Raw genomic sequence first — 55,258 nt, 5'->3', positions numbered from 1 at the left:
GGGCGGCGACCCCCTTGATCGAGCCGCGGCCGAACTCCTCGGGAGTCTTCGAGATGCGCTTCTCGGTGGCGTACGCCGCCAGCGACGACATCACGGCGCCACCGCCCGGCAGCACGCCGAGGAAGAAGCCGATGACGGTGCCGCGGCCGATCGCGGGCGAGGCCTCCTTGAGGTCCTTGCGCGAGGGCCAGATGTTGGTGACCCGGGCCGGCACGTGCGGCTTGCCGTGGCGCTCCTCGAGGTTGTGCAGGATCTCGCTGACGCCGAAGAGGCCCATCGCGACGACGACGAAGTCGATGCCCTGGCTGAGCTCGAGGCTGCCGAAGGTGTAGCGCTGCGCGCCGCTGAACTTGTCCTGGCCGACGGTGGCGAGGAGCAGGCCGATCGAGGCAGCGATGAGGGCCTTCACCGTGTTGCCGCTGCCGATGGTGGACACCAGCAGCACGCCGAGCAGGGCGAGGGCGGCGTACTCCGGCGGGCCGAAGTCGACGGCCCAGCTCGCGACGAGCGGGGCGGTGAGGCTGAGCAGGACGATCGAGACGGTGGCGCCGATGAAGGAGCCGATGGCGGCCACGCCGAGGGCGGTGCCGGCCTTGCCCTGCTTGGCGAGGGCGAACCCGTCGAAGACGGTCACCACCGAGCTCGCCTCGCCGGGCAGGCGGAGCAGGACCGAGGTGATCGTGCCTCCGTACTGGGCGCCGTAGTAGACACCGGCCAGCATCACGATGCCGGAGATCGGGTCGCCGATCTGGATGACGATGGGCAGGAGGATGGCCATGGTGGCGGCCGGGCCGAGGCCGGGCAGGACGCCGATCAGCATGCCGATCAGGACGCCGATCAGGCAGTAGAGCAGCACGTCAGGCTGGGCGACGACGGCGAAACCGTTGAGGAAGTCGTTCATGTGGCTGCCTCCTCTCAGAAGTTCAGCAGGTGGGGGAGCGGGATGCTCAACCCGTAGAGGAACAGGAAGTAGAAGACGGCGACCGTGGCGACCGAGATGGTGATCGTGCTGCGCCAGGTCTCACCGCCGAGGAAGCGGAGCCAGACCACGCAGAGGATGAGCGAGGGGATCTCGAAGCCGGTCAGCGGCATCATCACGCCGAGCGCGATGAAGGTGAGCACGCCGATCGCCGGCAGGACGCTGGCCCTGCTGAAGGACACGCTGTCCTCGAGCTTGCGGCCGGTGATCAGCAGCACGACCGAGAGGACCGTGATCAGGACGGAGATCACGAACGGCCAGAGGCCGGGACCGGGACGGCGGAGGTTGTCGAGGCCGTAGTCGAGGGCCAGGACCAGGCCGCCGATGCCGACGGCGAGGGCGACGAGCGCACCCACGGTCTGGTAGGCCGGGCCGCCCGGGGGCAGCTCCTCCTCGGCGAGGGTCTCGGCCACCTCGGCCTCGATCTCGTCCAGGATGTCCGGGCCACCTCTGCCTGTGGCGGTGCGCTCGTCGCTCATCGTCTGGTCCTTACGTGATGCGTGTGCGGGGGAGGGTGGTGCGGTGTGGTGCGGTGGGTGGCGCTGGATCAGCCGGCGTCACCGAGGCTGATGCCGTACTCCTCGACGAGCGAGGCGTAGCGCTCGCGGTCGCTGTTGAGCATGTCGACGACCTCGTCGCCGGTCACCTCGAGCGGGGTGAGGCTGTTCTGCTCGTTGAAGGCCTGGTAGTCCTCGGTCTCGAACGTGGCCTGCATCGCGTCGTAGAGGGTGTCCTTGACGTCCTGCGGGGTGCCCTTCGGCGTGGTGAGGAAGCGGTACTGGTAGACCTCGACGTCGAGGCCCTGCTCGGTGGCCGTGGGCACGTCGGGGAGGAACTCGATCCGCTCGGGGGCGAAGACCGACAGGGCGGTGAGCTTGCCGTTGTTGATGTTCTCGATCGCCTCGCCGGTCTGCAGGCAGGCGGTGTCGACCTGGTTGCCCAGGAGGGCGGTCAGCGCCGGGGCGCCGCCGTCGAAGGGCACGGCCTCGGAGGTGATGTCGCCGACCTCGTAGGTGAGGGCGCAGGCGAGCTGGGCGCCGGTGCCGACGCCGGTGGTGCCGTAGGTGATGCGCCCACCCTCCGCCTTGAGGTCGTCGATCGACTTCCAGCCGTTCTTGGCGTTGGTGACGAGCACGTAGTCGTCGCGGGAGACGCCGCCGACGACGTCGAAGTCGTCGATGCTGGTGACCTCGTCCTCGGCGACCGCGAGCGGCGTGATGGCGAAGAGCGAGGCGTTCTGGACGGAGATGACCGAGCCGTCGTTGTCGGAGGACTGCACCTTGTTGGCGGCCAGCGCACCGTTGGCGCCCGACAGGTTGATGACCGGGAACTGCTGGCCGAGCTCGTTGGTGAGGCCGGTGGAGACCTGGCGGGAGATCAGGTCGGAGGAGCCACCCGGGTCGGCGCCGACGTACATCTCGACGGAGCCCGACGGGTAGGAGTCGCCGTCGCCACCGCCACCGGTGGTCGTCGAGACGCCGCCGCATGCGGTGAGGGCGAGGGCAGTGCCGGCGGCGAGGGACGCCAGGGCGAGGGACTGCTTGCGCATGGTGGTGCTCCTTGTTCGGTGTGTGACCACCGACACTAGGATTTCCGCACGATGCCGGTCCAAGCCCGATTCGGCATGGACTGATCCAGTTCGTGCATCGTAGTCTCGGTCGGTGATCACGCTTGACCAGGTCCGCTCGTTCGTCGCGGTGGCCGAGGAGCTGCACTTCGGGCGCGCCGCCGAGCGCCTCCAGATGACGCAGCCACCATTGTCGCGGCAGATCCAGAAGCTGGAGAAGTCGGTGGGGGCGCGGCTGCTCGAGCGCGACAACCGCCGTGTCGAGCTGACCGGTGCGGGCCGGGCGTTCCTGGAGGAGGCGCACCGCTTGCTCAACCTCGTCGAGGGGGCCGGCGACCTCGCCCGCCGGGTCGACGCGGGGGCCGCGGGCGTCGTACGCCTCGGCTTCACCGCCGTCTCCGCGATCTCCATCCTCGGGCCGCTGCTGCGCCGGCTCACCGCCCAGCTGCCCGACGTCGAGGTCGTGCTCTCCGAGCGGGTCACCAACGACCAGGTCGAGGGGATCCGTCGCGGCGAGCTCGACATCGGCCTCGCGCGACCACCGTTCGACACGACACTGCTGCGGTCGCGGGTCGTGCTGCGCGAGCCGTTCATGGCCGTCGTGCCGGCAGCCCACCCGCTCGCGGCGGTCGACCACCCGCTCAGCTCCGACGACTTCGAGGGCGAGACCGTGATCGGCTACAACCCCGACCAGTCGCGCTACTTCCACGAGCTGTCGGTGCGCTTCTTCGCCAACGCGCACCCGCGCATCGACCAGCGGGTGCACCAGGTGCTGACCGCGATGCTGCTCGTCTCCGCGGACCGCGGCGTGACGCTCGCCCCCGCCTCGGCGGAGTCGCTGCACGTCGACGGCGTGGTCTTCAAGGAGCTCGCGCACCACGGCGGCGACACGCGCGTCGACGCCGACCCGGACAAGCCGGTCGAGCTGCACGCGATCTGGTCGCGCGACGCGGTCACCCCGGTCGTACGCCGTGTGCTCGACGTGGTGACCGCGCGCGCCTGACGACTCGCCGCCCGAACAGCGAGTCAAGGTTCCCCTGCATGGACTGACGTGTTTGGCTGGTGACGACGTGCCGGTCGACGGCGCCGGCAGGGGGTTGTGGATGCAGGGACAGGACGAGGCTCGCGATCGCGAGGTGACGCCGTGGGCGGACGACCAGACCCGTGAACACCTGCAGGTGCTCGTCGAGGGGGTCGCCGAGCTCGCGGGTTTCGAGCAGTCGGCGATCCTGCTGCGTCGCGACGGTTCCTTCCAGGTGGTCGTCGCGGCCTCCGTCGCCGACGGGTTCGTCGGGTCGGTGACCCCGACCGGCGCCATCGAGCGCGAGATCGAACGGTCCGACGACTGGGGTGCGTGGCGCTTCGTCCCGCACGACCGCGTCGGCGACGAGGTCCTCGACTACAGCCACATCCCCGACCTGACGCCGCTCGACGGCGACGACGCCTGGCACCCGCTCGACTCCCTCTTCGCCCCCCTCTACGACGACCAGGGCGAGCTCCGCGGCCTGCTCGGTGTCGACAGCCCGCGCGACGGCCGGGTCCCGGGACCCGACAAGCTCGACGTCCTCACCCGCTACGCAGGCGTCGCCCGCACCCTGGTGCTGCTCGCACTGGAGCGCGAGCAGCTCAACGAGAAGGTGCGGATGGCGACCGAGGCGCGCGAGATCGTGCGCCAGGCGCTCGGCGAGGGGACGCTCGACCGGGTGCTCGCGGCCTGCCGCTCGACGCTGGTCGACTGCTTCGACGCCGTCGGCCTGTGGTTGACCGCCTTCGACGAGGACGGCGGGGCGACCACGACGTCCTACGTGCGCGGCAGCGATGTCGAGCCGCCCTACTCCGAGATCGATGACGTCGTGATGGATCTCGCGCACCGCTACTGGGCCGAGCAGTACGTCGCCCCCTTCTCCCGGTCCGTGCCCGCGCACCCCGGGCTCCCGGTCGAGACCCGTGACCAGCTCCTGGGCTTCCTCGACCGGATCGGCATCGGCTCGGTGCTCTTCGTCCCGCTCGGCAGGGGCACCGAGTGCCTCGGCTTCCTGGTGCTGACGCGGGTCTCGGACACGCGCCAGTGGACCGAGGTCGAGCGCGACGCCGCGCTCGACATCGGCCGCGACCTCGGGACGGCCATCGCCAACGCCCGACAGCTCGAGCGTGAGCGCGCGGTCGTCGACCGGCTCCGCAAGCTCGACAGCTATCGCGTCGAGGTGGTCAACACCCTCGGCCACGAGCTGCGCAACCCGCTCTTCTCGATGAGCGCCAACCTCGAGCTGCTCGACGTCAGCATCCTCGACGAGGACGGCCGGCACTCGGTCGAGGCCGCCACCCGCGGCGCCTCACGGATGCGTGCGGTCATCGACGACATGCTCACCATGGCGCAGATGTCCGATCCGCAGCGCGAGTTCGAGCCGGTGCCCGTGGACATGCGCCGGGTGGTGGCGGACGTGCTCGACGAGTGCCGCGCCGGCGCCGAGGCTGCCTCGGTCACCTGCACCGCCGAGCTCCCCTCCGGCTCGGTGCTGGTCCGCGGCCAGCCCGACGAGCTGCACCGGGCGCTGACCAACCTGACGACCAACGCGATCAAGTACTCCGACGCCGGCGGCCACGTCATCGTCCGCGTCGCCTCGCAGGGCGGCTCGGTCGTCACGACCGTCGAGGACATCGGCATCGGCATCTCCGACGCCGACCAGCAGGAGCTGTTCCGCGAGTTCTTCCGCTCCACGAACCCCGCCGCCCTCGTCCGGCCCGGCACGGGCCTGGGGCTCGCGATCGTGGCCCGCATCGTGGACCGGCACTCCGGCACGATCGAGCTCAGCTCCGAGCGCGGCGAGGGCACGACCGCGACGATCACCCTGCCGGCCTACGTCGGCACGGTGGTCAACACGATCAACCTGGAGTGAGCTCCAGCGTCATGAACGTGCTGTTCGGGTCCGGCCGGTAGGCGCCGAACGGGTCGCACGGCGTGAAGCCCGCTCGCGCGTAGAACCTCCGCGCCGGCTCGAAGAACTCCATGCTGCCGGTCTCGAGGGAGATGCGTACGACGCCTCGCGCCCGGGCGTCCTCGATCGCGTGGGCCAGCATCTGCCCGGCCACCCCGCGCCCGCGGACGCGCGGCTCGGTGCGCATGCTCTTGAGCTCCTCGTGGTCGGCCGTCATCGCCGCCAGCGCGGTCGTGCCGACGATCCCCTCGTCGTCGAGGCCGACCCACATCCGCACGTGCGGTGCCTGCAGCCCGGACAGGTCGAGCGCGTGCCGGCTCTCCGGCGGCGACGTCTTCTCCATGTCGTCGAGGTGCGCCTGCAGGAAGGCCGCCAGCCGCGGGTCGTCGAAGTCGGCGCGAGCGATCTGCACGAGGGAGATCGTGCCACCTGCCCCACCCAGTGCTGGTCGAGGAGGGCGCGCAGCGCCCGTCTCGAGACCCCTCGGTCGTCAGTCCAGGAACCAGACCATCAGGTCGTTCGACAGCGGGGTCGCGAGCCAGGCGAGGTTCGCGAGGGCGATGACGACGGCCGCCACGAGCAGCGCGACCTCGCGCCGGTTCGCCTCGTGGCGCCCTGCCCAGAGGCCGTGCGCCGACCACCCGGCCACGGCCGTCGCGACGAACGGCGCGAGCGGGATCCCGAGGACGGCGATCACCGACACGATCCCGCCGAGAGCGGTGTCGTAGGGCCAGAGGGCGTCGAGGTCGTGGAGGTAGAGCGTCTCGCCGGCGGGCCGGTGCTGGAGCCCGGCGACGTAGTAGGGAAGCACCAGCCCGATGGCGTACGGCACCGCGCAGAGGAGCGCGACCACCAGGGCGAGCACGGGGCGTGGGCGGACAGGCGCGGCAGTCGTCCGCGCCTCGGGTGACATCACGGCCATGCCCCAGTGTGAGGGCCGGCGTGGCCCGGCGCCATCACCCGGTTGCGGGACCTTCGATCATCCGAGGTCGGCGTAGCCCTCGCGATAGCTCGGGAGGCTCGGTGCCCAGCCGGTCGACCTCAGCAGTGCGTTCGAGAGCCGCTTGCCGTGGCCCTGCGCCGGGTCGGCGGGCGGGGGAGCGGGGGCGTCGAGCCGCGCGGCGAGGAAAGCGGCGACGTCACCCATCTGGGCCGGTGCGTCGTCGGTGCCGAGGTAGAGCGCGTCCGGCGTCGCGTCCATCGTCAGCAGGTGGACGACCGCGGCGGCCGCGTCGGTGCGGTGGATCCGGTTGGTCCAGCGGTGCGGGTCGGTGACCCGACCCTCGGCGACCTGGTCGCGCAGCCGCGTGCTCGAGCCGCCGTACAGCCCCGAGAGCCGGAGCACGGTCCCGTGCGGGATGCGCGCGTGGAACGCCTCCTCGGCGGCGACCAGCTGGCGGCCGGGCCCGTCGGAGGGCGCACCAGGGGTGGACTCGTCGGACAACGAGGGCCGGTCGCCGCTCGCACACACCGCGGTCGACGAGACGAGGACGGCGCGCTCGGGTGCCACGGGCAGCGCGTCGAGCGCGCGCGCCATCCCGTCGACGTACGTCGCCCGGTAGGCCTCCTCCGTCCGCGGCCGCGCCGTGAGCGCGACGACCACGAACCGCGGGCGTACGTCGGAGAGGTCCGGCGCCGCCGCGGTGATGTCGACCGACCGTCCGACCAGCGGCGCCGGGACGAGGTCGGCGTTGCGGCGCAGGGCGAGCACGCCGTGGCCGAGGTCGGCCAACCGCAGCCCGACCGAGGCACCGAGGTCGCCGGCTCCGATGAGAAGCACGTCAGGTTCCACGCGCCCAACGTAGCGAGCCGTGCCTATCGACCAGCACCATGCTCCACGCGCATCACCCGATCCAAAACCGGGCTTGGACAGGCATCGTCGCCGCTTCCTAGGTTGGTGAGCACCGCCACATCACGTGGCCCCACTTGCCGCATGAGCACCCGCCTCGGACCGAAGGACGCAGCGTGACGAAGTACAGCCCGACCGAGCTCGTCGAGACCCTGGGAAGCGGCCTCCTCTCCTTCCCGGTGACCCACTTCGACGCCGACCTGCAGTTCGACGAGCCCGCCTACCGCGAGCACCTCGAGTGGCTCAGCGGCTACCCGGTGGCGGGGCTCTTCGCCGCGGGCGGCACGGGCGAGGGCTTCTCGCTCAACCCCGAGGAGACCGACCGCGTCGTGCGCGCCGCGATCTCCGGTGCCGGCGGCAAGGTCCCCGTGCTGGCGCCCGCCACGGGCTCGACGGTCAACGCCGTCGCGCAGGTCCAGGCGGCCGAGAAGGCCGGTGCGGACGGCATCCTGCTCATGCCGCCGTACCTCACCGAGGCCGGCCAGCGCGGCCTCGTCGAGCACATCAGCGCGATCTGCTCGGCGACCAGCCTCGGCGTCATCTTCTACTCACGCGCCAACGCCGTGCTCGGCACCGACGCGCTCGAGCAGGCCTGCGCCCGCAACGCCAACCTCGTCGGCTTCAAGGACGGCGTCGGCGGCATCGAGCAGATGACCCGGACCTATGCCCAGCTCGGCGACCGGCTCTTCTACGTCGGCGGGCTGCCGACGGCCGAGGTCTTCGCGCTGCCGCTGCTCCAGCTCGGCGTGACGACCTACAGCTCGGCGATCTTCAACTTCGTCCCGCAGTTCGCGCTCGACTTCTACGCCGCCGTGCGCCGCCAGGACCGCACCGCGGTCTACGCGATGCTCAACGACTTCGTCATCCCCTACACCAAGATCCGCGACCGCGAGTCCGGCTACTCGGTGTCGATCGTCAAGGCCGGCCTCGCCGCCGTCGGTCGCCCCGCCGGCCCGGTCCGCCCGCCGCTCTCGGACCTGCTCGACGCCGAGCGCGACGAGCTGCAGACCCTCGTGGACAAGGTGGCAGGCTCGAAGGCCTGACCCACCCAGCACCGCCCGCAGCAACGAGAGGAACCCCGTGACCGACCAGGCCACCAGCATCATCGCAGGCACCGACTCCGAGCAGCCCGACGTCGCCGCCGCCACCGCGGCCGCCGCCGAGGCGTTCGGCGCCTACCGCGCCACCAGCCCGGCGGAGCGCAGCGCGTTCCTCGAGGCGGTGGCCGCCGAGATCGAGGCCGACAAGGACGCGATCATCGTCGAGGCGGTGCGCGAGAGCGGCTTGCCCGAGGGCCGGATCACCGGCGAGGTCGGCCGCACCACCGGCCAGCTGCGGATGTTCGCCGGCGTCGTCGAGCAGGGCGACCACCAGGGCGTGCGGATCGACCCCGCGCTCCCGGACCGCACGCCGCTCCCGCGCGCCGACATCCGCCAGCGGATGGTGCCGCTCGGGCCGGTCGCGGTCTTCGGTGCGAGCAACTTCCCGCTCGCCTTCTCGACCGCGGGCGGCGACACCGCGTCGGCCCTCGCGGCGGGCTGCCCGGTCGTCGTGAAGGGCCACCCGGCCCACCCGGTCACCGGCACGCTCGTCGCCCGCGCGATCACCCGCGCGGTCGAGAGGTCGAGCCTGCCCGCCGGCGTCTTCTCCTTCGTCCTCGGCGGCATCGAGACCGGCCAGGACCTGGTCAAGGACCCCCGCATCACCGCCGTCGGCTTCACCGGCTCCCGCGGCGGCGGGCTCGCGCTCGTCCAGGCTGCGGCTGCCCGCGAGGTGCCGATCCCGGTCTACGCCGAGATGTCGTCGATCAACCCCGTCGTCGTCCTCCCCGGCGCGCTCGCCGGCAACGACACCGCGGCCTTCGCCCAGGCCTACGTCGGCTCCCTCACCCTCGGCTCCGGCCAGTTCTGCACCAACCCCGGCCTGCTCTTCCTCCCGTCCGGTGAGGAGGGTGACGCCTTCCTGCGTGCCGCCGCCGAGGCCGTTGCCGGCGCCACCGGCCAGACCATGCTCACGCCCGGCATCGCCGAGGCCTACCGCACCGGCACCGCCGCGCTGCGCGACGTCACCGGCGTACGCGTCGTCGCCGAGGGCACCGCCGCCGGTGACCTCGCCCCTGCGCCGCAGGTCGTCGAGACCCCGACGCTCGAGGGTCCGGTCGCCGACGAGGTCTTCGGCGCCTCCGGCGTCGTGGTGAGGTACGACGACGTGGCCGACCTGCTGCCCCGGCTCGAGGGCCTCGAGGGCCAGCTCACCGCGACGATCCACGCCACCGACTCCGACACCGAGGCGGCCCGCGCGCTCCTGCCCGTCCTCGAGACGAAGGCAGGCCGCATCCTCTTCAACGGCTGGCCGACGGGCGTCGAGGTGGGCCACGCGATGGTCCACGGCGGTCCGTTCCCGGCGACCTCCGACGCCCGCACGACCAGCGTCGGCAGCCTCGCGATCGAGCGGTTCCAGCGCCCGGTGGCCTACCAGGACGTGCCCGCGGCGCTGCTGCCCGAGGCCGTCCGCGACGACAACCCGTGGGGCCTGCTCCGACGTGTCGACGGGACCCTCGAGAAGTGAGCACCATCGCCCGGATCGAGGCGGTGCCGGTCGCCGGCCACGACTCGATGCTGCTCAACCTGAGCGGCGCGCACGGTCCCTTCTTCACGCGCAACATCGCGATCGTGACCGACTCCGAGGGCCGCACCGGCCTCGGTGAGGTGCCCGGCGGCGAGGCGATCAAGGCGACCATCGAGGACGCCGCGTCGATCCTGGTCGGCCAGCCTGTCGCCCGGTTCCGATCGCTGCTCCGTGAGGTCGCCACCCGCTTCGCCGACCGCGACGCCGGCGGCCGGGGGTTGCAGACCTTCGACCTGCGCACCACGATCCACGCGGTCACCGCGCTGGAGTCGGCACTCCTCGACCTCTCCTCCCAGGAGCTCGGCGTACCCCTGGCCGAGCTCCTGGGGGACGGCCAGCAGCGCACGAGCGTGCCGATGCTCGGCTACCTCTTCTACGTCGGCGACCCCGACCGGACGGACCTGCCCTACCTCCGCGAGCACGACGGCGCCGACGACTGGGAGAAGGTCCGCCGCGAGGAGGCGATGACCCCCGAGGCGGTCGTCCGGCTCGCCGAGGCTGCGCAGGCGCGCTACGGCTTCGCCGACTTCAAGCTGAAGGGCGGCGTGCTGCCCGGCGAGGAGGAGGTCGCCGCCGTCACCGCCCTCCACGAGCGCTTCCCCGACGCCCGGATCACCCTCGACCCCAACGGCGGCTGGCTGCTCGACGACGCGGTGCGGCTGCTGTCGGGCACGGACGACGTCCTGGCGTATGCCGAGGACCCCTGCGGCGCCGAGGGCGGCTACTCGGGGCGCGAGGTGATGGCGCAGTTCAAGCGTCGCACCGGGCTGCGTACCGCGACCAACATGGTCGCCACCGACTGGCGCCAGATGGCCGACGCCGTCCGCACCAACGCCGTCGACATCCCGCTCGCCGACCCGCACTTCTGGACGATGGCGGGCTCCGTGCGCGTCGCCCAGCTCTGCCACGACTTCGGCCTGACGTGGGGCTCGCACTCCAACAACCACTTCGACGTCTCGCTCGCGATGTTCACCCAGGTCGGCGCCGCCGCCCCGGGCGAGATCACCGCGCTCGACACGCACTGGATCTGGCAGGACGGCCAGGGCCTCACGAAGGCGCCGCTCGAGATCAGGGACGGCGCGATCGAGGTGCCGAACACCCCGGGCCTCGGCGTCGAGCTCGACCCCGACCGGCTCGCGGAGGCGCACGAGCTCTACCTCGAGCACGGCCTCGGCGCCCGTGACGACGCGATCGCCATGCAGTACCTCGTCGACGACTGGAGCTTCGACCCGAAGCGTCCCTGTCTCGTGCGCTGAGGACCGTGATGAGCCTCGATCCCGACCTCGCCGCCTTCATCACGGAGGTGGAGGCCTCCCGCGGCCGTCCCGTGTGGGAGCTGACGATCCCCGAGGCGCGCGCCCAGATGCGCGCGCTCCGCGTCGACAGCGTGCGGCCGGAGGACGTCGTACCCGTCGGCGACGTGACCGACGTCCTCGTCGACGACCTGCCTGCTCGGGTCTACCGGCCCGCCGGCGTCGAGGGTCCGGTGCCGACGGTCGTCTACTTCCACGGCGGCGGTTGGTTCCGCGGCGACATCGACACGCACGACCAGGTCGTACGCCGCCTCGTGCGCGACACCGGCGCGGTGCACGTCAGCGTCGGCTACCGCCTCGCTCCCGAGGACCCCTGGCCCGCGGCGCCCGACGACGCGGTGCGCGCGATCCGGTGGGTCGCCGAGCGGCTGGCCGACCTCGGCGGCTCCGGGCTGCTCGCCGTGGCGGGCGACTCGGCCGGCGGCAACCTCGCCGCCATCGCCACCCAGGAGCTCCGCGGCGAGGTCGACATCGCCGCGCAGCTGCTGATCTACCCGGCGACCGACCTGCTCGGCCACCACCCGTCGAAGGACGAGTTCGCCAGCGGCTTCATGCTGTCGCGCGCGATGACCGACTGGATCAACACGCAGTACTTCTCCGGCGACGCGCCGGCTCCGGGCGACTGGCGCCACTCGCCCCTGCACGGCGACCTCGCCGGCCTGCCGCCCGCGGTCGTCGCGACCGCCGAGTGCGACCTCCTCCGCGACGAGGGAGAGGCCTACGCCGCCGCGCTGGCCGCCGCCGGCGTGCGCGTGGACGCCGTGCGCCACGCCGGGATGATCCACGGCTTCATGGACCAGGGCCACGTCTCGCCCGCCGCGGCTGCCGCCACCCGCGACGTCAACCGTCGCTTCGCGGAGCTGCTCGCCTCCGTCGGCTGACGACCGGGCGAGACGTCACCGGCCGGCGAGGAAGTCGTCGACCTCGGTGGCGGTGGGCGCGGACTCCGGTCCGCGGCGGGTGACCTTGATGGCGGCGGCCGCGTTCGCGCGACGGCAGCCCTCGACCCACGGCGTACCGGCTGCGACCTCCGCCAGCAGCGCGCCGGTGTGGGTGTCGCCGGCGCCGTTGGTGTCGACCGGGGTCTGGGGGAAACCGGGGACGTAGGTCGTCTCCTCGCCGACGTGCACTGCACAGCCCTCCGGCCCGTCACGCACGATCGCGACGGCGTCGCCGCGGAGCAGGGGAGCGACGGCGGTGGTGAGGTCGGCGAGGTCGGCCGGCGGCTCCTGGCCGACGGTGCGGAGGATCGCCTCGGCCTCCTCGGCGTTGCTCGACCAGACGTCGGTGAGCTCGAGCATCGCGAGCCGCACGTGCTCGCTGAGGTCGGCGAACGCCGCCCCCGGGTCGAGGACGACGACCACGGCCGGGTCGAGGGCCTGCAGCCAGGCGAGGAGGGGAACGCCCGTGCTCGCGAGGGCCAGCGAGAAGCCGGTGACGCACACCAGGTCGCCGGGCCGCGGGTCGGAGGTCGACAGCGACTCGACGGAGATGTGGCGCTCGGCGCCGAGGGTGGTGACGAAGGTCCGCTCGGCGCTCGGCTCGACCATGACCACGCAGATGCCGGTGTCGAGGTCGGCGACCGGAGGGGCCGAGGCGGTGATGCCCTCGCGCTCGAGGGCGGCGCGGACGAGGTCGCCGTGCGGACCGGTGCCGTGGGCGCCCGCGTGCACGCAGGTCGCACCGAAGCGGGCGGCCGCGACCAGCACGGTCACGGCGCCGCCGGCGTAGTCGGTCGCCGACGCGGCCATCACGTTCTGGCCGCGCGCCGGCAGGTCGGGGACCTCGACGACGACGTCGACCAGGGCCTGACCGGTGTGGATGACCCGGCTCACGGGGTGGTTCACGCCAGCACGTCGTCGGTGGTGGCGAGCGTGATCTGCGGTGGGTAGAGGGCCATCACGTCCATCGCGGCCCGGTGGTTCTCCGGCGTCGAGCCGGCACAGGCATCGGTGACCACGGTGATGGTGGCCCCGGCGTCGGCGGCGGCGAGCGCGGTGGAGATGACGCAGCAGTCGGTCGAGACGCCGGTCAGCACGAGGTGCGGGGTCGGCCCGGTCACCGCCTGCAGGGCGTAGCTCCACTTGCCGAAGGTCGGCAGCGAGACGGTCTGGGTCGCGAGGCCCTGCATCTCCGGCACCAGCTCGAGCAGCGGGTCCGACTCGGCCACGGCGGCGAACGGCCACGCGTCCAGGTAGGCCGCCCAGCTGCCCTGCGGGTCGGGCGCGGGCACCCAGCGCGTGACCACGGTGCGCTCGCCGGCTGCGGCGGCGAGGCGTCGTACGGGGTCCACGATGGCGTCGAACATCGGCGACCCCCACTCGCTGTCCGGCGAGGCGAAGATCCGCTGCGGGTCGATCACGACCAGCCAGGCGTCGGGGTGCATGGCCCCAGCCTGTCAGAGCCGGACGGCGCCGTATCGCTGACACGGGTGGGGAGTGCGCCTACGGTCGCGTCATGAGCGAACGGGTGGAGCACTACAAGCAGGCCGTCGAGGACGTGGACGTCGAGTCGCTGACGGTCCTGGTCGTCGCCGGTGCCAGCGTGGCGGAGGTCCGGGAGGTGATCGCCGACGACTCCGGCCTGGCCCGCTGCCAGGAGGTCGACGACCACGAGCGCTCGGCCTACGCCTTCCTCGAGGTGGACGGCGGGGTGGCGGCGATGGAGCTCACCGGCTACGCGGACCCCACCGTCGCGGCCCTCACGCGGCTCTCGGCGGGAGGGAGGAGCGCGGCCGTCGTGGTCTCGGACATCCAGGCGCACGACAGGTTCGGGTGCGCGCGTGACGGCGCCCTGCTGTTCGACGACCCCGAGTACACGTTCCTCGACCCCGACGACCGCTCGCGGGTGCCGGACGAGCTGCGCTCCCTGTTCGACCTGGCCTGGGTCGACCTCGACGCCGACCTGTACGACGCCGACGACGACGACGTCATCGGGTTCGTGGTCGGCCTGGCGATGGCCGAGGTCGTCACCGGCATCACCCTGACGGCCGACGACCTGGGCCGGCTGTGGGAGGCAGGCCCGGACGAGATGCTGCCGGTCCGCACGCTGGCGTACGCCACCGAGCAGGCCTCGGGGGACACGTCAGCGGCCACCGGTCCCCCGACCGGCAGCCGCTGACGTCGCACGAGGCGCGTCTCCCAGGGTGGGGGACTACTTCACCTCGGCACGCAGAACCGCGCGCAGCCCGAGGGCGAGCGGGATCCAGAGCCAGACGAGCGTGGTGACGCCGAGCTGCTGCCAGTACTCCGCGGTCATCGAGTTGTCGAAGAGGCGGGTGATGGCGAACTGCACGTCGACCCAGGGCTGCAGGTCGCGGAACCACTCCTGGAAGGCGGCGAGGGTCCCGAAGGCGATCGGCAGGACGAACGAGTAGACGAGGTAGCCCACCAGCGCGGCCGGGGTCGAGCGGAAGATCACGCCGAGCATGTAGCCCATCAGCATGCCGAGCACGTTGGCGAGCACGATCAGGCCGAACTGGCCGACGGTGATGTCCCACTGCGCGTCGAGGCCGGTGATCGCGGAGCCGAGCAGGTTGCCGAGGGCGCCGATGGCGAGCGCGCCGACCATGGCGACGACGCCGACGAGCAGGGTGGTCACGAGCTTGGAGGTGAGCACCCGCCCGCGCCAGGGGACGAGCGTGTACGTCGTCAGGCCGGTGCGCTGGCTGTACTCCGAGGTCACCGCCATCACCGCGATGATCGGGAGGACCACCGAGAGGGGCATGCCGATCGCGGTGGAGAAGGTCTCCTGGGTGATCGCCTCGTCGGGCGCCCAGAGGATCACGGCGGCGGTCGCGAGGACCGACACGATGCCGACGCTCGCCATCAGCCAGAAGCCGGCGCGGGTGTCGAACATCTTGCGGAGCTCGACGCCGACGAGTCGGGTCATCGGGATCGGCCGGACGGTGCGGGCCGGGGTGGCGGTCCCGGTGGCCGCGGTCGGGGCCTTCGTGGGGACCTGGGTCGTGGTGGTCATGCTGCTGCTCCTTCTCGGGCGGTCTCGGCGGTGAGCTGGAGGAACATCTCCTCCAGGCCGGCGCCGTCGGCGGCGCGCAGCTCGCGGACGACGACGTCGGCGCGGTGCGCGACCTCGCCCACGAGCCCGGGGTCGGCGTCGGCGCGCAGGCCGCCGTCGATGGGGGTGGTGACGACCGCGGCCTCGTGCAGGGCACGGGCCAGGCGGGCGTCGTCGGAGGTGCGCACGAGGGTGCCGGCAGCCGCCAGCAGCTCGGTCTTGCTGCCCTGGGCCACGATCCGGCCCTGGCCGATCACGACGATGTCGTCGGCGATGACCTCGATCTCGTGGAGCAGGTGCGAGGACAGCAGCACCGTGCCGCCGTCGTTCGCGAAGCCGCGGAGCAGGTCGCGCATCCAGCGGATGCCGGCCGGGTCGAGGCCGTTGGCGGGCTCGTCGAGGATCAGCACCTCCGGGTCGCCGATCAGGGCGGTCGCGATGCCGAGGCGCTGGCGCATGCCGAGGGAGTAGTTGCGCACCCGGCGCTCGGCCTCGTCCTCGGTGAGGCCGACCCGGGCGAGGGTCTCGGCGACCCGCGACTTCGGCAGGCCCATGGTCTGGGCGGCGATGGCGAGGATCTCGCGACCGGTGCGGCCGGCGTGCTGCGCGGAGGCGTCCAGCAGGACGCCGACCTCGAGGCCGGGGTTGGGGAGGTCGCGGTAGTCGCGACCCGAGACGGTGACCTGGCCGGTGGTGGGCCGGGTGAGGCCGACCATGATGCGCATGGTGGTCGACTTGCCGGCGCCGTTGGGGCCGAGGAAGCCGGTCACGCGACCGGTGGCGGCCGTGAAGGACACGTGGTCGACGGCCGTGAAGGGGCCGTACTGCTTGGTGAGTGACTCGACGGTGATCATGGGTCAACCCTCGCGGCGGCGGGCCCCCGCGCACATCGGGGACAGTGCCCGTCCGACCCCTGAGAGCAACCCTGAGAAACCCCTCACCGACCGGTGGGGACGGCGTTGGGGTCGCCTTGGGACAATGGCCGGGTGAGCACCTCCACCGAGCAGCGCCCGCCCCAGGTCACCCTGGCCTCGACGATCATCATGGTCGCCTCGGTGCTGGTCCTGTTCAGTGTCTGGGAGCGCATCGCCACGCTCGGGTCGCTTGAGACGCAGGAGTCGATCCGCCAGCTCCTCGGCGAGCAGCCCTTCGACCAGCTCGGCCTCGACCTGCCCGCCGTCACCGAGCTGCTGCGGATCACCGCGCTCGTGGCCGCCGTCGGCGCGTGCGCGACCGGCATCCTCGGCTGGTACGTCCGCAAGCCCGACCGCTCGTCCCGCCTCGCCCTCACCATCGCCGCCGTCCCGGTGTTCGTCGCCGGCTTCCCCGTCAGCGGGCTGGCCGGCTCGTTCGTCGCCGCCGGCGCCGTGATGCTCTGGCTGGTGCCCGCGCGCGAGTGGTTCGCGACAGGACGCTGGACGCCTCCCACGCCCGCCGAGAAGACGGATGCGGGTCGTCGTACGACGCCGGGCGCGGGCGACGGCGCCGGCCACCCGGGTGCCGGGCACCCGCCCACGCCGCCCCCGGCCGCCCGGCCGTTCGGCGACGCCGGCCCGCCGCCGCAGCAGAACCCCTACGGCCAGCCGTGGACGCCGCCCGGCCAGCAGGTGCAGCAGTGGCAGCAGGGCCAGCTGCCGCCGCCGCTCCCGCCGGGCTACCCGCCGCCGCCCGGCTGGCAGCCGCAGCCGATGGCGCCGCCGCGTCCGCCGGCGCTCGTCACGGCGTTCGTCATCACGGTGGTCACGGCCGGCGGGCTCTTCGCGATCTCGCTGATGTTCCTCGGCGTCGCCGCCAGCTCCCTCGACGTGCTCATGACCGAGCTCGAGCGGCAGCAGCCCGAGCTGGCCGCCGACTTCACCGCGGGGGAGGTGCGCCGGGCGCTCCTCGGCTTCGGTGCGGGCTTCCTGGTGTGGTCGACGGTGGCGCTGGTGCTCGCCGGGTTCAGCATGGCCCGCCGCGAGTGGGCCCGCCGCGGCCTGGCGGTCACCGCCGCGTGCAGCGCGGTCGCGTGCGGCGCCGCCGCCCTCGCCGCGCCGGTGGTCCTGCTGCCGGCCGCGGCCGCCGTCGCCACGGTGGTGTGCCTGCACCGCGGCGAGGTGCGGCGGTGGTTCTCCCTCGGCACGCGCTAGCACCACGACTTCCGGTGGTGCCTCGCGCACCCGCCGACATGGTGAGATAGGCGCATGAGTTCTGACGACCCGGGCCCCACGCACAGCCCGTACGGCCAGCCCGACCCCTACGGCCAGCCCCCGCAGGGCAGCCCCTACGGCGCGCAGCCGTCCGGACAGCCCTACGGCTACGGCCAGCAGCCGGCCTACGGCAACCAGTCCCCGGAGCCGGGTCGCCGACCCGGCACCGTGACCGCAGCCGCGTGGATCGCGATCGCGTTCTCGGGTATCACCGGTGCCTTCTTCGTGCTCGCCGTCTTCGGGCTCCTCCTGGCCCGCACCGACGTGATCGCCGAGATGCAGCGCCAGCCCGACTTCCGCGACCTCGACGTCGACCTCGACCAGGCCTACGGCGCGGTCGTCGCGGTGGTCGGCGGCTTCGCGCTGTGGTGCCTCATCGCGATCGTCCTGGCCGTCTTCGTGCTGCGCCGCTCCAACGTCGCCCGGATCCTGCTCGTCATCTCCAGCGGGGTGGCGGCCGCCCTCTCCCTCCTCGCGATCACCAGCGGTGTCTCGATCGTCTGGCTCGCCGCCTCGGTCGCCACGATCGTGCTCCTCTTCGTCGGCAACGCGGGCAGCTGGTTCAAGGGGGTCCCGGCCGGCAGCGGCGCCTACGGCGGCTACCAGGCCTACGGTTCCTCGGCCTACGGCTCGGGTGAGTACCCGCAGAGCGGCCAGCAGCAGTACGGCCAGCAGCCGTACGGCGCCCAGCCGACGCAGCCGTACCTGCCCTCCGGCGAGCAGCCGTCGACCGGTGAGCAGCCGTCGTCCGGCAGCGGCTACGAGCCCTACGGCCAGCAGCCGGCGAACCCCTACGGCCAGCAGCCGCCGGCGGGCGAGCCCGGTGGCTCGGACTACCCGCCCAAGGACTACCCCGGCCGCTGACCGGGCCGCGCCTCAGCGCGACAGGTCGGCGGCGGCGAGTCGTCGTACGCCCTCGCGCACCACGTCGGCGTCCTTGCAGAACGCCCAGCGCACGAGCTGGAGGCCGGCCGTGGTGTCGTCGTAGAACCCCTGCGTCGGGATCGCGACGACGCCGGCGCGCTCGGGCAGGGCCAGGCAGAACTCTCGTCCGTCGGACCAGCCGAGGTGCGAGATGTCGGTGGTGGCGAAGTAGGTGCCCTCGGGCACGCGGGGCGTGAGCCCGGCGTCGACGAGTCCCGCGCAGAGCAGGTCGCGCCGCACCTGCAGGTCGCGGGCGAGCTGCTGCGGCCAGTCGGACTCGTGGTCGAGCGCGTGCGCGACGGCCGGCTGGAGCGGGGCGCCGGAGGTGAAGGTCAGCCACTGCTTGGCGGCCAGCACGGCCTGCACCAGCGGGGCCGGGCCGGTCGCCCAGCCGACCTTCCAGCCGGTGAGGGAGTACGACTTGCCGACGCTCGACAGCGTCAGCGTCCGCTCCCACATGCCCGGCAGGGTCGCGATCGGCGTGTGGGTGCGCCCGTTTAACACCAGGTGCTCGTAGACCTCGTCGGTGATCACGAGGACGTCGTGCTCGATCGCGAGGTCGGCGACCACCTGCAGCTCCTCGCGGGTGAGCACGGTGCCGGTCGGGTTGTGCGGGGTGTTGAGCAGGATGGCCTTCGTCCGGTCGGTGACGGCCTCGCGCAGCTGGTCGAGGTCGGGACGGAAGCTCGGAGCCCTCAGCGTGACGGCCTTCCGCTGCGCCCCGCACATGTCGAGGATCGCGACGTAGGAGTCGTAGTAGGGCTCGAGCACGACCACCTCGTCGCCGGCGTCGACGAGCCCGAGCAGCGCCCCGGCGATCGCCTCGGTGCAGCCGGTCGTCACCACGACCTCGGTGTCGGGGTCGACCTCGAGCCCGTAGTGGCGCTGCTGGTGGCGCGCGATCGCGGCCCGGAGGGCGGGTACGCCGATGCCGGGGGCGTACTGGTTGGCGCCGCTCGACAGCGCCTCGGCGGCCGCCGCGATCACCGAGGCCGGACCGTCGGCGTCGGGGAAGCCCTGGCCGAGGTTGACCGCGCCGGTGCGCACGGCGAGCGCGGACATCTCGCTGAAGACGGTCGGCGGGATGTGGGCCAGGCGTCGAGCGGTCGCGGACATGGCCTCGAGGCTAGTCCCGGGCTGGTCCCGGGGCGGGTCCCGAGGCCGGTAGGGCAGACTCGTCGCATGGCCGACCCGACCGCCGACCGCAGCACGGGTGCGCGGTGGCTGGGGCGGCTGGGCGTGGTGCTGGTGGTCGCCGGGCTCGCGCTCGGGGCCTACGTCGCGTGGCAGGTGTGGGGCACCAACGTGGTCTCCCAGCGCACCCACCGGGCGCTGGTCGACGACGTGCAGAAGTCCTGGGACGAGGGCGCAGCGGGCGCCGCAGGCGCAGCGGTCGAGACCGACAAGGGCACGGTCTCCGCCATCGTGCGGATCCCCGCGTTCGGCGACGACTACGCCGTGCCGGTGCTCGAGGGCACGAGCGACGAGGTCCTGGCTGCCGGCTTCGGCCACTTCTCCGGCAGCGCGAGGGCCGGCGCGGTCGGCAACTACGCCATCGCCGCGCACCGCATCACCCACGGCGAGCCGCTGCGCGCGATGCCCGAGCTGCAGCCCGGGGACGAGGTCGTCATCGAGACGCAGAGGTGGACCTACACCTACGTCCTCGACACCGGCGGCGCCGACCTCACCGTGCCGTTCACCGCCGGCTGGGTGCTCGCCGACGTGCCGGCCAACCCGGAGGCCGGTGGCGTGCAACCCGCGCAGGAGCCGGGCCAGCGGCTCCTCACCCTGACGACCTGCTCGGAGCTCTTCCACACCGACGACCGGCTCGTCGCGTTCGGGCACCTGGAGTCGAAGGAGCCGACGGCCTCCTGATCGCTCGATGCACACGTGTCCGGACTCGACGAAGGAACCACGTCACTCTGTGTGCAAGATCCGTTGCACGCAGTGGCGGGACCCGGGTTCTGCTGCACGAAAGCTTTCGCACTTTCTCCCGGGTCACTCGCACCGTCTGCACGGGATCTTGCGGCCGGCGACAGCACCTCGTAGACGCCACCCCCTAGGCTGCTGCGCGTGGTTGACGAGACGCTCGCACGCGACATCGACGCGGTCTGCCGCCTGACCGGGGAGTTCACCCTGCGGTCCGGCCAGGTCGCCGACACCTACTTCGACAAGTACCTCTTCGAGGCCCAGCCGGCGCTGCTCGACCGGGTCGCGACCGGGATGCTCGACCTGCTGCCCGAGGACACCGAGCTGCTCGGCGGCCTCGAGCTCGGCGGTGTGCCGATCGCGACCACGGTCTCGGCGAAGACCGGGCTGCCGGCGCTCTTCGTGCGCAAGAAGGCGAAGGAGTACGGCACCTGCAAGCTCGCCGAGGGCCCTGACGTCGCCGGCCGCCGGGTCACCCTCGTCGAGGACGTGATCACCACCGGCGGCGCCGTGCGCGACGCCACGCGCGAGCTGCGCGCGGCCGGTGCGATCGTCGAGGTCGTGGTCTGTGCGATCGACCGCTCGCCCGCCGACGAGAACCCGCTCGCCGACGTCGGCCTGGAGGTCCGCCCGGTGCTCACCCGCGCGCAGCTGGACGCCGCTGCCGCGCAGGCCTGAGCTGATCAGTCCAGGTCGCGGCCGGTGATGTCGCGATCGGGTCCGCCGTCGTGCGGCCCGACCTCGGCGCCTGCCGCAGCGGTCCGCTTGTGGCGCCACCACTCGATCGCGATCGGGACCAGCGAGAACGCCAGGATCACGATCACGAGCTTGTCGATGCTCTCGCCCAGCGTCGGGAACGCGTCGCCGAGGAAGAAGCCGAGGAAGCCGATCGAGAGCACCCAGAGCACCGCGCCGACGAGGCTCCAGAGGAAGAAGCGGTGCCGCTCCATCCGGGTCACGCCGGCGACGACGGTGATGTAGGTCCGGACGAAGGGCACGAAGCGACCGATCACGAGGGCCTTGTTGCCGTGGCGGTCGAAGAACGCCGTCGTCTGGTCGAAGTACTTGCGCTTGATGATCCGGCCGTCGCGCTCGTAGAGGGGCGGGCCGATCCTCCGCCCGATCTCGTAGCCGACGACGTTGCCGAGGAACGCAGCGCCGATGAGCACCGCGAGCGTGATCAGCAGCTCGACGAAGTGCGGACCGGGGAACAGGTCGAGCTGGCCGGTGGCGATGAAGAGGCCGAGCGCGAAGAGCAGCGTGTCGCCCGGGAGGATCGGGAAGAACAGGCCGCACTCGATGAAGACGATCACCAGGCTGATCCAGAACAGCTCGGTGCCGAACCGGTCGAGCAGCCAGTTGGGGTCCATCCACTCGATGCCGAGCAGGAACGGGGTCACGAGCCCGGACGGGTCGAGGAGAGCGCTCACCCGCGACACCCTACGGGCGCGTCCTTACGATTCCCGCATGCACGAGCAGGAGGAGCGCGCTCCCTACGACCCGATGCCGCACGGCCCGCCCGAGGTGGGCGTCGGGCCGTGGCAGGGGACGTGGCCGACCGGTGAGCAGTGGGACCCCGAGCTGCTCCGCGACGGCGACCGGCGCAACGTCGTCGACCGCTACCGCTACTGGACCCTCGACGCGATCGTGGCCGACCTGGACACGAGGCGCCACGGATTCCACGTCGCGATCGAGAACTGGCAGCACGACTTCAACATCGGCACGATCGTCCGCACCGCCAACGCGTTCCTGGCCGCCGAGGTGCACATCGTCGGCAACCGCCGCTGGAACCGACGCGGCGCGATGGTCACCGATCGCTACCAGCACGTCCGCCACCACCCGGACGCCGCGGCGCTGTCGGCGTACCTCCACTCCCTGCCGGACCACGACGGCGGGCCGGTGCGCCTGCTCGGGATCGACAACCTGCCCGGGTCGCTCCACCTCGAGACGACGCAGGTCCCCGAGCGGGTGTGCTTCCTGTTCGGTCAGGAGGGCCCGGGGCTGTCGGCGTCGGCGCGCGAGGTCTGCGACGGCACGTTCTCGATCGCACAGTTCGGCTCGACGCGCTCGATCAACGCCAGCTCGGCCGCGGCCATCGCGATGCACAGCTGGGTGCGCGAGTACGCCGACCTCGCGGGCGAGGACGCGTGGCGGGGCTGACCGCCACGTCCGAGGACGCGCGGGGCTGGGCCCGGGATGTCCCCTCGGCACCCCGGACCCTCCTCCCCAGGCTCGTCGGTCCTGCGACCTACTTCTTCGTCCTCGAGTAGCAGGTCAGCGTGTGGTCGCCGGCCTTCCACGAGGACTTCGAGGGCCAGCCGAAGCGGAACTGGCGCGACGTCACGCCGCGCACGCACTGCCGGTTGCCGAGCCGCTGCCACTTCTTGACGCTCGGGAACTTCTTCCCCGGGACGGTGACGGCGGCAGTCGCGCGGTAGGTGTGCTTCTCCGCGCAGACGGTGACGTGGAAGTCGCGGCCGGCGAGGCAGCGCGAGACGCCCTTGGCGTACGGGAACCTCCCCACCTCCAGCTTCGCCGGGAGCGCGTGGAGCTCGGCGAGGTGGCCGAGCACGACGTCGCAGCGCAGCCAGCGGGCGCCGGCCGACTGCAGGTCGGTCGACGGGACGAAGAAGCCGACGTTGTAGGCGGTGAGGCTCAGCGCGCGCATGTTCTTCACGCCGATCGCCTTTCGCACGGCGGCGTAGCAGCTCTCGAGCGCGAACTGCTCGAGGTCCGGGCTCTCGTAGGCGAGGTCGTCGGGCAGCACGGCGACGCCGACGACCTGCGAGGTGTGCGGCAGCGTGCAGTCGATCGCCGCCTCCGGGTAGGTCGGCTGCGACAGCTCCTCCGTGCTCATGTCGAAGCACTGGCCGGTGACCGGCGCACCGAGCAACGGGTCCTGCGCCGTCGCGCTCGCGGTGGTGGTCGAGGTCAGGGCTGCGGCGAGCAGGGCCGCGACGGCGGCACCGATCCCGAGTCGTGTCGTCATGTCCGTCAACGTAGACCTGACTGGACCACGGAATCCACACCCTCGCGGTCGCCGTGCCTCATCTTTGTGCGGCCAGGACCTGCTCGAGGGCGGCCAGCCCGCGGCTGCTGTGGCTCTTGACCGTGCCCTCGGAGATGCCGAGCTCACCGGCGGTCTCGCGCACCGACAGCCCGAGCCAGTGGCGCAGCACGACCACCTTCCGCTGCTGGGTCGGCAGCTCCTGCAGCGCGTCGAAGAGCGCCGAGCGCTCCTCGAGGGGCGTCGGACCCTCGGCGGCCAGCTCCGGCAGCCGGTCGCTGGGTCGCTCGCGCCGCCACGGCCGGCGTGACTCGTCGATGTTGGCGCGCACCATGATCTGCCGGACGTAGGCCTCCTCCCCGCCTTCCGTCCGGATCCGCGGCCACGCGACGTAGAGCTTGGTCAGCGCCGTCTGCAGGAGGTCCTCGGCGCGGTGCCAGTCGCCCGTGAGGGCGTACGCGATGCGGCGCAGGTGGGCCTGCCGGGCAGCGACGAAGTCGGTGAAGGCCTCCTCGCGGTCGTCGCGCCTCATCGCACGCCCTCCCCGCCGGCGAAGTCCTCGCGGACGACACCGGCGATCACGTCCAGCGATCCGCTCCAGCGCCCGATCGGCAGGACCTCGAGCGTGCCGTCGACGACGCGGAGGACGACGACCTGCGTCTCGTCACCGACGCGCAGCCGGGCCAGGCCGGTGAGCTCGGTGCCGGTGCTGAGCTCCGGACCGAGGTCGAGGTCGGTGCGCGCGGTGAGGACGGTGACGGCCGGATCGGCGGCCACGACCTCGCCCGCCCGATCGAGGGCGATCCACTCCTCGGCCGGGATCGTGCTGCTGGGCGAGGTGACGCCGTTGGCGACGTCGAGGGTGTGCTGCGACTGCTTCACGCCCGCCAGCCAGCCGCCGAAGTCACCGGTCGCGGAGTGGGTCGTCATCGAGGTGCCGTCGTCGTGGCCGACGACCAGGGTGTACTTCTCGACTCCGTCGAACACCACCCGCAGGGCGATCGACCGCCCCTGGGTCGCGGTGTAGCCCATCGGGTTGGGCACCCGCTCGAGCACCCGCGAGGTGCGTGGGTTGAGCACGAGCTCGTCACCGCGGTAGACGGCCGGATCGCCCAGGAAGTCGACCGGTCCCCGGTCCTTCGCGACGAGCTCGTCGAGCGGCGTTGCCTCTTCGGGCTCGAGGACCTTCGGCGAGGGGACCCGCGTCGCCACGTGCTCGTCGCTGCCGGACCGGCCGTCGTGCGACGCGACCGTCGCCGTCCAGGCGCCGCCCGCCGCGACGACCACGGCAGCAGCCGCCGCCAGGGAGACCGCCGTCCGGCGTCGCCGCAGCGCGCGCCGACCGTGGGCCACGTAGGCCCCCGGCGTGACGTCCGGTCCGCGGCCGAACGCGTCGTCCAGCTCTCGCTGCCAGTCGATCTCGGTGTCCACCCTGGTCCTTCCGTGCCTCGTTGTCCGGGCCCTCCACTGAGGAGGACGCGGCGGTGTGCCGTTCGGTTGTCAGTCGAGCGGTGGCGCGGCCGGGGTCCGCTCGAGCGCGAAGAGCCTGCGGCCGCTGTGGTCCTTCACCGGACGCCACCCTCGTCGGCCCGGTCCGCCATGAACGCCACGAACTCCTCGAGGGTCCGCGCCCCGCCGGCCTTCGACACCGCGACAGGGCTGACCGAGTCGCCGATCAGCAGCACGAACCAGCGCTGCCCCCGCCACGCGACGAGCGCGACCGCTGACGTGGCGCCGTCGGCCTCGGTGCCGTAGGCCCGCAGGTCGGGGTCGGCCTGCTGCTCGATCACCCGGGCCCCGGGCCCGGCGACGACGGTGGCGTCGGGCGAGAGCGACACGGGCACCTCCGCGGGCTCCGCGCCACCTTCGAGCGCGACCTGGTCGGCCAGCCAGTCGTCGAACCCGCTCCAGCCCGACAGTGACTCCTCCGTCCACGACGCACCGTCGCGGTACACGAGCATCCAGGTCGTCGTCCCGTCCTTGCGCAGCACCAGCCCGAGCGAACGTCGGTCCGCGACGGGGTCCTCCACCCTCCGGACCACGACGACCCCCGGACGGGTGTCGAGCTCGACACCGTCCCACCGGACCAGGCCGCCGAGGTAGTCGTCGTCCGGGCCGGCCGGCTCCGACGTCATGCCGCCGCCCGCGACCTCGGCGCGGACGAACGCGTCGAAGGAGTCGAACAACCCGTCACCGGGCTGGACGCTCGCGCTGCCGCCACCCCCGCCGTCCCACTCGAGCGTCATCCACCAGCGCTCGCCACCCCAGCTGATGTCGAGCGCGGCCGACTCGGAGTCCTTCGCGGGGAAGAGGTCGTCACGCCGCTCGTGGACGACCGCACCGTCGCGGATCTCCAGGCCCGCCGGGCCGGATCGCGCCGGCGGGTCGCCCTTCCGCCAGGACTGCGCGGGCACCTCGTCGGCGGAGGTCGGCGCAGGGCTCGCCGGGCTGCTGCGGTCGATCGCCACCGGGACGTCCGGGCTCGCCGGGTCGCGGTCGGGTGCGGCGCCCCAGGCCACGGCGCCGACGACCCCGGCCACCGCGAGCCCGCCGGCGACCGTCGTGAGCCGGCGACGACGTACGGCCCGGTGGCCGGCCGCCACGTAGCGATCGACCGGCACGTCGGTGGCCGTGCCGAACGACGCGTCGATCTCGTGCTGCCAGTCGACATCAGTCGTCATGGTGCGTCCTTCCCCCGGGGTGAGCCTTCTCCCGCAGACACGGAGCGGGGGACCGTTCGGTTGTCACGTCGTGAGACCGGGTTCGCGAGGACTTCCGGACTGGTGGGTAGCCACTAGGGTTGAGGCGCTCGACGGACCGCACACGAAGCTTCTTGAGGAGATCCACCGATGCCCATCGCCACCCCCGAGGTCTACGCGCAGATGCTGGACGCCGCGAAGGCAGGGTCCTTCGCCTACCCGGCCATCAACGTGTCCTCGTCCCAGACGCTCAACGCCGCGCTCAAGGGCTTCGCCGACGCCGGCTCCGACGGCATCATCCAGGTCTCCACGGGCGGCGCCGAGTACCTCTCCGGCCCCTCGGTCAAGGACATGGTGTCGGGCTCCGTCGCCTTCGCGGCCTACGCCGCCGAGGTCGCGAAGAACTACCCGGTCAACATCGCGCTCCACACCGACCACTGCCCCAAGGACAAGCTCGACGGCTTCGTCCGCCCGCTGCTCGAGATCTCCGCCGAGCGCGTGGCCCGCGGCGAGGCGCCGCTCTTCCAGTCGCACATGTGGGACGGCTCGGCCGTGCCGATGGGCGAGAACCTCGAGATCGCCGAGGAGCTGCTCGCCAAGTGCGCGGCGGCCCACATCATCCTCGAGATCGAGGTGGGCGTCGTCGGCGGCGAGGAGGACGGCGTCGCCAACGAGATCAACGACCAGCTCTACACGACCCCCGAGGACGCCATCGCCACCGTCAAGGCGCTCGGCGCCGGCGAGCGCGGCCGCTACATGACCGCCCTGACCTTCGGCAACGTGCACGGCGTCTACAAGCCGGGCAACGTCAAGCTCCGTCCGGAGATCCTCAAGACCGCGCAGGAGGCCGCCGCCTCCGAGCTCGGCCTGGGCGCCGATGCCCGACCGTTCGACCTCGTCTTCCACGGCGGCTCGGGCTCGACGGCGCAGGAGATCAGCGACGCGGTCGACTTCGGTGTGGTGAAGATGAACGTCGACACCGACACCCAGTACGCCTTCACCCGCCCCGTCGCCGCGCACATGCTCAGCAACTACGACGGCGTCCTCAAGGTCGACGGCGAGGTCGGCAACAAGAAGCTCTACGACCCCCGCGCCTGGGGCAAGGCCGCCGAGGCCGGCATGGCCGAGCGCATCGTCGAGGCCTGCCAGAACCTCCGGTCCGCGGGCACCTCGCTCAACGCCTGAGGCTCGCCGTCGGGCGGTGGCTGAGCCACGTTCCGGGCCTCCCGGACGTGGCCCTGCCACCGCCCGCCGGTGCGTCGTACGTCCCGCACGCGCATCACCTCGCCCGCCGCGCTCCCTGAGGGTCTAGTGTCAGGGCTCCAACGAGAGGGCGGTGCCGGATGTCGCTGGCATCTGCCTTGAATGATGTGTGCCGTCGTGCGGTGGACCGACTCCCCGTCGCGGGGGCGGTGACCCACCTGATGACGCCCGCGGACGCGGTCGGAGTCGGCCCCGTCGCCGCCTCCGACGCACGGGCGCGGTCCATCGGCGACCTGCCCTTCGTCGCGGGCGTCGGCCCGTGCCACGACGCGTTCCAGCTGCGCCGACCGGTGCTGGTCGGCGACCTCGCCGCAGCCGCCGGACGCTGGCCCGGGTATGCCGAGGCGGCGCTGGACAAAGGCGTGCGCGCGGTCTTCAGCATGCCGCTGCAGGTCGGTGCCGTCGGGCTCGGCGTCATCGACCTCCATGCCGACACCGTCGGCATGCTGAGGCCGGACGACCTCGCCACCGCCTTCGCCCTGGCCGACGAGGCGACCCACGTTCTCCTCACCGGCACCGACGACCTGACGGACGCCGGTCTGGACGAGGTCGTCGACCACCGCGCCGAGATCTACCAGGCCCAGGGGGCCCTCGTGGTCGCGCTCGGCGTCAGCCTCGCCGACGCGATGGTGATCATGCGCTCCCACGCCTTCGCGGCCGGGCTGCCACTCGTCGCCCTCGCGAAGCAGGTGCTCGACGGCACGAGCAAGCCGGAGGACTGGTGACGCGATGGCGTTCGGTGGTCTCGGGTCAGGCAATGAGCAGCACTAGAGTGGCAGGAAGAAACGGGTGCGAGCCATGATCGAGATCGACAAGCTCGCCGATGTCTTCGTCGAGGTCGCCGACACGCTGGTGGCGGGGTTCGACCTCATCGAGTTCCTGCACACCGTGGCCCAGCACGCGGCCGACGTGTCGGGTGGGGCGGTGGGACTCGTCCTGGCCGACGAGCAGGGCAACCTGCACTACATGAGTGCCTCCGGTGACGTCGCGCGCGAGCTCGAGCTGCTCCAGCTCGACCTCGGGGAGGGTCCGTGCCTGGACTGCTTCCGCTCCGGCGCCGCCGTCGTGAACACCGACCTCGTGCAGGCCGAGACCTCGTGGCCGCACTTCGCGCCCCTCGCCGTCGGCAAGGGCGTGCGGTCGGTGCACGCCTTCCCGATGCGTCTGCGTGAGCGGGTGATCGGAGCACTCAACGTCTTCGGCGGCGACGGCGAGCTCCTCACGGCCGACGAGGCACGCGCGGTGCAGGCGATGGCGGACGTGGCGACGATCGCGATCATCCAGGAGCAGGCGATCGCGCGGGCCGAGGTGGTCACCGAGCAGCTCCAGGCAGCGCTCAACAGCCGCATCGTCATCGAGCAGGCGAAGGGCGCCGTGGCTCGTGCCCTCGGCATCTCGGTCAACGAGGCGTTCGAGCTGATGCGCGCACGCGCACGGCACACCCGGGTGCCGCTCACGGGCCTGGCCTACGACCTGGTCAACGCGCCGGGGACCATCGAGGACCGCCTCCGCGGGGAGTGACTCGCGCGGGTCACGTGCCCGGACGTACGCCGGCCCGGTGCGCCGGAGACCCTGCGGGCGCCGCGGACTCCGCCGACGTGGCGGCGGGGCGGGCGCCGAAGTGGCGCGGGCGCTCGAAGAACACGACGGCGACCAGCCCGAGCACCAGGACCACCGGCAGGAGCAGCAGCGACTGCGCCATCGCGTCGGTGAACGGCCCGGCGACCTGGGCGGGGAGCGTGCCGCCCGATGCGGAGCCCTCGGACGGCGAGAACGTCAGCCCGTTGGCCGCGAGCCGCGCGTCGATCAGCACCGCGATCGCCGCGGACCCCAGCACGGCGCCGACCTGGCGGGTGGCGTTGTAGACGCCCGAGCCGGCGCCCGCGCGCTGGGGCGGCAGGTTGCGGTTGGCCGTGGTGGCGAGCGGACCCCAGAGGAAGGAGCTGCCGATGCCCATCAGTGCGAACGCGCCGAGCAGCTGCCAGAGCGGGGTCTCCGGGTCGAGGACCGCGACGATGAGGAGCAGCGCGACGCCGAGCCCCACGAAGCCGCCCAGGGTCAGCAGCCGCGGGTGCAGGCGGTCGGTGAGCCGTCCCGCGATCGGTGCGAAGACGATCGAGGTGATCGCCATCGGGGCGAGCAGCAGGCCGGACTCGGTGGGGGAGTAGCCGCGCACCAGCTGGGCCCACAGCATGAGCGGGAAGCCCATCGCGGTGAACGTGAACGAGACGGTGGTGATGGCGAGGTTCGACACCGAGAAGTTCCGGTCGGCGAAGAGGCTCAGCGGCAAGAGGGGCTCGCGCTTGTTGCGTGCCTGCCACCAGACGAAGAGGGCCATGACGACCACGCCCGCGACGATCAGGCGCCACACCGTGATCGGGCCGGTGATCGTGGACCAGTCGTACTGCTCGCCCTCCTGGATGCCGAAGACCAGCAGGAACATCCCCGCCCCGCTCAGGACGACGCCGAGCCAGTCGAAGCGGTGGTCGTTGGTGTCCAGCCGCGGCACCAGGCGCCAGGCCAGCGCGAACGCGACGATCCCGACGGGCACGTTGACGAAGAAGATCCACTCCCAGCCGAGCGTGTCGACGAGCACGCCGCCGGCGATCGGGCCGACCAGCGTCGCCACACCGGCCGTCGCCCCCCACAGCGCCATCGCGGACCCGCGGCGCTCGATCGGGAAGATGCGCGTGATCACGGCCATCGTCTGCGGCGTCATCATCGACGCGCCGAGCCCCTGCGCGACGCGGGCCGCGATGAGCCCCTCGATGGTGGTGGTGAGCCCGCACGCCAGCGAGGCGAGGGTGAACACGGTCAGGCCGACGAGGTAGAGGTTCTTCGGGCCGAAGCGGTCACCGAGCCGACCCGTGATCAGCACCGGGACGGCGTACGCCAGCAGGTAGGCGCTGGTCACCCAGACGACCTCGTTGACCCCGGCCTGCAGGTCCTCGATGATCGCCGGCGTCGCCACGGTGACGATCGTGGTGTCGACCAGGATCATGAAGAAGCCGATGCACAGCGCCACGAGGGCGGGCCAGGGGCTGGTCTCGACGGGTGCCTCGGTGTCGGTGTGGGTCACGGACCCCAGTAGACACCCGCCGACGTGCAGGCCGCTGACGGAGGTCGGTCGCTAGCGCGCGGGGGCGTTGCCGGGGATGTCGTCGGCGTCGCCGTAGGGCTCCTCGAGGGAGCCGTGCTCCCCGAGGTCCTTCTGCACGCGCGGGTCGTCGGCGTCGGCGAAGTAGTCGAACGGGATCGTCTCGTCCTTCCCGTTGGACACCTTCAGGGCCCGGCAGACGGCGGTGACCACGACCGCGACCAGGACGTTGAGCACGAACGCGGTGACCGCGATGTAGCCCATCTTCTCCATGCCCGGGATCAGCGCGAGCGAGCCGCCGAAGTGCTTGCCGGTGACCGGGTTGACCACCTGGTAGGCCTCGACCGTGCCGTAGACCATGCCGACCGCCCAGCCGGCCAGCAGGCCGTAGCGGTGGAACCAGCGCGTGAAGAGGCTGAACACCACGGCGGGGAAGGTCTGCATGATCCAGATGCCACCGAGCAGCTGGAAGTTGATCGCGTTCTGCTTGTCGAGCGTCAGCACGAAGATCAGCGCGAACGCCTTCACCAGCAGCGACATCAGCTTGGAGACCTTCGCCTCCTGCTTCGGGGTGGCGTCCTTCTTGAGCCACTCCTTGTAGATGTTGCGGCTGAACGTGTTGGCCGCGGCGATCGACATGATCGCCGCCGGCACCAGCGCGCCGATCGCGATCGCCGCGAAGGCGACCCCGGCGAACCACGCCGGGAACATGTCCTCGAACAGCTGCGGGATCACCAGCTGCGCGTTGGGCTCGCCGTCGAGCCCGATCGGCTGCGTGCCCGCGGCGATGGCGACCCAGCCGAGCAGGGCCAGCAGACCGAGCACGAAGGAGTACGCCGGCAGGATCGAGGCGTTGCGCCGGATCGTGTTGCGGGAGTTCGACGACAGCGACGCGGTGATCGAGTGGGGGTACATGAACAGCGCCATCGCCGAGCCGAGCGCCAGGGTCGCGTAGGCCCAGAAGGCGCCCGATCCGGGGACGAACGACGAGCTCGGAGCGAGGCCGGCCTCGACGGCGGCCGCGTTGTTGGCGTCCATCTTGTCGCTGGCGGCGCCGAAGATCGCCTCCCACCCGCCGACCTGGCCGGGCAGGTAGATCACCGCGACGATGATGACGAGGTAGATCAGGATGTCCTTCACGAAGGCGATGACCGCAGGTGCGCGCAGGCCGCTCGAGTAGGTGTAGGCCGCCAGCACGGCGAACGCGATGAACAGCGGGGCGTCCTTGGCGACGATGTTGTCGCCACCGCCGAGGCCGGCCACCTCGAGCACCGCCTGGATGCCGACGAGCTGGAGGGCGATGTAGGGCATGGTGGCCACGAAGCCGGTGACCGCGACGGCCAGCGACAGCCCCCGGTCGTCGTACCTGCCCCGGACGAAGTCCGCCGTCGTGACGTAGCCGTGGCGGTGGCTGACCGACCAGAGCCGCGCCATGAAGATGAAGATGATCGGGTAGAGGATGATCGTGTAGGGAACGGCGAAGAACCCGGCCACGGCTCCGGTCGCGAACATCGCGGCGGGCACGGCGACGAAGGTGTAGGCCGTGTAGAGGTCGCCGCCGAGCAGGAACCACGTGATCCACGTGCCGAACGATCGCCCGCCCAGGCCCCACTCCTCGAGGGACTCCAGCGACTCCGCCCGGCGGAACCGGCTGGCCATGAAGCCGGCGACGGTCACGAGCAGGAAGAGCACGATCAGCACGGTGAGCGCGACGCCGTTGACGCCGTCGGTGTCGGCGGCCATGACGGTGATCTGGGGCATCACGTGTCCTCACCGACCTTGTGCGTGGTCTTGCCGCGCGCCGAGAGGGTGAGCCGGTAGGCGGTGTAGGTCAGGGCGGAGCAGATGAACACCCAGAGGAACTGGTACCAGAAGAAGAACGGGAAGCCGAAGAGCTCCGGGTCCACCTTGGCGTAGGACGGCACCCACAGGAGCGCCAGGATCGGCACGAGGAGCAGGACGCCGGCCAGCGCCATCTTGGTCTTGTCGGTGGGTGGCGGGCCCTGCTGCGGGCGCGGCTCTGGAGGTGTGTTCCCGGAATTCACCCGCGCGACACTACTCCCGCGGTGACGACCGTCACCCACCTCCGCGGGTGGCGCGACCAGCGGTCGGGCTGGCGCGCCGAGCGGTTAGCGCGCCGAGGTCAGAGCAACGCGTCGGCCGCGGCGGGGCTCGAGTCGCGCAGGAAGGTCGAGCAGCGGTCCCACTCCTCGGTCTCGCCGATCGCCCGGGCGGCCAGGGCCAGCAGGGCGAGGGAGCGGAGGAATCCGCGGTTGGGCTCGTGCTCCCACGGGACGGGTCCGTGGCCCTTCCACCCGTTGCGGCGGAGCATGTCGAGCGAGCGGTGGTAGCCGACGCGCGCGTAGGCGTAGACGGTCACGTCGTCGGCTCCCGCGTCCTGCGCCTGCTGCGCCAAGGCGGCCCACGCGGCCGGCGACGCCGGGTGACGGCGTACGACCGCTGCCGGCGCGTCGCCGCCGGCCAGCTCGGCGTCGGCAGGGTCGGCGGGCAGGTGCGTGGGCGGGGGACCGGCCATCAGGTCGCCGAAGTTCGAGGTCATGGCGTCAGTGTCTCAACACCGTGCAGGCAGTTCGAGGGCGGTCCGCCTCCCGGCACGCCGGGCGCACGGAGGCATCCGGTCGAACTGCCTGCATGGTGCGTCAGGCGCCGAGGAGCGAGCGGACCTTGGCCGGGCCGAGGGCGAGGACCAAGGTGGGGAGGCGGGGGCCGCGGTCGGCGGAGACGAGGAGGTTGTAGAGCAGCCGGAAGAAGTCCTTCTGGTCGGCCTTGACCTGCTCGGTCGGTGCGTCGTCGAGGCCGAGGCCGCGGGCGACCTTGGGCACGCCGTAGACGACCGAGGTGACCTCGTCGAGGTCGGGGTCCTCGGTGGGCAGGCGGTCGAGGAAGATCCGCAGCCAGAGCTCCTCGTCCTCCGAGAGCGACGCGAGCCGCTCGGTGTCCGGGGTGGAACGGACGGTCGTCCGCTCGTCCGCCGGCACGTGCTCGGCGGTCCACTGCATCGCCAGCGAGAGCCGTGGCTCGAGGTCGGCGACCGAGCCGTGCGGGAAGCCCGACGACTCGATGATGCGCGAGATCAGGTCGGCCGAGCCCGCGGTCACGTCGGCGACCGACGACAGCGTGCGGAAGGGCACGGGCACCGCCGGCGTGGGCAGGCTCCCGGCGGCCGTGGTCGAGGCCCGGTCCCAGGCGAGCGTGGCGACGTCGGACTTCTCCGCCGCCTTGCGACCGAGCGCGTCCCACTCGTCGTAGAGCCGGACGACGGCGGGACCGAAGTCGATGTCGAAGGCCTGGGTCGGGGCGCGGCGGACGTAGAGCCAGCGCAGCATCGGCGCCTCCAGCACGCGCAGCGCGTCGGTCGCGGTCGGCACGCCCCCGGCCGACGACGACATCTTCTGCACGCCGGCGAAGCCGACGAACGCGTAGATCACCCGGGCGGGGGCCTTCCAGTCGAAGATCGACCTCACGATCTCCGTGCCCACGGTGTAGGACGAGCCCGGCGTCATGTGGTCGCGCCCGGCCGGCTCGAAGTTCACCGACTCGTAGGCCCAGCGCATCGGCCAGTCGACCTTCCACACGAGCTTGCCGTCGGTGTCGGTCGACAGGTCGGTGGTGCCGGTGTAGCCGCACGAGCTGCAGGTGTAGGACAGCGTCGTGGTGGCGTCGTCGTAGGCCGTCGTGGTGACGGTGTCGCGCCCGCACTCGCGGCAGTAGGGCCGGTAGGGGAAGCGGGCGATCGCGTCGGCGGAGGCACCGGCCGGCTCGTCGTCCTCGTTGGCGACGGAGTCCGCGAGGTCGGCGGCCTCCTGGTCGGAGGCGTCCTCGGCGGGTGCGACCTTCTTGGTGCGGTGCTGGGCGAGCACCGCCTCGATGTCGTCGCGGCGCGAGACGGCGAGGAGGACCTGGTCGCGGTAGGTGCCGGACTGGTACATCTGCGTCTGCGACACCTCCTCCATCTCGACGCCGAGCGCACGCAGCGACTCCTGCAGCGGGGCCTTGAAGTGCTCGGCCCAGCTGGCGTGGCACTCCCACGGGTCAGGGACGGCGGTCAGCGGGCGGCCGATGTGCTCGGCCCACGACGCGGGGACGCCGGCCGGGACCTTGCGGAACCGGTCGAAGTCGTCCCACGAGTGCAGGTGGCGCACGGGCACGCCGCGGCGGCGCAGCTCCTCGGCGACGAAGTGGGGCGTGATGAACTCGCGCAGGTTGCCCAGGTGGATCGGGCCGCTGGGCGAGGCGCCCGACGCGACGGTCACGAGGTTGCCCTCGCCGGCGTGGCGCACGGCGTCGTCCGCCGCGCGCGTCACCCAGTCGACCGGGGTCCGGTCTTCGTCGCCCTGCTGCCCACCTCTAGCCATGCGCGCAAGGCTATCGGTGGGCCCAGCGGCAGGAGAGAGCGGCGCCGGAGCCGTCCCCCGCGGCGGCTCCGACGCCCCACTGGCATCCGAGTGCGGTCCCTGTGGTTCGACACTGGTGGTCCGGCGCAGTCACCCCCGCGTCCGCGCCGGACCTCCGAGTGGTCGGCAGCATCATGCCAGTGCTGCGGATTCCGTGCGTGGCTCCACGTGGCCACTGGCACTAAGATGCCACCGTGAGCGAGTGGGTGGACGTTTCCGGCCACGCCCGGGTGGAGCACCTCTACCTCCAGGTGCTGCCCGGCTCCGGCCAGACGGTCGAGCAGGTCGCCGCCAGCCTGCTGCTCAGGCCGGACCGCTTCCTCGAGCAGGTCCGGCCCCTCGTCCGCCTCGGGATCCTCGAGGTCGAGGACGGCGTCCTCCACGTCGCCGACCCGGTCACCGCGACCCGGATCGTCCTCTCGTCGCAGTCGAGGGCGCTCGAGCGCACCAGCCGCGAGATCGCCCGGATGGCCGAGATCATCCCGCTGCTCACCGACGTCCGCGAGCCCCCGCGCGACAGCGCCGAGGCCATCGACGGCGACATCTCGGCCGAGGGCGACGTGCCGGCGCTGATCACCGGCTGGATCCGCGAGAAGCGCGGCGACCTGTCCTTCCTGCGGCCCGACCAGTGGCGCTTCCCGAGCGAGTCGGAGATGGCGGTGGCGGTGAGCAACGCCGTGCGCGAGGGCTTCCGGGTCCGCGCGATCTATCCGGCGCGGGCGATGACCGAGGCACCCGAGATGCTGCGCAAGCGCGCCGAGATCGGCGAGGAGATCCGGTTGGTGCCGAGCGTCTTCACCCGCCTGGTCGTCGTCGGCACCCGTCGCGCGATCCTCCCCGAGCCGCTCGGCGTCGGCTCCGACCGGCGCACCGTGATCCGCCAGCAGTCCATCGTCGGGATGCTGCAGGCGTACTTCGACGAGCTGTGGGAGACCGCGAGCCGTGTGGACGCAGGCGCCGGTCGGCTCGCCGAGCTGGACCACCGCCGGATGCTGCTCGCCGAGCTCGCCGACGGGGTCAAGGACGAGCAGATCGCCCGCAACCTCGACGTCAGCCTGCGCACCGTCCGCCGTCGCGTGGCCGCCCTCATGTCCGAGCTCGGCGTCGACACCCGCTTCCAGGCCGGCGTCGAGGCCGTCCGCCGCGGCTGGCTCTGACACCCCGGGTGCGCAGCCCGCGGCGACCAGCGCCGCGAGCCGGGGCTCAGGCCGGCAGGATCATGGAGTACGCCGCCCGCTCGAGGCGCCAGCTCCGGCTGCGCTCGGGGCCGGAGATCTCGCCGTCGGCCGACAGCCAGAACTCGTCGCCGCTGACCTTGACGCTGGTGCCGCGCAGCGACAGGACGTCGTCGCGCTGGTCGTGCTCGCCCTTGCGCAGGCGCAGCACGTAGCCGAGCTTCGCCAGCGGCTCCACGGCGCGGCTGACCATCACGTCGAGGAGCCCGTCCTCGGTGTCGGCGTCCGGGTTGAGCTCGGTGCCGCCGCCCACGTTGCCGCCGTTGCCGATCGCCACCATCAGCACCGGGGTGTCGACGTCGTTGACGACCTTGCCGTCGAGCTCGACGCGCAGCCGCCACTCCGGCGGGTGGAACGCCGACAGCGCGGCGCCGATCGGGTAGCCGAGCTTGCCGAGGTTGACCTTGCCGACACCGACGGACCCGAGCCGGGACTTCCAGCGGGCACCGCGCCGGCTGGCCTGGGCGCCGACGCCGACGTGGACGTTGTTGACCACGATGTTGCCGGTCTCGTCGATGATCAGGTCGACGGGTCGCGCCTCGCCGGAGAGCACCAGCCGCGCGGCGTCCTCGATCTCGAGCGGGATGTCGTTGCCGCGGGCGAAGTCGTTGCCGGTGCCCATCGGGAGCAGCCCCAGCGTCGTGTCGGCGAGCTCGTGGCGCTTGTGCAGCGCCGTGATGACCGCGTGCATGCTGCCGTCGCCACCGGCCACCACGACCGTACGGCCGCCGGCGCGGTGCAGGACACCGTCGAGCTCGCCGGGGTTGGACGTCCTGGCGACCTCGACCGACGCCTCCTGGCGGAGCACGCCGAGGGCCAGGGCGAGGTTCTCCTCGTCGGAGGTCCCGGCGTCGGAGTTGGTGATCACGAGGAGGGACTGCACGCCCGGGACAGTAGCCCACCCCTCCGACCGCCGGGTCCACCCGCAGGGGGCACCGTGGGCAGCGCACGGGCAACCCGCCCGCGGTGCGGTAGCGTGGCGTCGCAAGAGCCCCGGCGCCTTGTGCCGGGGCTGTTTGCATCTCGACCGAGACAACTGCCGAATGATCTGCCGAAAGACAGAGGAGGGCTGAGATGCCCGCGATCGTCGTGCTCGGAGCCCAGTGGGGCGACGAGGGCAAGGGCAAGGCCACCGACCTGCTCGCCACCACCGACCCCATCGACTTCGTCGTCCGCACGAGTGGCGGCCACAACGCCGGCCACACGATCGTCATCGACGGCGAGAAGTACGCCACCCACCTGCTGCCGAGCGGCATCCTCACGCCCGGCGCCACCTCGGTCATCGCCAACGGCGTGGTCGTCTCGCCCGAGGCGCTCTTCCGCGAGCTCGACGGGCTCATCGAGCGGGGGGTCGAGGTCGCCGACCTCAAGGTGAGCAGCAACGCGCACGTCATCGCGAGCTACCACGCCACGATCGACAAGGTCACCGAGCGCTTCCTCGGCAAGAACCAGATCGGCACCACCGGGCGCGGCATCGGCCCGGCCTACGCCGACAAGATCAACCGCGTCGGCATCCGCATCGCCGACCTGTTCGACGAGAAGATCCTCGCGCAGAAGGTCGAGGCGGCCCTCGACGTGCGCAACCACCTGCTGACCAAGGTCTACAACCGTCGCGCGATCGAGGTCGAGGCGGTGGTCGAAGAGCTCACGTCCTACGCCGACCGGCTGCGGCCCATGGTCTGCGACACCTCGCTGCTGCTCAACCAGGCGCTCGACGCCGGCCAGACCGTGCTCTTCGAGGGCGCGCAGGCCACGATGCTCGACGTCGACCACGGCACCTATCCGTTCGTCACCTCCTCCAACCCGGTCGCCGGCGGCGTCTGCGTCGGCGCCGGCATCGGCCCCACCCGCGTCGACCGGGTGATCGGCGTGATCAAGGCCTACACGACCCGCGTCGGCTCCGGCCCCTTCCCGACCGAGCTCTTCGACGACGACGGCGTCCAGCTCCAGCAGCTCGGCGGCGAGATCGGCGTCTCGACCGGCCGCACCCGTCGCTGCGGCTGGTACGACGCCGTCGTCGCGCGCTACGCCAGCCGGGTCAACGGCCTCACCGAGTTCTTCCTGACCAAGCTCGACATCCTCGGCGCGTGGGACCGGATCCCGGTCTGCGTGGCCTACGAGATCGACGGCGAGCGGGTCGAGGAGATGCCGATGACGCAGACCGACTTCCACCACGCAAAGCCGATCTACGAGTACTTCGACGGCTGGAAGTCCGACATCTCCGGCTGCCGCTCCTTCGACGACCTCCCCGACAACGCCCGGGCCTACGTCCGGGCCCTCGAGGAGATCTCGGGCGCGAGGATCTGGGGCGTCGGCGTCGGTCCGGGTCGCGAGCAGACGGTGGTCGTCCACCAGTAGGGCTCCACCCGCGACCGAACCGCTGAAGCGGGTCGATCCGGACGGATCGACGCGTGCCGGGGCGGGATTTGCGGGTTAACCCTCTCCCCGGCGGGCGGGCGGATTCCTAGCGTGAGGGGTCCACCACTCACCAGGAGCTCCCGTTGCGCGCACCTTCTCCGAACCGCCCCCGCGCGGTCGTCCTCACGTCCGCGGTCGCCCTCGCCCTGATCGCCGGCACCGGCACGGGCGCCGGCGCGGCACCCGCCGCGAGCCCCGCGTCGTACGCCGCCAAGGCACTGCCCGCCGACCCCACCACGGTGGTCGCGGTGGCGGGCGCCGGGCAGTCGTTCGGCGGCCCGGCGGCCCTCACCACGGCGGCCGGCACGTCGCTGCTCGGCTACTACCGCCAGGGGCCCGGAGTCGCCCGGACCCTCGAGCTGCAGCGGCAGGTCGGCACCGGGAAGTGGGCTCCGGTCGCGCTCGCGCAGGGCGGCCTCGACACCTTCGGCGTCCCGTCGCTGGTCGAGGACCCGGCGACCGGGCGGGTCCTGCTGACCGCCTCGGCGAACGCGTCGGGCGACCTGCCCGGCACGCTCGGCACCTACCTGTGGTGGTCGTCCGACCAGGGCGTGACGTGGTCCGGTCCGACCAAGGTGTGGAACTCCTTCGGCGTCGGCGACGCCGCGCCCGACGGTGACGGAGGGTTCTGGACGACCGTCGGCGAGACCGACGCGCTCATCGCGCACGTGCCGGCGGACTACTCGATGCAGGTGACCCCGTCCGGCGCGATCCGGCTGACCGACAAGCTCGGCAGCCGGGGCGCGACGGGCCTGGTCACGGCCGGTCCGGCGCGGACGCCGGTCCTCGGCTTCTTCACGACCGCCGGCATCTACGCGCACCGCGGGGCGACGTACGACACCATGCTCGACACCCAGGTGTTCGGGGCGGGCAGCCTCGGCAGCCTCCTCGGCGTCGCGGGCGACACCACGGGAGCGGCCCTCGCCACGTCGCACACGCCGGCGTACGCCGCCTCCGGCACGACCGCGCTGTGGGTGCGCGGGCTGGACCCGGCCACCGGGGCGCTGGGTGCCGAGCACCGGCTGAGCACCGGTCAGGCCCTGTTCTTCCAGCTGCGCTCGCTCCCGGGCGCCGGTGGTCTGGCCGCGATCTGGCGCGACAACGGCGACAGCGACCTCTACGTCGCCCGCGCGAGCGGCGGCGCCGACGGCACCTGGACGACCAGCCGGGTGATCGACGACGCGGCGGATGCCGTCAGCTACTACTCGCACCTCGACGTCTCGGACGGCTGGGCCGTCGGGCTCGGCAACCGCGACAGCGACTCCACCGCCGTCGTCTGGGCGGCCGAGGCCAGCCCTCGGACGATCGAGCCGGTCCTGACGCAGAAGGGCCGCGCGGCGTACTCCTCGAAGAAGGGCACCCTCACGATCCGCGCGACGACCAACACGCCGGGCACGATCAAGGCCGTCGCGACGGTCGTCGCACCGGGCCGCAAGCCGATGAGGGCGACGAAGTCGGTGAAGGCCAAGGGGTTCGGCACCTACACGACGAAGGTGAGGCTGCCGAGGTCCGCGCGGGCGCTGCTGAGGTCAGTGCCGAAGGCGCGGATCACGCTGACCGTCACCTTCGCCAACGGGGCCGGCAAGACGAAGGTCAGGCCGGGCGTCAGGGCATGAGCCGTCACTCGGCGGCGACCAGGCTCGCACCCTCGCTGTCGCAGGTCGCCGTCGAGCACGGCACCGTGCCCCACTCGACGGGCTCCTGGAGCACGCCGTCCTCGGAGAGATAGACCTCGATCTTCGCGGTGCCGTCGTCGTCGTGGTCGAGGAGGCGGACGACGTCCTCGTCGCCGTCACCGTCGACGTCCGACCCGATCACGTCGAGGCGCGGGAAGTCCGGTCCGCCGCTGGTGGGCGCGACGACCTCCTCGGGCGTCCCGAAGCTGCCGTTGACGAAGCGCTGCACGGCCAGCGTGGCGCCGTACTCGTCCTCCTTCCAGCGGTCGGTGACGAGGTGCACGAGCTCGTCGGCGCCGTCGCCGTCGACGTCCGCGGCGGTGTAGTCGGCGACGCCGTAGCGCCCGTCCTCGATGCGGACGTCGGGCGTCTTGCGGAACCGGTCGCCGGTGCTGAGCAGGACCTTGAAGCGCACGCCCACGGCGTCGCCCCCGTTGACCACGCGGGCGGCGAGGTCGTCCGTGCCGTCGCCGTCGAAGTCGCCGATCGCGAACAGGTCGTCCTCGTTGGCGCGACCCCGGCGCTCGGCGAACTCGACCGGCTCGTCGAAGCCCGCGCCGTTGCTGAGCGCCACCGAGACGGTCATCAGGGTCTCGGCGCGGTTGCGGGTGAGGAGCAGGTCGGCGCGGCCGTCGCCGTCGAAGTCGCCCATGCCGTAGAAGCCGTAGTCGGTGCGCCACGGGAAGGTCTGCTCGGACAGCTCCTCGACGCCGTCGCCCGTGCTGCGCCAGGTGGAGACGGTGACCTCGGTGTCGTCGTCGCTCTCGACGACCTGCACCAGGTCGGGCCGGCCGTCGCCGTCGACGTCGCCCGCCTTGGGCCGCTCGATGCGGCCGGCGTCCTCGACGGCCGCTCCGAAGGCGGTGCCGTCGGAGCTCAGCAGCAGCCCCGGCTCCGCCTCGAAGCCGTCGCGCCAGACGGTGCGGCCGACGCGGACGTCGCCGAGGCCGTCGCCGTCCCAGTCGCCGGCGACCGGATCGTCGATCGCGCCCTCGATGGGGGCGCCGCCCGCGTCCGACCCCCCGTCGGCAGCGGTGTCGTCGTCACCGCCCAGTGCCCGCACGCCGAAGATGCCGCCGACCACGGCGACGACCGCCACCGCGGCCACCCCCGCCACCAGTGCCGTACGACGACCGCGCGCCGGGCCCTCCTCGACGGGTGCGGCGGCCGGAGCCGGGGTCGCCGGGGTCGGTGTCGCGCCCGGGGCGGGCGACGGGCCCGGGTCGTGCGTGCCCCGTGCCAGGCCGAGCAGGTCGGCGCGCAGGTCGCCGGCCGAGGAGTAGCGCTCGGCGGGGTCCTTGGCCATCGCGAGGCGGAGGATCCGGTTGAGCTCGGCGGTGGCGGGGTCGGTGCCGTCGAGCTGGGGGACCGGCTGGTTGACGTGGGCGAGGGCGATCTCCACGTCGGAGCCGGAGTAGGGCGCGTGGCCGGTGGCGCACGCGTGGAGCAGGCAGCCGAGGGCGTAGACGTCGCTGGCCGGGGTGGCCGGACCGCCGTGGGCGCGCTCGGGCGCGAGGTAGGCCCAGCTGCCGGCGACGCCGCCGGCCCGGGTCAGGCCCTGCTCGCCGGTCTGGGCCTGCGCGATGCCGAAGTCGCCGAGGTAGACGAACGGCTCGGCGGCGTCGGGGTCGCGCACCAGCACGTTGGCCGGCTTGACGTCGCGGTGCACGATGCCCGCCGCGTGGGCGTCGGCCAGCGCCTCGCCGACCTGCGCGCAGATCGCCGCGGCCAGGGGCGTGGGGACGGGACCGCGCTGCTTCAGCTGGGAGCCGAGGTCGCCGCCGGCGACGTACTGCATCGCGAGGTAGGGCGTGCCGTCGACGTCGCCGTGGTCGAAGATCGTGGTGATGTGCGGCGAGTCGAGCCGCGCCAGCGTCTCGGCCTCGCGGTGGAAGCGTGCCAGCAGCTCGGGGTCCTCGGCGATCTGGTCCGACATCACCTTGAGCGCCACCCGGCGCTGCATCTGCGTGTCGAGCGCGAGGTGCACGACGCCCATGCCGCCGGCGCCGAGGCGTCGCTCGATCTCGTAGCGGCCGAAGGTCTCGCCCTGCCGGGGTGTCGCGCCCACTCTCACTCCTACGTCTCGGGGTGCGTGACCCCTGCCCGGTGCGGTCCCACGCAAACCTCCCCGGAACCGGTGAGCCCGTGGCGCGGATAGGGTCGACGCCCGTGAAGACCCTCGTCATCGGCACCGGCGGCCGCGAGCACGCGCTCGCGCTCGCGCTCTCCCTCGACCCGGTCGTCTCGGAGGTCCACGCCGCGCCCGGCAACCCCGGGATCGGCGCCTTCGCCACCCTCCACGACGTGGACCCGATGGACGGTCCGGCCGTCGCCGCCCTGGCCACGGAGATCGGCGCCGACCTGGTCGTGGTCGGCCCCGAGGCGCCTCTCGTCGCAGGAGTCGCGGACGCCGTCACCGCGGCCGGCATCGCCTGCTTCGGCCCGTCGCAGGCGGCGGCCCGGCTCGAGGGGTCGAAGGCCTTCTCGAAGGGCGTCATGGCCGCCGCCGGGGTGCCGACCGCCGGCTCGCGCACCTGCATCACCCCCCACGAGGTGGCCGACGCGCTCGACGCGTTCGGTGCGCCCTACGTCGTCAAGGACGACGCGCTCGCCGCGGGCAAGGGCGTCGTCGTCACCAACGACCGCACCGAGGCGCTCGCCCACGCGGCCGACTGCGACACCGTCGTCGTCGAGGAGTTCCTCGACGGACCGGAGTTCTCGATCTTCGTCGTCTGCGACGGCACCGTCGGCCGCCCGCTGCTCCCGGCCCAGGACTTCAAGCGGATCTTCGACGGCGGGCTCGGTCCCAACACCGGCGGGATGGGGTCCTACGCCCCGCTGGCCTGGCTGCCCGACGGCACCGTGGAGACCGTGATGACGCAGGTCGTCGAGCCGACGCTCGCCGAGATGCGCCGGCTCGGCGCCCCGTTCGTCGGCTGCCTCTACGTCGGCCTCGCGCTGACGTCGGCCGGCCCCAAGGTGATCGAGTTCAACTGCCGCTTCGGCGATCCCGACGTCCAGCCCGTGCTCGCGCTGCTCACCTCGCCGCTGGGGTCGCTGCTGGCCGCGGCCGCCGCCGGTGACCTCGCGTCCGTGCCGGAGCCGACGTTCGCCGACGGTGCTGCCGTCTCCGTCGTCCTCGCGTCCGCTGGCTACCCCGAGTCGTCCTCGAAGGGCGACGTGATCAGCGGTGCGGGTGCCGCCGACGGCGTCCACGACGTCGACGTGATCCACGCCGGCACCGCGATCGTCGCGGCGCCCGAGGAGGGCGACCCCCGCCACCGCCACCTCGTCACCGCCGGCGGCCGGGTGCTCTCGGTGCGGGCCGTCGGCTACGACGTGGCCGACGCGCGCTCGCGTGCCTACGCCGCCGCCGACCTCATCTCGTTCGAGGGCCTCCAGCGGCGTTCCGACATCGCGGCCGAGCCGCTGGGCGTGGTCGAGGGAGCGGCGTCCCGTGGCTGACGGAGCCTTCCCGATCGGCTCCGACGTCCGGGTCGTCGAGGTCCTCCACGGCGCCGAGTGGGCGTCGTGGGACGAGGAGGTCGTCGCCGACGACGGCATCCTCGTCACGCTCCAGCGCAACGGCACGCCGTTGACCTTCCCGCCGCACGACCACCCGCACCCGTGGGCCCACGTCGACGCCTGGACGGGCACGACGGTGCTCAAGCTGCGCCGCGAGGGCGACTGGTACTCGGTGTGGAAGTTCTTCGACGCCGACGGCGCCTTCCTCCACTGGTACGTCAACTTCGAGACGCCCTACGTCCGGGCCGACGGGGCGATCCACGTCAACGACCTCCAGCTCGACATCGTCGTACCTCCCGACGGGGACTGGCGCTGGAAGGACGTCCAGGACCTCGCGCCGACGCTCGCGTCGGGGCGGATCACCCAGGACGAGCTGCTCGCCGTGCTCCGCGAGGCGGCGCACGTCGCCGAGCTCCTCGACCGGGGTGACCTCTGGTGGGCACCGTGGGACGGGTGGACCCCGGCGGATGGGATGATCTGAGCCGTGACCGTCCCCAACGTCCTGGCCACCCGCTACGCCGGCGCCGACCTCGCCGAGATCTGGTCCCCCGAGCACAAGATCGTCCTCGAGCGCCAGCTCTGGGTCGCGGTGCTCGAGGCCCAGCGCGACCTCGGGATCGCGGTGCCCGACGGTGTCGTCGAGGCCTACGAGTCGGTCATCGACAACGTCGACCTCGACTCGATCGCCGCCCGGGAGCGCGTCACCCGCCACGACGTGAAGGCGCGCATCGAGGAGTTCAGTGCGCTGGCCGGCCACGAGCACATCCACAAGGGCATGACCTCGCGCGACCTGACCGAGAACGTCGAGCAGCTGCAGGTACGCCGCTCGCTCGAGGTCGTGCGCGACCGCGCCGTCGCCGCGCTCGTCCGCCTCGGCCGGCTCGCCGCCGAGCACGAGGCCACCGTGATGGCCGGCCGCTCCCACAACGTCGCCGCCCAGGCCACCACGCTGGGCAAGCGCTTCGCGACCGTCGCCGACGAGATGCTGATCGGCGTCCAGCGGATCGAGGAGCTGCTCGCCCGCTACCCGCTCCGCGGGATCAAGGGCCCGATGGGCACCTCGCAGGACATGCTCGACCTCCTCGACGGCGACGCCGCGAAGCTCGACGACCTCGAGGAGCGGGTCGCGGCCCACCTCGGCTTCGAGCAGGTGCTCACCAGCGTCGGCCAGGTCTACCCGCGCTCCCTCGACTTCGACGTCGTGGCCGCGCTGGTGCAGCTCGTGAGCGGTCCGTCCAACCTCGCCACCACCGTCCGGCTGATGGCCGGCCACGAGCTGGTGACCGAGGGCTTCAAGGAGGGCCAGGTCGGCTCGTCGGCGATGCCGCACAAGATGAACACCCGCTCCTGCGAGCGGGTCAACGGCCTGGCCGTGATCATCCGCGGGCACCTGTCGATGGTCAGCGAGCTCGCCGGCGACCAGTGGAACGAGGGCGACGTCTCCTGCTCCGTCGTCCGCCGCGTCGCGCTGCCCGACGCCTTCTTCGCCACCGACGGCCTCTTCCAGACGTTCCTCACCGTCCTCGACGAGTTCGGCGCCTTCCCGGCCGTGATCCAGCGCGAGCTCGACCGCTACCTGCCGTTCCTCACCACCACCAAGGTCCTGATGGCGGCGGTCCGCAACGGGGTCGGCCGCGAGGCCGCCCACGAGGCGATCAAGGAGGCCGCCGTCGGCACGGCCCTGGCGATGCGCGCCGGCCAGGCCGACAACGACGTCTTCGCCAAGCTCGCCGCCGACGAGCGCCTCGGGCTCACCCGCGACCAGATCGACGCGCTCGTCGCCGACCCGATCGAGTTCACCGGCGCCGCCGTCGCCCAGACCCGTGCGGTCGTCGCCCGGGTCGAGGCCCTCGCGGCCCGCTTCCCCGACGCGGCGGCCTACGTCCCGGGCGCCATCCTCTAGTCGCCCAGCCGCCACGAGCGCACGGCGGCGGCGAGCGCGACCAGCAGCACCACGAGCGCGGCCAGCAGTGCCGACCGCGCGGCGACGGGCGCGGAGGCGACCGTGCCGACGGCCTGGTAGACGGTCATCAGCAACGCGGCACCCAGTGCCGACCCGATCCGCTGCCCGGTCTGCAGCGCGCCGCCCGCGGCGCCGCCCATGCGTGGCGGCACCTCGGCGAGGGTGAGGGTGAAGTTGGGGGAGATCACGCCACCGCCGCCGACTCCCGCGACGAAGAGGGCGGGCGCGAGCGTCCACCACAACCGGTCGGTCGGCTGGGTCACCAGCCAGGCCGACAGCGACGTGCCGGTGATCATCACCGACAGCGCGAGCAGCGTGACCCGACGACCGATGCGCCCGACGAGCTTGCCCGCCAGCGGGGAGGTCGTCGCCGCGCCGACGGCGAACGGCGTGATGAGCAGCGCCGCCTGCAGCGGCGAGAACCCCTCACCCTCCTGCAGGTGCACCGACAGCACGAGGAAGATCCCGGTGAAGCCGGTGAAGTAGAGCGTGCCGACGAGCAGCCCGTTGGCGTAGCCCGGCAGCCCGCTCAGCAGGGACACGTCGAGCAGCGGCGGGTGCCCGCGGTCCACGGTGCGCGCCTCCCAGCGCACGAACGCCCAGGCGAGCGGCGGGAACGCCAGCAACAGCACGAGCGGCAGGCCGGCCCCGCCCTCGAGGCTGATGAGGGGGTAGAGCACGGCGAGGACCGCCAGCCCGAGGAGCAGCGCTCCGGGCAGGTCGACCCGGGGGTCCTTCTCCGCGTCGCCGCCGACCTCGTTGTCGGGCACGAGCCGCCAGATCAGCACCAGTGCGACGAGGCCGATCGGGACGTTGACGAGGAAGAGGGCCCGCCAGCCGTTGTCCTCCCCGAGGAGGCCGATCAGGGCGCCGCCGATCAGCGGCCCGGTGGCCGAGGCCACCGCCACCGTGAAGCCGAACATCCCGAAGGCCCGACCGCGCTCCGCGCCACGGAAGAGCTGCTGGATGAGCCCGGAGTTCTGCGGCGTGAGCAGCCCTGCGCTGGCACCCTGCACCAAACGGGCCAGCACGATCCAGGCCGCGTTGGGCGCGAGCCCCACCGCGGCACTGGACACGATGAAGCCGACCAGCCCGACGAGCATCAGCCGCCGTCGCCCGTGCGCGTCACCGAGCCGGCCGCCGGCGACGAGGGTCATGCCGAAGGCGAGCGCGTAGCCCGAGACGACCCACTGGATCGTCGCGGCGCTGGTGCCCAGCCCGGCGCGGATCGAGGGCACCGCGACGTTGACGATCGTGACGTCGAGCAGCGACATGAAGCCCACGACGAGGGACACCGCGAGCACCCGCCAGCGACGTGGATCGGGTGCGTACGACGCCTCGTCGGCAGCCGCCGTCGTCCGGGTCTCCTCGCTCACCCCACCAGCCTCGCACCCGCGCCCGAGCCGTCCCGCCCGAAGGGCTGGTCCAGACCGCTGCCCGTCGTTTTGCCACGGTTCATCCGGGTGGGTTGGGTGGAGCCACACACGAGTTCTTCACCTCGGTCTCCACGAGGGTCTTCACAGGGGGAAGCATGCGCAGGATCGCACTACGACGCGCCGCGGGAGCGGTCATCCTCGTCGCCGTCGCCGGCCTCGTCACCGCGTGCGGTGGCGACGACGCCAGCGAGAAGGCCGGTGAGAAGCTGGGTGAGAAGCTCGCCGAGCAGGCCATGGAGGACTCCGGGGGCGGGGACGTCGACGTGGACGTCGACGGCGAGGACGTCACCATCGAGTCCGAGGAGGGCACCATCGCCGTCGGCTCGGGCGAGGTGCCGGACTCGTTCCCGAGCGAGCTGTCGATCCCCGACGGGGAGGTCGTCTCGTCGGTCGACACCCCGCAGGGATCGCTGGTCACGCTCGACGTCGAGGACCCGGCGGGTGCCTTCGACGAGGCCGTCGCCGACCTCGAGGCCAACGGCTGGACGCGTGTCATGGTCACCGAGGCCGAGGGCACGAAGATGGCGCAGTACAGCAAGGGCGACGCCAGCGCGACCGTGCTGTCCGACGACGCCTCGGGCCAGCTGACCTACACGATCGGCACCGCCTGACCCGTGCCGTCCGGCCGTGGGTGCAGGCCCGGTCCTGCATGATGGCCGGATGGCAGCCGTCTCCGTCCGCGTCACCGGGCGCGTCCAGGGAGTCGCCTTCCGCTGGCACACCGAGGTGGAGGCGCGCCGCCTCGGCGTCACCGGCTGGGTGCGCAACGAGGTCGACGGGTCGGTGCTGCTGCACGTCGAGGGTGACGAGGTGGCGGTCGACGACCTGGTCGCGTGGTGCCACCACGGGCCGCCCTCCGCCCGCGTCGAGCACGTCGCCGTGCGGGAGGCCGCACCCACGGGCGCGACGTCGTTCACCACGACGGGCTGATGCTCGGCGGACGATGATGCCGCCGGGTGCAACGATCGCTCCCGTGCCGGACAGGGGGAGGCATGGACACCTCGGGGGACGAGCGCGAGCTGCGCTTCCGCGCGCTCTACACCGTGCACTTCGACAGCGTGCTGGGCTACGCGCTGCGGCGCTGCGAGCGCGCCGAGGACGCCGCTGACGTCACGGCCGAGACCTTCCTGGTGGCGTGGCGGCGCCTGGCGCACGTACCGGCAGGCGATGGAGCGCCCATGGCTGTACGCCGTCGCCCGGCGGCAGCTCGCCAACCACCGCCGTGGCGACCTGCATCGACGCCGGCTCGGTGTTCGCCTGCGGCACGACCTGCGCCTGGTCGTGCCCGACTTCAGCGACCGGGTCGTCCAGGACGCCGCCGTCGACTCGGCGATGGCCCGGCTGAGCGCGCGTGACGAGGAAGTGCTGCAGCTGCACCTCTGGGAGGGTCTGGAGTCACGGGAGATCGCGGAGGTGCTGGGGATCCCTGCAAGCGTCGTGCGTCCGCGGCTGTCGCGTGCGCGGGCCAGGTTGCGCGACCTGCTCGGCAACGACCCGCCCGCGGCCGGACATGTCCACGGCAAGCAACCGATCCCCAGCCGAGAGGAGGAGCGATGACTCCGCGACTGACCGATGACGAGGTCTCCGGGCTGCCGCTCGCCACGGCGAGGGCCGAGCTCCTGGAGGAGATCATGTCCACGCCACTGTCCGAACCCACCGAGATCCAGCCGGCGACCCGGTCGCGCCGCCACTGGTCCGTCCCGCTCGCCGCGGCCGCCGCCGTGGCGGCGCTCGTCGCTGCACCGACCTACCTGCTCGCCGGCGGTGGTGCCGACGCACCAACCCCTGCCGGAGGGGCGGGGCGAACCGCCGCCACGGAGCCGACCACCCCACCGGTCGCCACCGCGCACGAGTGGCTGGTGCTCGACGCCGCCGGGTGGCAGGTGGTCTACAGCTCCGGCGCGGAGGGCTGGCACGAGGTGCAGTACGAGAACGGCGACCAGCGCCTCGACATCAGCGTGGTCGCGGCGGAGCTGCGTGACGGCTACGTCGAGGACCGCCAGCGCCTCGACTACCCCGACGTCGACCCCGGCACCCCGGTGCAGCTGGCCGGCGCGGACGCGCTGATGTGGCCGTACTCGGCCGACGACCACACCGCCATCGGGGTCGCCGTGCAGGGCGTGTACCCCGAGGCGCGCGGTGCCGGCATGGGGCGGGAGGCCTACGTCGAGCTCATCGGGCAGCTGCGCTGGACCGACCAGTCAGGCTTCGAGGCGTCCTTGCCGGACACCTCGGTGACCGGCAGCGAGCGCGAGGACGTCGTCGACGAGATGCTCCGTGACGTGCCGGTGCCTCCCAGCTGGGAGGCACCCGGATCGACCGAGACCGATCGCTATCAGCTCGGCGCTGCCGTCGCCGGGTCGGTGTCGTGCCAGTGGATCGACGAGTTCGCGCGCGCGACGCGGTCGGGCGACCAGGCCGCGGCGGCGCGAGCGGCGGAGGCGATGTCCACCAGCCGCGACTGGGCGATCCTGCAGGAGATGGACGCGACGGGCGACTACCCCGACGTGGTGTGGGAGCTGGCCGACGAGCTGGCCGCGGGCCACGTCCCGCAGGGGTACTCCCAAGCCCTCGGCTGCCCGTGAGCAGGCGGCGCGAGGTCCCGTCCATCCGACGTGGCCGGGATCTCGTCGCCGTCGGCTTCACCCCGAGCGCCCGGTCGCTCGACACTGGGACCCATGACCGCACCCGTCACCGTGTCCGTCACCCGTCACGTCGACCCGCGGCACACGACGCAGATGCTGGCGTGGATGCAGGCCGGCACGTCGATGGCGGAGAAGTTCGACGGCTTCCTCGGCTCGGGCTGGGTCCGTCCGAGCGTCGACTCGGCCGAGTGGCACATGCTCTACCGCTTCGCCGACGCCGAGTCGCTCGCGGCCTGGGAGGCCTCCCCGCAGCGAGCCTGGTGGCTGGAGGCGGCGGCGGGTGACGTCGAGGAGAAGCGGCGCGAACGTCGTACCGGCATCGAGGGCTGGTTCGACGAGCCGGCGACCGTCGAGCACCTCAGCGTCGCGGCCCCGTCCGCGCCGCCGCGCTGGAAGCAGATGACGACCATCTACCTGGTCTTCCTGCCGCTCAGCCTGCTCGCGAACTTCATCGCCCTGCACACCATCTCCGGCTGGCCGCTCGTCCCGCGGGTGGTGCTGGTGACGACCGTGATGACGCCGCTGATGACCTACGTCTTCCTGCCGTGGATCACGCGCCGGATGAGCTGGTGGCTGCACCGCTAGTCCCCGCTAGGCTCGGCTCGTGGCCGAGCTGAACATTCCCACCGCCCCTGCGATCGACGGCACCACCCACCTGCACTCCGGCAAGGTGCGCGACCTCTACCGGATCGACTCCGGCGAGCACGAGGGCCGGCTGCTGATGGTCGCGAGCGACCGGATCTCGGCCTACGACTTCGTCCTCGACTCCGCGATCCCCGACAAGGGCGAGATCCTCACCCGGATGTCGCTGTGGTGGTTCGAGCAGCTCGCCGGCCTGGTCGGCAACCACGTCGTCTCGACCGACGTGCCGGCCTCCGTCGCCGGGCGCGCGGTGATCTGCGAGCGTCTCGAGATGTTCCCGGTCGAGTGCGTGGCCCGCGGCTACCTCACCGGCTCGGGGCTGCTCGACTACGACCGCACCGGTGAGGTCTGCGGCATCGCGCTGCCCGCCGGCCTGCAGGACGGCAGCCGCCTCCCGGCGCCGATCTTCACGCCCGCCACGAAGGCAGACCTCGGCGACCACGACGAGAACGTCGACTACGCCGCGGTCGTCGAGGCCGTCGGCGACGACGCCGCCGCCGAGCTGCGGATGCTCACCATGGAGGTCTACGACAAGGCGCACGACCTGGCGCGCGAGCGCGGGATCATCCTGGCCGACACGAAGCTGGAGTTCGGTCGCCGTCCCGACGGCACGACGATCCTCGCCGACGAGGTCCTCACCCCCGACTCGTCCCGCTTCTGGCCGGCGGCCGACTGGCAGCCGGGCCGCACCCAGGCCTCCTACGACAAGCAGATCGTGCGGGACTGGCTGACCGGCGAGTCCGGCTGGGACCGCCACTCCGGCGAGGCCCCGCCGTCCCTGCCCGAGGCCGTCGTCGAGCGCACACGCGCGCGCTACGTCGAGGCCTTCGAGCTGCTGACCGGCACGAGCTTCTGACCATGGGTGCCATCGCCGCCACGCTCGAGTACGCCGTCCCGGCGGAGGTCGCCTTCCGCTACCTCTCCGACCCGCGCAACCGGCCGGAGTGGCAGTCCTCCCTCCTGTCGGTCGAGGTGCCGCCCGACGAGGAGCCGCACCTCGGGCAGGCCTGGCGCGAGCGGACCGCGGTCGGCGTACGGCCCCACATGGAGACCACCGAGCTCACGCCCTTCCGCACCTGGACCGAGCGCGGCAGCTGGCGCGGGGTCACCGCGACGCTCACGCTGCACTTCACCGACATCGCGGGCGGCTGCCGGGTGCGGGCCGAGGGGGAGGTGTCCGGTCGCGGCATCTGGTCGGTCCCGGCCGGTGCCGCCGGGCTGCTCGCCTCGACCGCGATCGCCGCCGACCTGCGCAAGGCCGGCCGGATCCTCGCCTCGCGATCGAGCCAGTGACCGCGGTCACGCCCGGTCGGTAGGTTGGGCGCATGTCGAACCTCGCCTCGCTGCTCGAAGGATCCGCCGCGTCCTACCCGGACCGCACCGCCGTCGTCCTCGGGGACACCCGCCTGACCTACGCGCAGGTCAACGCGGCCGCCAGCCAGGTGGCCAACCTGCTGGTCTCGCGCGGCATCGAGCCGGGCGACAAGGTGGCACTGAGCTGCCCGAACCTGCCCTACTTCCCGATCGTCTACTACGGCATCCTCAAGGCCGGCGCCACGGTCGTCCCGCTCAACGTGCTGCTCAAGGGGCGGGAGGTGGCCTACCACCTCGACGACTCCGACGCGAAGGCGTACTTCTGCTTCCAGGGCACTCCCGAGCTGCCGATCGGGGCCGAGGGGCACGCCGGCTTCGAGCAGACCGACTCGTGCGAGCACTTCTTCGTGATCACCGCCGACCCGGCGGCCGAGTCGCCGATCGAGGGCACCGAGACGCTCGGCCAGGCCACGAAGGGCCAGCTGCCGATCTTCGAGACCGTCGCCGTCGACGGCGACGACACCGCGGTCATCCTCTACACGTCGGGCACCACCGGACAGCCCAAGGGCGCCGAGCTGATGCACCGCAACATGATCTCCAACGCGCTCGCCAGCGACGCGCTCTTCGGCGCGGACCCGGAGAACCCCGACACGCTGCTGTGCGTGCTGCCGCTCTTCCACTCCTTCGGCCAGACGGTGATCCAGAACGCCGGCTTCGCCTTCGGTGGCACCGTCGTGCTGCTGCCGCGCTTCGAGGCCGGCCCGGCCCTCGCGCTGATGGACCGCGAGGACGTCACCTTCTTCGCCGGCGTCCCGACGATGTACTGGGGGCTCCTCGGCGCCCTCGACGACTCCGGCGTCGACGTGAAGAAGCTCGCCGCGACGTTGCGGGTCGCGGCCGCCGGCGGGTCCGCGCTGCCGGTCGAGGTGCACAAGGACTTCGAGCGGCGCTTCGGCGTGACCATCCTGGAGGGCTACGGCCTGTCCGAGACGTCGCCGGTCGCGAGCTTCTCCGTGTTCGGACAGCCCGCTCGCGTCGGCTCGATCGGCAAGCCGATCCCCGGCGTCGAGATGAAGCTGATCAATCCCGAGCCCGGCGTCCGTGAGGACCTCGGCGACGGCGACGACGTCATCGGCGAGATCGCGATCAAGGGCCCCAACATCATGAAGGGCTACTACGGTCGGCCCGACGCGACGGCCGACGCGATCGTCGACGGCTGGTTCCGCTCCGGCGACCTCGGTCGCAAGGACGCCGACGGCTGGTACTACATCGTCGACCGGTCCAAGGACATGATCATCCGCGGCGGCTACAACGTGTACCCCCGCGAGATCGAGGAGGTCCTCCTCACGCACCCGGACGTCTCGCTCGCGGCCGTCATCGGCGTGCCGCACGAGAGCCACGGCGAGGAGATCAAGGCCGTGGTCATCCGCAACGACGGCGCGACCGTGACGGAGGACGAGCTCGTGGCGTGGGGCAAGGAGCAGATGGCGGGCTACAAGTACCCCCGCATCGTCGAGTTCGTCGACGCCCTCCCGATGACCGCCACCGGCAAGATCCTCAAGCGCGAGCTCAGCTGATGCGCGCCCTCTTCATCGCGCTCGGGGTGGTCATGGTGCTCGTCGGCGTGCTCTGGACCGGCCAGGGCCTCGGCTACATCGGCGGCAGCCCCATGACCGACCAGACCGTCTGGGCGATCATCGGCCCCCTCCTCGCCGGCCTCGGGGTCGCGCTCGTGATCACCGCCGCCCGCCGGTCGCACTAGCTCCCGCTGCCGCTGCGGGAGTCACCGGATATCCGGTGACTCCTCCCGTCCGGGGAACCGTCGGGTCGGAGGCGGGGCCGCGGGACGACCCGTGGGTTCCCCGGTTCGCCTGTCCACAGGCCGCGACCGGGTGGTGTCGCAACTCGGAGCGGCGGGCAGGACGCCCACATGGAGGAGAACTGGCACCCGTGCTGCCCGCCTGCGACGGGGCTGGTGGCGCCCGTACGCCGCGGGGCCGAGGGTCGCAAGGGGCCGAGCGCCGGTCGTGTGCGAGGTCCCGGGTTCCTCGCAGTGAGCCGCGGGTGGCACGTGCCGGCCGACACCCCGCGCACGCCTGAGCAGCGGGCCTTCGAGGTGGGCTGCCTGCTGCCGGCGAGCGGGATGCTCACCGGCTGGGCGGCTCTCCGCCTGGCCGGCGCGAGCTACTTCGAGGGCGTGGAGCCGGACCGGCGTACGCCGCTCCCGGTCCCGGTGCTGCTGCCCCACACCAGGCGGCTGCGCGGGCCGGCGGTGCTGGTCGCCCGCAGCCGCCGTGAGCTGCCGGACCCGGTCGTGAGGTACGGCGTCCGGTGCGCGCCGAACGACGTCGCGCTCCTGCACGAGGTCCGTCGTGCCGCCTCCGCCCGAGCCGCCGGGGTGATGGTCGACATGGCCCTGGCGGCGGGAGCCGTCGAGCTCCCGGTGCTGCGCGGGCTCGTGCGCGACGTCCCGCTCCCGGCGCACGCGACGTACGCACTCGGGCGCGCGTGCGCGGAGTGCCGCTCGCCGAAGGAATCGGCGATGCTCCAGGTGTGGGAGTCGGTCGCGGGGCTGCCGCGACCCCTGATGAACAGCGAGGTGCGCAACCTGTCGGGGCGGCTGCTCGCGGTCGTGGACCTGCTCGACGTGGAAGCCGGGGTGTGCGGCGAGTTCAACGGCTCGGCCCATCGGTCGGCACGGCGCCAGTCCCGGGACGAGAAGCGCCATGCCGATCTCCGGGCCGTCGGCCTCGAGACCTTCGTCGTCGTGGGCTCCGACTCCGACGACGTGCAGGTGGAGCGGATGCACGCCGCACGCGAACGCGCCCTGTGGGTGCCCGAGTCCGGCCGTCGGTGGCGCGTCGGAGCCTTCGTCCCCGCTCCGCCACTGGCCCCGGTCGACGCGGAGGAGGCCGAGCGCGAGGTGATCATGCTCGCGCACTACGCCGCGCTGGAGGACCGCAGGGCCGGGGAACCGTCGAGTCCCCGGAGTCGGTGATCCTCGACCCGTCGGTTCCCCAGCTTGGCGTCGTACCCGTCCGCGCGGGCCGCCCGAGTCGGAGGGCGAGGTGACCCTTCACTAGAATCGGCCTCGCCCACCCCCGCCTGTCCCCAGGAGCGCCACGTGGCTCGCTACGTCGTTGATGTCATGCCCAAGCCCGAGATCCTCGACCCCCAGGGCAAGGCGGTGCTCGGAGCGCTGCCGCGGCTCGGCTTCGCGGGCGTCACCGACGTCCGGCAGGGCAAGCGGTTCGAGGTCGAGCTCGAGGGCGAGCCGAGCGACGCGCTGCTCGCCGAGGTCCGCGAGATGGCCGAGAAGCTCCTCTCCAACCCGGTGATCGAGGACTTCGAGGTGCACGTCCAGTGAGGGTCGGGGTCGTCACCTTCCCGGGCTCGCTCGACGACGCCGACGCCCGGCGCGCGGTCACCATCGGCGGCAACGAGGCCGTCGCCCTCTGGCACGGCGACGACGACCTGCAGGGCGTCGACGCGGTCGTGCTGCCCGGCGGCTTCTCCTACGGCGACTACCTCCGCTGCGGCGCCATCTCGCGCTTCGCGCCGGTCATGACGCCGATCATCGAGGCGGCCGGCC

56 protein-coding genes and 1 pseudogene (2 of these 57 running past the window's edge) are annotated in these 55,258 nt (G+C 72.4%); 33 read left to right on the top strand and 24 right to left on the bottom strand.

All coding sequences use genetic code 11. From position 1 onward, the window contains the following. The 3 genes from BLV76_RS05010 to BLV76_RS05000 all read right to left on the bottom strand — a co-directional run. A protein-coding gene (locus BLV76_RS05010; protein ID WP_090968143.1) for a tripartite tricarboxylate transporter permease crosses the window boundary here: on the bottom strand, positions 1–901 show its 5' portion. It extends 650 nt beyond the left edge of the window; 901 of the gene's 1,551 nt are visible here — the first part of the coding sequence; its start codon is at positions 899–901; its stop codon lies beyond the left edge, outside the window. Positions 902–915: 14 nt separating this feature from the next. Next, positions 916–1,458, bottom strand: coding sequence for a tripartite tricarboxylate transporter TctB family protein (locus BLV76_RS05005; protein WP_090968142.1), 543 nt, complete (start codon positions 1,456–1,458; stop codon positions 916–918). Positions 1,459–1,526: 68 nt separating this feature from the next. Continuing rightward, positions 1,527–2,528: a Bug family tripartite tricarboxylate transporter substrate binding protein gene (locus BLV76_RS05000; RefSeq protein ID WP_090968141.1), complete on the bottom strand. Its 1,002-nt coding sequence runs from the start codon at positions 2,526–2,528 to the stop codon at positions 1,527–1,529. A 112-nt stretch (positions 2,529–2,640) separates the two neighbouring features. On the opposite strand from BLV76_RS05000, the gene BLV76_RS04995 reads away from it, so the two are divergent. After that, the gene (locus BLV76_RS04995) at positions 2,641–3,549 is read left to right on the top strand and encodes a LysR family transcriptional regulator (RefSeq protein ID WP_090968140.1); all 909 of its coding nucleotides are present in this window, start codon (positions 2,641–2,643) and stop codon (positions 3,547–3,549) included. Positions 3,550–3,649: 100 nt separating this feature from the next. Next, entirely contained in the window at positions 3,650–5,443 is a 1,794-nt protein-coding gene (locus BLV76_RS04990) for a sensor histidine kinase (RefSeq protein ID WP_090968139.1), read from the top strand. On the opposite strand, the gene BLV76_RS04985 is transcribed toward BLV76_RS04990, so the two are convergent. From BLV76_RS04985 to BLV76_RS04975, 3 genes are all read right to left on the bottom strand, one after another. Continuing rightward, the gene (locus tag BLV76_RS04985; protein ID WP_217630265.1) at positions 5,430–5,894 is read right to left on the bottom strand and encodes a GNAT family N-acetyltransferase; all 465 of its coding nucleotides are present in this window, start codon (positions 5,892–5,894) and stop codon (positions 5,430–5,432) included. The two genes, BLV76_RS04990 and BLV76_RS04985, sit on opposite strands and share 14 nt — an antisense overlap. Before the next feature lie 78 nt (positions 5,895–5,972). After that, complete coding sequence (locus BLV76_RS04980) at positions 5,973–6,404, bottom strand: hypothetical protein (protein ID WP_139306489.1); 432 nt, start codon at positions 6,402–6,404, stop codon at positions 5,973–5,975. 57 nt (positions 6,405–6,461) lie between these two features. Then, positions 6,462–7,262, bottom strand: a complete 801-nt coding sequence (locus tag BLV76_RS04975) for a Rossmann-fold NAD(P)-binding domain-containing protein (protein ID WP_090968137.1) — start codon at positions 7,260–7,262, stop codon at positions 6,462–6,464. A 185-nt stretch (positions 7,263–7,447) separates the two neighbouring features. On the opposite strand from BLV76_RS04975, the gene kdgD reads away from it, so the two are divergent. From kdgD to BLV76_RS04955, 4 genes and pseudogenes are all read left to right on the top strand, one after another. Beyond that, positions 7,448–8,374 (top strand): 5-dehydro-4-deoxyglucarate dehydratase, encoded by a 927-nt coding sequence (gene kdgD / locus BLV76_RS04970; protein ID WP_090968136.1) that lies wholly within the window; start codon positions 7,448–7,450, stop codon positions 8,372–8,374. Positions 8,375–8,408: 34 nt separating this feature from the next. Then, positions 8,409–9,899, top strand: a pseudogene (locus tag BLV76_RS04965) (aldehyde dehydrogenase (NADP(+))); the annotation flags it as partial. Then, positions 9,896–11,215, top strand: a complete 1,320-nt coding sequence (locus BLV76_RS04960) for an enolase C-terminal domain-like protein (protein ID WP_245734543.1) — start codon at positions 9,896–9,898, stop codon at positions 11,213–11,215. The pseudogene BLV76_RS04965 and the gene BLV76_RS04960, both read left to right, overlap by 4 nt. A gap of 8 nt (positions 11,216–11,223) precedes the next feature. Next, entirely contained in the window at positions 11,224–12,153 is a 930-nt protein-coding gene (locus tag BLV76_RS04955; protein WP_090968134.1) for an alpha/beta hydrolase, read from the top strand. 15 nt (positions 12,154–12,168) lie between these two features. Here BLV76_RS04955 and BLV76_RS04950 read toward each other — a convergent pair whose 3' ends face one another. Continuing rightward, complete coding sequence (locus BLV76_RS04950) at positions 12,169–13,119, bottom strand: PfkB family carbohydrate kinase (RefSeq protein WP_217630264.1); 951 nt, start codon at positions 13,117–13,119, stop codon at positions 12,169–12,171. Beyond that, positions 13,116–13,658 (bottom strand): cysteine hydrolase family protein, encoded by a 543-nt coding sequence (locus tag BLV76_RS04945; protein WP_090968133.1) that lies wholly within the window; start codon positions 13,656–13,658, stop codon positions 13,116–13,118. The genes BLV76_RS04950 and BLV76_RS04945 overlap by 4 nt, the downstream gene beginning before the upstream one ends. A gap of 71 nt (positions 13,659–13,729) precedes the next feature. Between BLV76_RS04945 and BLV76_RS04940 the strand changes: the two genes are divergently transcribed. Continuing rightward, positions 13,730–14,392, top strand: coding sequence for a DUF6461 domain-containing protein (locus BLV76_RS04940; RefSeq protein WP_139306488.1), 663 nt, complete (start codon positions 13,730–13,732; stop codon positions 14,390–14,392). Between the two features lie 33 nt (positions 14,393–14,425). Here BLV76_RS04940 and BLV76_RS04935 read toward each other — a convergent pair whose 3' ends face one another. Beyond that, positions 14,426–15,250, bottom strand: a complete 825-nt coding sequence (locus BLV76_RS04935) for an ABC transporter permease (RefSeq protein ID WP_139306487.1) — start codon at positions 15,248–15,250, stop codon at positions 14,426–14,428. Next, positions 15,247–16,143: an ABC transporter ATP-binding protein gene (locus BLV76_RS04930; protein ID WP_090968131.1), complete on the bottom strand. Its 897-nt coding sequence runs from the start codon at positions 16,141–16,143 to the stop codon at positions 15,247–15,249. Before BLV76_RS04930 ends, BLV76_RS04935 begins: the two co-directional genes overlap by 4 nt. 132 nt (positions 16,144–16,275) lie before the next feature. On the opposite strand from BLV76_RS04930, the gene BLV76_RS04925 reads away from it, so the two are divergent. Next, the gene (locus BLV76_RS04925; RefSeq protein ID WP_090968130.1) at positions 16,276–17,418 is read left to right on the top strand and encodes a hypothetical protein; all 1,143 of its coding nucleotides are present in this window, start codon (positions 16,276–16,278) and stop codon (positions 17,416–17,418) included. 54 nt (positions 17,419–17,472) lie between these two features. Then, on the top strand, positions 17,473–18,342 hold the full coding sequence (locus BLV76_RS04920) for a DUF4064 domain-containing protein (RefSeq protein ID WP_090968129.1): 870 nt from the start codon (positions 17,473–17,475) through the stop codon (positions 18,340–18,342). A gap of 12 nt (positions 18,343–18,354) precedes the next feature. On the opposite strand, the gene BLV76_RS04915 is transcribed toward BLV76_RS04920, so the two are convergent. Beyond that, the gene (locus BLV76_RS04915) at positions 18,355–19,518 is read right to left on the bottom strand and encodes a pyridoxal phosphate-dependent aminotransferase (RefSeq protein ID WP_090968128.1); all 1,164 of its coding nucleotides are present in this window, start codon (positions 19,516–19,518) and stop codon (positions 18,355–18,357) included. A gap of 66 nt (positions 19,519–19,584) precedes the next feature. Between BLV76_RS04915 and BLV76_RS04910 the strand changes: the two genes are divergently transcribed. Next, complete coding sequence (locus tag BLV76_RS04910) at positions 19,585–20,277, top strand: class E sortase (RefSeq protein WP_090968127.1); 693 nt, start codon at positions 19,585–19,587, stop codon at positions 20,275–20,277. Between the two features lie 198 nt (positions 20,278–20,475). After that, complete coding sequence (pyrE, locus tag BLV76_RS04905; protein WP_245734542.1) at positions 20,476–21,009, top strand: orotate phosphoribosyltransferase; 534 nt, start codon at positions 20,476–20,478, stop codon at positions 21,007–21,009. 5 nt (positions 21,010–21,014) lie between these two features. Here the strand turns inward: pyrE and BLV76_RS04900 are convergent, their stop codons facing one another. Continuing rightward, complete coding sequence (locus tag BLV76_RS04900) at positions 21,015–21,761, bottom strand: DedA family protein (protein ID WP_245734541.1); 747 nt, start codon at positions 21,759–21,761, stop codon at positions 21,015–21,017. 37 nt (positions 21,762–21,798) lie between these two features. Between BLV76_RS04900 and BLV76_RS04895 the strand changes: the two genes are divergently transcribed. Continuing rightward, on the top strand, positions 21,799–22,491 hold the full coding sequence (locus BLV76_RS04895; RefSeq protein WP_245734540.1) for a TrmH family RNA methyltransferase: 693 nt from the start codon (positions 21,799–21,801) through the stop codon (positions 22,489–22,491). 88 nt (positions 22,492–22,579) lie between these two features. On the opposite strand, the gene BLV76_RS04890 is transcribed toward BLV76_RS04895, so the two are convergent. The 4 genes from BLV76_RS04890 to BLV76_RS04875 all read right to left on the bottom strand — a co-directional run bounded on the left by BLV76_RS04890 (position 22,580) and on the right by BLV76_RS04875 (position 26,019). Further along, positions 22,580–23,320: a septum formation family protein gene (locus BLV76_RS04890; protein WP_090968125.1), complete on the bottom strand. Its 741-nt coding sequence runs from the start codon at positions 23,318–23,320 to the stop codon at positions 22,580–22,582. A 58-nt stretch (positions 23,321–23,378) separates the two neighbouring features. Continuing rightward, positions 23,379–23,870 (bottom strand): SigE family RNA polymerase sigma factor, encoded by a 492-nt coding sequence (locus BLV76_RS04885; protein ID WP_090968124.1) that lies wholly within the window; start codon positions 23,868–23,870, stop codon positions 23,379–23,381. Continuing rightward, on the bottom strand, positions 23,867–24,769 hold the full coding sequence (locus BLV76_RS04880; protein WP_090968123.1) for a hypothetical protein: 903 nt from the start codon (positions 24,767–24,769) through the stop codon (positions 23,867–23,869). The genes BLV76_RS04885 and BLV76_RS04880 overlap by 4 nt, the downstream gene beginning before the upstream one ends. 134 nt (positions 24,770–24,903) lie before the next feature. Further along, positions 24,904–26,019 carry a hypothetical protein gene (locus BLV76_RS04875; RefSeq protein ID WP_090968122.1) on the bottom strand — a complete coding sequence of 372 codons (1,116 nt, stop codon included), beginning with the start codon at positions 26,017–26,019 and terminating at the stop codon, positions 24,904–24,906. A gap of 168 nt (positions 26,020–26,187) precedes the next feature. Here BLV76_RS04875 and fbaA point away from each other — a divergent pair, with 168 nt between their 5' ends. The 3 genes from fbaA to BLV76_RS04860 all read left to right on the top strand — a co-directional run bounded on the left by fbaA (position 26,188) and on the right by BLV76_RS04860 (position 28,821). Then, the gene (fbaA, locus tag BLV76_RS04870) at positions 26,188–27,222 is read left to right on the top strand and encodes a class II fructose-bisphosphate aldolase (protein WP_090968121.1); all 1,035 of its coding nucleotides are present in this window, start codon (positions 26,188–26,190) and stop codon (positions 27,220–27,222) included. A gap of 158 nt (positions 27,223–27,380) precedes the next feature. Then, positions 27,381–28,025 (top strand): GAF domain-containing protein, encoded by a 645-nt coding sequence (locus BLV76_RS04865; RefSeq protein ID WP_090968120.1) that lies wholly within the window; start codon positions 27,381–27,383, stop codon positions 28,023–28,025. Between the two features lie 73 nt (positions 28,026–28,098). Next, a complete protein-coding gene (locus tag BLV76_RS04860; RefSeq protein WP_090968119.1) occupies positions 28,099–28,821 on the top strand; it encodes a GAF and ANTAR domain-containing protein in 723 nt (240 codons plus the stop codon). Between the two features lie 10 nt (positions 28,822–28,831). Here BLV76_RS04860 and BLV76_RS04855 read toward each other — a convergent pair whose 3' ends face one another. The 5 genes from BLV76_RS04855 to lysS all read right to left on the bottom strand — a co-directional run bounded on the left by BLV76_RS04855 (position 28,832) and on the right by lysS (position 34,773). Further along, on the bottom strand, positions 28,832–30,379 hold the full coding sequence (locus tag BLV76_RS04855) for a DHA2 family efflux MFS transporter permease subunit (protein WP_281246152.1): 1,548 nt from the start codon (positions 30,377–30,379) through the stop codon (positions 28,832–28,834). Positions 30,380–30,430: 51 nt separating this feature from the next. Beyond that, positions 30,431–32,158 carry a monocarboxylate uptake permease MctP gene (mctP, locus tag BLV76_RS04850; protein WP_245734538.1) on the bottom strand — a complete coding sequence of 576 codons (1,728 nt, stop codon included), beginning with the start codon at positions 32,156–32,158 and terminating at the stop codon, positions 30,431–30,433. Continuing rightward, positions 32,158–32,442 (bottom strand): DUF3311 domain-containing protein, encoded by a 285-nt coding sequence (locus BLV76_RS04845; protein ID WP_217630263.1) that lies wholly within the window; start codon positions 32,440–32,442, stop codon positions 32,158–32,160. The genes mctP and BLV76_RS04845 overlap by 1 nt, the downstream gene beginning before the upstream one ends. A 98-nt stretch (positions 32,443–32,540) precedes the next feature. After that, entirely contained in the window at positions 32,541–32,957 is a 417-nt protein-coding gene (locus BLV76_RS04840) for a DUF3151 domain-containing protein (RefSeq protein WP_090968117.1), read from the bottom strand. A gap of 100 nt (positions 32,958–33,057) precedes the next feature. Next, on the bottom strand, positions 33,058–34,773 hold the full coding sequence (gene lysS, locus BLV76_RS04835) for a lysine--tRNA ligase (protein WP_090968116.1): 1,716 nt from the start codon (positions 34,771–34,773) through the stop codon (positions 33,058–33,060). Positions 34,774–35,006: 233 nt separating this feature from the next. On the opposite strand from lysS, the gene BLV76_RS04830 reads away from it, so the two are divergent. After that, a complete protein-coding gene (locus tag BLV76_RS04830) occupies positions 35,007–35,969 on the top strand; it encodes a helix-turn-helix domain-containing protein (protein WP_139306486.1) in 963 nt (320 codons plus the stop codon). A gap of 46 nt (positions 35,970–36,015) precedes the next feature. Here the strand turns inward: BLV76_RS04830 and BLV76_RS04825 are convergent, their stop codons facing one another. Then, a complete protein-coding gene (locus BLV76_RS04825) occupies positions 36,016–36,930 on the bottom strand; it encodes a diacylglycerol/lipid kinase family protein (RefSeq protein ID WP_245734537.1) in 915 nt (304 codons plus the stop codon). Between the two features lie 191 nt (positions 36,931–37,121). Here BLV76_RS04825 and BLV76_RS04820 point away from each other — a divergent pair, with 191 nt between their 5' ends. Together BLV76_RS04820 and BLV76_RS04815 are read left to right on the top strand one after the other, a co-directional pair. Further along, positions 37,122–38,405 carry an adenylosuccinate synthase gene (locus BLV76_RS04820; protein ID WP_090968114.1) on the top strand — a complete coding sequence of 428 codons (1,284 nt, stop codon included), beginning with the start codon at positions 37,122–37,124 and terminating at the stop codon, positions 38,403–38,405. A 143-nt stretch (positions 38,406–38,548) separates the two neighbouring features. After that, positions 38,549–40,081: a sialidase family protein gene (locus tag BLV76_RS04815; protein WP_090968113.1), complete on the top strand. Its 1,533-nt coding sequence runs from the start codon at positions 38,549–38,551 to the stop codon at positions 40,079–40,081. A gap of 4 nt (positions 40,082–40,085) precedes the next feature. On the opposite strand, the gene BLV76_RS04810 is transcribed toward BLV76_RS04815, so the two are convergent. After that, complete coding sequence (locus tag BLV76_RS04810) at positions 40,086–42,209, bottom strand: protein kinase domain-containing protein (RefSeq protein ID WP_090968112.1); 2,124 nt, start codon at positions 42,207–42,209, stop codon at positions 40,086–40,088. A gap of 101 nt (positions 42,210–42,310) precedes the next feature. Here BLV76_RS04810 and purD point away from each other — a divergent pair, with 101 nt between their 5' ends. The 3 genes from purD to purB are packed head-to-tail and all read left to right on the top strand — an operon-like array spanning position 42,311 to position 45,569. Further along, positions 42,311–43,606, top strand: coding sequence for a phosphoribosylamine--glycine ligase (gene purD / locus BLV76_RS04805; RefSeq protein ID WP_090968111.1), 1,296 nt, complete (start codon positions 42,311–42,313; stop codon positions 43,604–43,606). Beyond that, positions 43,599–44,147, top strand: coding sequence for a ribonuclease FAU-1 family protein (locus tag BLV76_RS04800; protein ID WP_090968110.1), 549 nt, complete (start codon positions 43,599–43,601; stop codon positions 44,145–44,147). Before purD ends, BLV76_RS04800 begins: the two co-directional genes overlap by 8 nt. 3 nt (positions 44,148–44,150) lie before the next feature. Then, positions 44,151–45,569 (top strand): adenylosuccinate lyase, encoded by a 1,419-nt coding sequence (gene purB, locus BLV76_RS04795; protein WP_090968109.1) that lies wholly within the window; start codon positions 44,151–44,153, stop codon positions 45,567–45,569. On the opposite strand, the gene BLV76_RS04790 is transcribed toward purB, so the two are convergent. Further along, positions 45,566–47,005, bottom strand: coding sequence for an MFS transporter (locus tag BLV76_RS04790; protein ID WP_245734536.1), 1,440 nt, complete (start codon positions 47,003–47,005; stop codon positions 45,566–45,568). The two genes, purB and BLV76_RS04790, sit on opposite strands and share 4 nt — an antisense overlap. Before the next feature lie 155 nt (positions 47,006–47,160). On the opposite strand from BLV76_RS04790, the gene BLV76_RS04785 reads away from it, so the two are divergent. From BLV76_RS04785 to purQ, 12 genes are all read left to right on the top strand, one after another. Continuing rightward, positions 47,161–47,676: a hypothetical protein gene (locus BLV76_RS04785; protein ID WP_090968108.1), complete on the top strand. Its 516-nt coding sequence runs from the start codon at positions 47,161–47,163 to the stop codon at positions 47,674–47,676. A 49-nt stretch (positions 47,677–47,725) separates the two neighbouring features. Next, positions 47,726–47,995, top strand: coding sequence for an acylphosphatase (locus BLV76_RS04780; protein WP_090968107.1), 270 nt, complete (start codon positions 47,726–47,728; stop codon positions 47,993–47,995). Between the two features lie 237 nt (positions 47,996–48,232). Further along, entirely contained in the window at positions 48,233–48,622 is a 390-nt protein-coding gene (locus BLV76_RS04775; RefSeq protein WP_217630262.1) for a sigma-70 family RNA polymerase sigma factor, read from the top strand. Next, positions 48,619–49,650 carry a hypothetical protein gene (locus tag BLV76_RS04770; protein ID WP_090968106.1) on the top strand — a complete coding sequence of 344 codons (1,032 nt, stop codon included), beginning with the start codon at positions 48,619–48,621 and terminating at the stop codon, positions 49,648–49,650. Before BLV76_RS04775 ends, BLV76_RS04770 begins: the two co-directional genes overlap by 4 nt. A 93-nt stretch (positions 49,651–49,743) precedes the next feature. Next, positions 49,744–50,295: an antibiotic biosynthesis monooxygenase gene (locus BLV76_RS04765; RefSeq protein ID WP_090968105.1), complete on the top strand. Its 552-nt coding sequence runs from the start codon at positions 49,744–49,746 to the stop codon at positions 50,293–50,295. Between the two features lie 19 nt (positions 50,296–50,314). Continuing rightward, positions 50,315–51,208 carry a phosphoribosylaminoimidazolesuccinocarboxamide synthase gene (locus tag BLV76_RS04760; protein WP_090968104.1) on the top strand — a complete coding sequence of 298 codons (894 nt, stop codon included), beginning with the start codon at positions 50,315–50,317 and terminating at the stop codon, positions 51,206–51,208. Positions 51,209–51,210: 2 nt separating this feature from the next. Next, the gene (locus tag BLV76_RS04755) at positions 51,211–51,645 is read left to right on the top strand and encodes an SRPBCC family protein (RefSeq protein WP_090968103.1); all 435 of its coding nucleotides are present in this window, start codon (positions 51,211–51,213) and stop codon (positions 51,643–51,645) included. Positions 51,646–51,677: 32 nt separating this feature from the next. Then, the gene (locus BLV76_RS04750) at positions 51,678–53,243 is read left to right on the top strand and encodes a long-chain-fatty-acid--CoA ligase (protein WP_090968102.1); all 1,566 of its coding nucleotides are present in this window, start codon (positions 51,678–51,680) and stop codon (positions 53,241–53,243) included. Further along, entirely contained in the window at positions 53,243–53,428 is a 186-nt protein-coding gene (locus BLV76_RS04745; protein WP_090968101.1) for a hypothetical protein, read from the top strand. Before BLV76_RS04750 ends, BLV76_RS04745 begins: the two co-directional genes overlap by 1 nt. 168 nt (positions 53,429–53,596) lie before the next feature. Then, complete coding sequence (locus tag BLV76_RS04740) at positions 53,597–54,664, top strand: hypothetical protein (RefSeq protein WP_139306485.1); 1,068 nt, start codon at positions 53,597–53,599, stop codon at positions 54,662–54,664. A gap of 126 nt (positions 54,665–54,790) precedes the next feature. Continuing rightward, positions 54,791–55,033 carry a phosphoribosylformylglycinamidine synthase subunit PurS gene (gene purS, locus BLV76_RS04735; RefSeq protein ID WP_090968099.1) on the top strand — a complete coding sequence of 81 codons (243 nt, stop codon included), beginning with the start codon at positions 54,791–54,793 and terminating at the stop codon, positions 55,031–55,033. Further along, on the top strand, positions 55,030–55,258 hold the beginning of the coding sequence (gene purQ / locus BLV76_RS04730; protein ID WP_090968098.1) for a phosphoribosylformylglycinamidine synthase subunit PurQ. It continues 440 nt past the right edge of the window; the window shows 229 of its 669 coding nt (coding positions 1–229); its start codon is at positions 55,030–55,032; the stop codon falls past the right edge of the window. The genes purS and purQ overlap by 4 nt, the downstream gene beginning before the upstream one ends.

It is taken from the genome of Nocardioides exalbidus, from assembly GCF_900105585.1.
In the GTDB taxonomy this organism is placed as follows: domain Bacteria; phylum Actinomycetota; class Actinomycetes; order Propionibacteriales; family Nocardioidaceae; genus Nocardioides; species Nocardioides exalbidus.
The sequence above is the reverse complement of the archived record's forward strand: the minus strand, read 5'-3'. Positions and strand labels throughout refer to the sequence as shown.

Excerpts from the sequence above, each read along its gene's own strand:
- BLV76_RS05005 (WP_090968142.1), bottom strand. The coding sequence starts at position 1,458 with ATGAGCGACGAGCGCACCGCCACAGGCAGAGGTGGCCCGGACATCCTG.
- BLV76_RS05000 (WP_090968141.1), bottom strand. The coding sequence starts at position 2,528 with ATGCGCAAGCAGTCCCTCGCCCTGGCGTCCCTCGCCGCCGGCACTGCC.
- BLV76_RS04990 (WP_090968139.1), top strand. The coding sequence starts at position 3,650 with ATGCAGGGACAGGACGAGGCTCGCGATCGCGAGGTGACGCCGTGGGCG.
- BLV76_RS04980 (WP_139306489.1), bottom strand. The coding sequence starts at position 6,404 with ATGGCCGTGATGTCACCCGAGGCGCGGACGACTGCCGCGCCTGTCCGC.
- BLV76_RS04955 (WP_090968134.1), top strand. The coding sequence starts at position 11,224 with ATGAGCCTCGATCCCGACCTCGCCGCCTTCATCACGGAGGTGGAGGCC.
- BLV76_RS04945 (WP_090968133.1), bottom strand. The coding sequence starts at position 13,658 with ATGCACCCCGACGCCTGGCTGGTCGTGATCGACCCGCAGCGGATCTTC.
- BLV76_RS04940 (WP_139306488.1), top strand. The coding sequence starts at position 13,730 with ATGAGCGAACGGGTGGAGCACTACAAGCAGGCCGTCGAGGACGTGGAC.
- BLV76_RS04935 (WP_139306487.1), bottom strand. The coding sequence starts at position 15,250 with ATGACCACCACGACCCAGGTCCCCACGAAGGCCCCGACCGCGGCCACC.
- BLV76_RS04930 (WP_090968131.1), bottom strand. The coding sequence starts at position 16,143 with ATGATCACCGTCGAGTCACTCACCAAGCAGTACGGCCCCTTCACGGCC.
- BLV76_RS04920 (WP_090968129.1), top strand. The coding sequence starts at position 17,473 with ATGAGTTCTGACGACCCGGGCCCCACGCACAGCCCGTACGGCCAGCCC.
- BLV76_RS04915 (WP_090968128.1), bottom strand. The coding sequence starts at position 19,518 with ATGTCCGCGACCGCTCGACGCCTGGCCCACATCCCGCCGACCGTCTTC.
- BLV76_RS04910 (WP_090968127.1), top strand. The coding sequence starts at position 19,585 with ATGGCCGACCCGACCGCCGACCGCAGCACGGGTGCGCGGTGGCTGGGG.
- BLV76_RS04895 (WP_245734540.1), top strand. The coding sequence starts at position 21,799 with ATGCACGAGCAGGAGGAGCGCGCTCCCTACGACCCGATGCCGCACGGC.
- BLV76_RS04890 (WP_090968125.1), bottom strand. The coding sequence starts at position 23,320 with ATGACGACACGACTCGGGATCGGTGCCGCCGTCGCGGCCCTGCTCGCC.
- BLV76_RS04885 (WP_090968124.1), bottom strand. The coding sequence starts at position 23,870 with ATGAGGCGCGACGACCGCGAGGAGGCCTTCACCGACTTCGTCGCTGCC.
- BLV76_RS04875 (WP_090968122.1), bottom strand. The coding sequence starts at position 26,019 with ATGACGACTGATGTCGACTGGCAGCACGAGATCGACGCGTCGTTCGGC.
- fbaA (WP_090968121.1), top strand. The coding sequence starts at position 26,188 with ATGCCCATCGCCACCCCCGAGGTCTACGCGCAGATGCTGGACGCCGCG.
- BLV76_RS04865 (WP_090968120.1), top strand. The coding sequence starts at position 27,381 with ATGTCGCTGGCATCTGCCTTGAATGATGTGTGCCGTCGTGCGGTGGAC.
- BLV76_RS04860 (WP_090968119.1), top strand. The coding sequence starts at position 28,099 with ATGATCGAGATCGACAAGCTCGCCGATGTCTTCGTCGAGGTCGCCGAC.
- mctP (WP_245734538.1), bottom strand. The coding sequence starts at position 32,158 with ATGCCCCAGATCACCGTCATGGCCGCCGACACCGACGGCGTCAACGGC.
- BLV76_RS04840 (WP_090968117.1), bottom strand. The coding sequence starts at position 32,957 with ATGACCTCGAACTTCGGCGACCTGATGGCCGGTCCCCCGCCCACGCAC.
- lysS (WP_090968116.1), bottom strand. The coding sequence starts at position 34,773 with ATGGCTAGAGGTGGGCAGCAGGGCGACGAAGACCGGACCCCGGTCGAC.
- BLV76_RS04820 (WP_090968114.1), top strand. The coding sequence starts at position 37,122 with ATGCCCGCGATCGTCGTGCTCGGAGCCCAGTGGGGCGACGAGGGCAAG.
- BLV76_RS04785 (WP_090968108.1), top strand. The coding sequence starts at position 47,161 with ATGCGCAGGATCGCACTACGACGCGCCGCGGGAGCGGTCATCCTCGTC.
- BLV76_RS04780 (WP_090968107.1), top strand. The coding sequence starts at position 47,726 with ATGGCAGCCGTCTCCGTCCGCGTCACCGGGCGCGTCCAGGGAGTCGCC.
- BLV76_RS04775 (WP_217630262.1), top strand. The coding sequence starts at position 48,233 with ATGGAGCGCCCATGGCTGTACGCCGTCGCCCGGCGGCAGCTCGCCAAC.
- BLV76_RS04770 (WP_090968106.1), top strand. The coding sequence starts at position 48,619 with ATGACTCCGCGACTGACCGATGACGAGGTCTCCGGGCTGCCGCTCGCC.
- BLV76_RS04765 (WP_090968105.1), top strand. The coding sequence starts at position 49,744 with ATGACCGCACCCGTCACCGTGTCCGTCACCCGTCACGTCGACCCGCGG.
- BLV76_RS04755 (WP_090968103.1), top strand. The coding sequence starts at position 51,211 with ATGGGTGCCATCGCCGCCACGCTCGAGTACGCCGTCCCGGCGGAGGTC.
- BLV76_RS04750 (WP_090968102.1), top strand. The coding sequence starts at position 51,678 with ATGTCGAACCTCGCCTCGCTGCTCGAAGGATCCGCCGCGTCCTACCCG.
- BLV76_RS04745 (WP_090968101.1), top strand. The coding sequence starts at position 53,243 with ATGCGCGCCCTCTTCATCGCGCTCGGGGTGGTCATGGTGCTCGTCGGC.
- BLV76_RS04740 (WP_139306485.1), top strand. The coding sequence starts at position 53,597 with ATGGAGGAGAACTGGCACCCGTGCTGCCCGCCTGCGACGGGGCTGGTG.